General features: G+C 41.7%; 47 protein-coding genes. 37 read left to right on the forward strand and 10 right to left on the reverse strand.

Features of this window, described 5'->3' with window-relative positions:
• From ACIQ0C_RS15335 to spoIID, 13 genes are all read left to right on the forward strand, one after another.
• Window positions 1–779, forward strand: a 779-nt coding sequence (locus ACIQ0C_RS15335; protein WP_403061381.1) for an NADH-quinone oxidoreductase subunit C, incomplete at its 5' end; no start/stop codon positions are given.
• 5 nt (window positions 780–784) lie between these two features.
• Window positions 785–1,882, forward strand: coding sequence for an NADH-quinone oxidoreductase subunit D (locus ACIQ0C_RS15340; RefSeq protein ID WP_048685832.1), 1,098 nt, complete (start codon window positions 785–787; stop codon window positions 1,880–1,882).
• Complete coding sequence (gene nuoH / locus ACIQ0C_RS15345) at window positions 1,883–2,890, forward strand: NADH-quinone oxidoreductase subunit NuoH (RefSeq protein ID WP_403061384.1); 1,008 nt, start codon at window positions 1,883–1,885, stop codon at window positions 2,888–2,890. It abuts the gene before it with no gap.
• 33 nt (window positions 2,891–2,923) lie between these two features.
• Window positions 2,924–3,343 carry an NADH-quinone oxidoreductase subunit NuoI gene (nuoI, locus tag ACIQ0C_RS15350; protein WP_048685828.1) on the forward strand — a complete coding sequence of 140 codons (420 nt, stop codon included), beginning with the start codon at window positions 2,924–2,926 and terminating at the stop codon, window positions 3,341–3,343.
• The gene (locus ACIQ0C_RS15355) at window positions 3,340–3,858 is read left to right on the forward strand and encodes an NADH-quinone oxidoreductase subunit J (protein WP_403061387.1); all 519 of its coding nucleotides are present in this window, start codon (window positions 3,340–3,342) and stop codon (window positions 3,856–3,858) included. Before nuoI ends, ACIQ0C_RS15355 begins: the two co-directional genes overlap by 4 nt.
• Entirely contained in the window at window positions 3,855–4,169 is a 315-nt protein-coding gene (nuoK, locus tag ACIQ0C_RS15360; protein ID WP_098371643.1) for an NADH-quinone oxidoreductase subunit NuoK, read from the forward strand. The genes ACIQ0C_RS15355 and nuoK overlap by 4 nt, the downstream gene beginning before the upstream one ends.
• 34 nt (window positions 4,170–4,203) lie before the next feature.
• Entirely contained in the window at window positions 4,204–6,075 is a 1,872-nt protein-coding gene (nuoL, locus tag ACIQ0C_RS15365) for an NADH-quinone oxidoreductase subunit L (RefSeq protein ID WP_403061391.1), read from the forward strand.
• A complete protein-coding gene (locus ACIQ0C_RS15370; RefSeq protein WP_403061393.1) occupies window positions 6,072–7,595 on the forward strand; it encodes an NADH-quinone oxidoreductase subunit M in 1,524 nt (507 codons plus the stop codon). The genes nuoL and ACIQ0C_RS15370 overlap by 4 nt, the downstream gene beginning before the upstream one ends.
• A 3-nt stretch (window positions 7,596–7,598) precedes the next feature.
• A complete protein-coding gene (nuoN, locus tag ACIQ0C_RS15375; protein WP_403061396.1) occupies window positions 7,599–9,125 on the forward strand; it encodes an NADH-quinone oxidoreductase subunit NuoN in 1,527 nt (508 codons plus the stop codon).
• Window positions 9,126–9,274: 149 nt separating this feature from the next.
• Complete coding sequence (locus ACIQ0C_RS15380; RefSeq protein WP_034315776.1) at window positions 9,275–9,517, forward strand: DUF1146 family protein; 243 nt, start codon at window positions 9,275–9,277, stop codon at window positions 9,515–9,517.
• A gap of 159 nt (window positions 9,518–9,676) precedes the next feature.
• A complete protein-coding gene (locus ACIQ0C_RS15385; protein WP_403061399.1) occupies window positions 9,677–10,426 on the forward strand; it encodes a YwmB family TATA-box binding protein in 750 nt (249 codons plus the stop codon).
• 32 nt (window positions 10,427–10,458) lie between these two features.
• Window positions 10,459–11,763, forward strand: a complete 1,305-nt coding sequence (gene murA, locus ACIQ0C_RS15390) for a UDP-N-acetylglucosamine 1-carboxyvinyltransferase (RefSeq protein ID WP_402835743.1) — start codon at window positions 10,459–10,461, stop codon at window positions 11,761–11,763.
• Between the two features lie 202 nt (window positions 11,764–11,965).
• Entirely contained in the window at window positions 11,966–13,003 is a 1,038-nt protein-coding gene (gene spoIID / locus ACIQ0C_RS15395; RefSeq protein ID WP_402835745.1) for a stage II sporulation protein D, read from the forward strand.
• A 20-nt stretch (window positions 13,004–13,023) separates the two neighbouring features.
• On the opposite strand, the gene ACIQ0C_RS15400 is transcribed toward spoIID, so the two are convergent.
• The gene (locus ACIQ0C_RS15400) at window positions 13,024–13,449 is read right to left on the reverse strand and encodes a VanZ family protein (protein ID WP_403061402.1); all 426 of its coding nucleotides are present in this window, start codon (window positions 13,447–13,449) and stop codon (window positions 13,024–13,026) included.
• Window positions 13,450–13,602: 153 nt separating this feature from the next.
• Here ACIQ0C_RS15400 and spoIIQ point away from each other — a divergent pair, with 153 nt between their 5' ends.
• The 8 genes from spoIIQ to ACIQ0C_RS15440 all read left to right on the forward strand — a co-directional run bounded on the left by spoIIQ (window position 13,603) and on the right by ACIQ0C_RS15440 (window position 20,172).
• The gene (gene spoIIQ / locus ACIQ0C_RS15405) at window positions 13,603–14,589 is read left to right on the forward strand and encodes a stage II sporulation protein SpoIIQ (protein WP_403061405.1); all 987 of its coding nucleotides are present in this window, start codon (window positions 13,603–13,605) and stop codon (window positions 14,587–14,589) included.
• 433 nt (window positions 14,590–15,022) lie between these two features.
• Complete coding sequence (gene spoIIID, locus ACIQ0C_RS15410) at window positions 15,023–15,295, forward strand: sporulation transcriptional regulator SpoIIID (protein ID WP_034315767.1); 273 nt, start codon at window positions 15,023–15,025, stop codon at window positions 15,293–15,295.
• Window positions 15,296–15,602: 307 nt separating this feature from the next.
• Window positions 15,603–16,604: a rod shape-determining protein gene (gene mreB / locus ACIQ0C_RS15415; RefSeq protein ID WP_034315765.1), complete on the forward strand. Its 1,002-nt coding sequence runs from the start codon at window positions 15,603–15,605 to the stop codon at window positions 16,602–16,604.
• A 280-nt stretch (window positions 16,605–16,884) separates the two neighbouring features.
• Entirely contained in the window at window positions 16,885–17,724 is an 840-nt protein-coding gene (locus tag ACIQ0C_RS15420) for a flagellar hook-basal body protein (protein ID WP_403061408.1), read from the forward strand.
• Between the two features lie 48 nt (window positions 17,725–17,772).
• Window positions 17,773–18,615: a flagellar hook-basal body protein gene (locus ACIQ0C_RS15425; RefSeq protein ID WP_403061411.1), complete on the forward strand. Its 843-nt coding sequence runs from the start codon at window positions 17,773–17,775 to the stop codon at window positions 18,613–18,615.
• Window positions 18,616–18,783: 168 nt separating this feature from the next.
• The gene (locus tag ACIQ0C_RS15430; RefSeq protein WP_053087418.1) at window positions 18,784–19,038 is read left to right on the forward strand and encodes a DNA-directed RNA polymerase subunit beta; all 255 of its coding nucleotides are present in this window, start codon (window positions 18,784–18,786) and stop codon (window positions 19,036–19,038) included.
• 128 nt (window positions 19,039–19,166) lie between these two features.
• The gene (gene fabZ / locus ACIQ0C_RS15435) at window positions 19,167–19,595 is read left to right on the forward strand and encodes a 3-hydroxyacyl-ACP dehydratase FabZ (protein ID WP_034315755.1); all 429 of its coding nucleotides are present in this window, start codon (window positions 19,167–19,169) and stop codon (window positions 19,593–19,595) included.
• 277 nt (window positions 19,596–19,872) lie between these two features.
• Window positions 19,873–20,172, forward strand: a complete 300-nt coding sequence (locus ACIQ0C_RS15440; protein ID WP_402835755.1) for a hypothetical protein — start codon at window positions 19,873–19,875, stop codon at window positions 20,170–20,172.
• Between the two features lie 115 nt (window positions 20,173–20,287).
• Here the strand turns inward: ACIQ0C_RS15440 and ACIQ0C_RS15445 are convergent, their stop codons facing one another.
• The gene (locus ACIQ0C_RS15445) at window positions 20,288–20,722 is read right to left on the reverse strand and encodes a YwpF family protein (protein ID WP_402835757.1); all 435 of its coding nucleotides are present in this window, start codon (window positions 20,720–20,722) and stop codon (window positions 20,288–20,290) included.
• A gap of 359 nt (window positions 20,723–21,081) precedes the next feature.
• Between ACIQ0C_RS15445 and ssb the strand changes: the two genes are divergently transcribed.
• From ssb to ACIQ0C_RS15485, 8 genes are all read left to right on the forward strand, one after another.
• Window positions 21,082–21,444 carry a single-stranded DNA-binding protein gene (ssb, locus tag ACIQ0C_RS15450; protein ID WP_403061414.1) on the forward strand — a complete coding sequence of 121 codons (363 nt, stop codon included), beginning with the start codon at window positions 21,082–21,084 and terminating at the stop codon, window positions 21,442–21,444.
• A gap of 434 nt (window positions 21,445–21,878) precedes the next feature.
• Window positions 21,879–22,883 (forward strand): ABC transporter ATP-binding protein, encoded by a 1,005-nt coding sequence (locus tag ACIQ0C_RS15455; protein ID WP_403061417.1) that lies wholly within the window; start codon window positions 21,879–21,881, stop codon window positions 22,881–22,883.
• Window positions 22,864–23,832, forward strand: a complete 969-nt coding sequence (locus ACIQ0C_RS15460) for an ABC transporter ATP-binding protein (RefSeq protein WP_402835762.1) — start codon at window positions 22,864–22,866, stop codon at window positions 23,830–23,832. The genes ACIQ0C_RS15455 and ACIQ0C_RS15460 overlap by 20 nt, the downstream gene beginning before the upstream one ends.
• 42 nt (window positions 23,833–23,874) lie before the next feature.
• Window positions 23,875–25,491 (forward strand): ABC transporter substrate-binding protein, encoded by a 1,617-nt coding sequence (locus ACIQ0C_RS15465; protein ID WP_403061420.1) that lies wholly within the window; start codon window positions 23,875–23,877, stop codon window positions 25,489–25,491.
• A 115-nt stretch (window positions 25,492–25,606) separates the two neighbouring features.
• On the forward strand, window positions 25,607–26,611 hold the full coding sequence (locus ACIQ0C_RS15470; protein WP_403061423.1) for an ABC transporter permease: 1,005 nt from the start codon (window positions 25,607–25,609) through the stop codon (window positions 26,609–26,611).
• Between the two features lie 12 nt (window positions 26,612–26,623).
• Window positions 26,624–27,526: an ABC transporter permease gene (locus ACIQ0C_RS15475; RefSeq protein ID WP_402835768.1), complete on the forward strand. Its 903-nt coding sequence runs from the start codon at window positions 26,624–26,626 to the stop codon at window positions 27,524–27,526.
• Window positions 27,527–27,724: 198 nt separating this feature from the next.
• The gene (locus ACIQ0C_RS15480; protein ID WP_403061426.1) at window positions 27,725–31,462 is read left to right on the forward strand and encodes a S8 family serine peptidase; all 3,738 of its coding nucleotides are present in this window, start codon (window positions 27,725–27,727) and stop codon (window positions 31,460–31,462) included.
• 712 nt (window positions 31,463–32,174) lie between these two features.
• Window positions 32,175–32,591, forward strand: coding sequence for a hypothetical protein (locus ACIQ0C_RS15485; protein ID WP_403061429.1), 417 nt, complete (start codon window positions 32,175–32,177; stop codon window positions 32,589–32,591).
• Window positions 32,592–32,658: 67 nt separating this feature from the next.
• On the opposite strand, the gene ACIQ0C_RS15490 is transcribed toward ACIQ0C_RS15485, so the two are convergent.
• On the reverse strand, window positions 32,659–34,104 hold the full coding sequence (locus ACIQ0C_RS15490) for an aminotransferase-like domain-containing protein (protein ID WP_403061432.1): 1,446 nt from the start codon (window positions 34,102–34,104) through the stop codon (window positions 32,659–32,661).
• 124 nt (window positions 34,105–34,228) lie between these two features.
• On the opposite strand from ACIQ0C_RS15490, the gene ACIQ0C_RS15495 reads away from it, so the two are divergent.
• Window positions 34,229–34,837 carry a LysE/ArgO family amino acid transporter gene (locus tag ACIQ0C_RS15495; RefSeq protein WP_402835776.1) on the forward strand — a complete coding sequence of 203 codons (609 nt, stop codon included), beginning with the start codon at window positions 34,229–34,231 and terminating at the stop codon, window positions 34,835–34,837.
• 161 nt (window positions 34,838–34,998) lie between these two features.
• Here the strand turns inward: ACIQ0C_RS15495 and ACIQ0C_RS15500 are convergent, their stop codons facing one another.
• The 3 genes from ACIQ0C_RS15500 to ACIQ0C_RS15510 form a co-directional block, all read right to left on the reverse strand.
• Window positions 34,999–37,971 (reverse strand): DEAD/DEAH box helicase, encoded by a 2,973-nt coding sequence (locus ACIQ0C_RS15500; RefSeq protein ID WP_403061435.1) that lies wholly within the window; start codon window positions 37,969–37,971, stop codon window positions 34,999–35,001.
• Window positions 37,964–39,589 (reverse strand): hypothetical protein, encoded by a 1,626-nt coding sequence (locus tag ACIQ0C_RS15505; RefSeq protein WP_403061438.1) that lies wholly within the window; start codon window positions 39,587–39,589, stop codon window positions 37,964–37,966. Before ACIQ0C_RS15505 ends, ACIQ0C_RS15500 begins: the two co-directional genes overlap by 8 nt.
• A 512-nt stretch (window positions 39,590–40,101) precedes the next feature.
• Window positions 40,102–40,995 (reverse strand): tetratricopeptide repeat protein, encoded by an 894-nt coding sequence (locus ACIQ0C_RS15510; RefSeq protein ID WP_403061441.1) that lies wholly within the window; start codon window positions 40,993–40,995, stop codon window positions 40,102–40,104.
• A 548-nt stretch (window positions 40,996–41,543) separates the two neighbouring features.
• On the opposite strand from ACIQ0C_RS15510, the gene ACIQ0C_RS15515 reads away from it, so the two are divergent.
• Window positions 41,544–41,861 carry a hypothetical protein gene (locus ACIQ0C_RS15515; RefSeq protein WP_403061443.1) on the forward strand — a complete coding sequence of 106 codons (318 nt, stop codon included), beginning with the start codon at window positions 41,544–41,546 and terminating at the stop codon, window positions 41,859–41,861.
• Window positions 41,862–41,889: 28 nt separating this feature from the next.
• On the opposite strand, the gene ACIQ0C_RS15520 is transcribed toward ACIQ0C_RS15515, so the two are convergent.
• Window positions 41,890–42,036, reverse strand: a complete 147-nt coding sequence (locus ACIQ0C_RS15520; protein ID WP_403061446.1) for a hypothetical protein — start codon at window positions 42,034–42,036, stop codon at window positions 41,890–41,892.
• Window positions 42,037–42,503: 467 nt separating this feature from the next.
• Here ACIQ0C_RS15520 and ACIQ0C_RS15525 point away from each other — a divergent pair, with 467 nt between their 5' ends.
• The 3 genes from ACIQ0C_RS15525 (at window position 42,504) to ACIQ0C_RS15535 (ending at window position 48,492) form a co-directional block, all read left to right on the forward strand.
• Window positions 42,504–43,940: a magnesium transporter CorA family protein gene (locus ACIQ0C_RS15525; RefSeq protein WP_403061449.1), complete on the forward strand. Its 1,437-nt coding sequence runs from the start codon at window positions 42,504–42,506 to the stop codon at window positions 43,938–43,940.
• A gap of 149 nt (window positions 43,941–44,089) precedes the next feature.
• Window positions 44,090–46,099 carry a penicillin-binding transpeptidase domain-containing protein gene (locus ACIQ0C_RS15530; RefSeq protein ID WP_403061452.1) on the forward strand — a complete coding sequence of 670 codons (2,010 nt, stop codon included), beginning with the start codon at window positions 44,090–44,092 and terminating at the stop codon, window positions 46,097–46,099.
• A 323-nt stretch (window positions 46,100–46,422) separates the two neighbouring features.
• Window positions 46,423–48,492: a SpoIID/LytB domain-containing protein gene (locus ACIQ0C_RS15535; protein ID WP_403061455.1), complete on the forward strand. Its 2,070-nt coding sequence runs from the start codon at window positions 46,423–46,425 to the stop codon at window positions 48,490–48,492.
• Window positions 48,493–48,788: 296 nt separating this feature from the next.
• Here the strand turns inward: ACIQ0C_RS15535 and ACIQ0C_RS15540 are convergent, their stop codons facing one another.
• Window positions 48,789–50,213 carry an alkaline phosphatase gene (locus ACIQ0C_RS15540; RefSeq protein ID WP_403061458.1) on the reverse strand — a complete coding sequence of 475 codons (1,425 nt, stop codon included), beginning with the start codon at window positions 50,211–50,213 and terminating at the stop codon, window positions 48,789–48,791.
• A 253-nt stretch (window positions 50,214–50,466) separates the two neighbouring features.
• On the opposite strand from ACIQ0C_RS15540, the gene secA reads away from it, so the two are divergent.
• The 3 genes from secA (at window position 50,467) to ACIQ0C_RS15555 (ending at window position 55,324) form a co-directional block, all read left to right on the forward strand.
• On the forward strand, window positions 50,467–52,836 hold the full coding sequence (gene secA, locus ACIQ0C_RS15545; RefSeq protein ID WP_403061461.1) for a preprotein translocase subunit SecA: 2,370 nt from the start codon (window positions 50,467–50,469) through the stop codon (window positions 52,834–52,836).
• Complete coding sequence (locus tag ACIQ0C_RS15550; protein WP_403061464.1) at window positions 52,833–53,294, forward strand: SLAP domain-containing protein; 462 nt, start codon at window positions 52,833–52,835, stop codon at window positions 53,292–53,294. The genes secA and ACIQ0C_RS15550 overlap by 4 nt, the downstream gene beginning before the upstream one ends.
• A 242-nt stretch (window positions 53,295–53,536) precedes the next feature.
• Window positions 53,537–55,324: an LTA synthase family protein gene (locus tag ACIQ0C_RS15555; RefSeq protein WP_403061467.1), complete on the forward strand. Its 1,788-nt coding sequence runs from the start codon at window positions 53,537–53,539 to the stop codon at window positions 55,322–55,324.
• A 20-nt stretch (window positions 55,325–55,344) separates the two neighbouring features.
• Here the strand turns inward: ACIQ0C_RS15555 and ACIQ0C_RS15560 are convergent, their stop codons facing one another.
• Entirely contained in the window at window positions 55,345–56,271 is a 927-nt protein-coding gene (locus ACIQ0C_RS15560) for an LCP family glycopolymer transferase (protein ID WP_403061470.1), read from the reverse strand.
• Window positions 56,272–56,551: 280 nt separating this feature from the next.
• The gene (locus ACIQ0C_RS15565; RefSeq protein WP_403061473.1) at window positions 56,552–57,592 is read right to left on the reverse strand and encodes a C40 family peptidase; all 1,041 of its coding nucleotides are present in this window, start codon (window positions 57,590–57,592) and stop codon (window positions 56,552–56,554) included.
• Window positions 57,593–57,671 lie beyond the last annotated feature (79 nt).

Consider the following 57,671-nt stretch of genomic DNA (forward strand, 5'->3'; position numbering starts at 1 on the left):
AAGCAGCGGCATTGGCCAAAAAACAGGCGAAAGCAGAAGCGGCAGAAAAGCCGGAAGGCGAAGTGGATATAGCGAAGCAAAAGGCGGAGGCCGCGGCCAAGGCGAAAGCAGCAGCATTGGCCCGGAAACGGTCGAAAGAAGAAGCGGCAGAAAAGCCGGAAGGCGAGATGGAAATAGCGAAGCGAAAGGCGGAGGCCGCGGCCAAGGCGAAAGCAGCGGCAAAAGCGAAAGCGGCTGCTGCTGCGAAGAACAGGGCAGCTGTACAGGAAAGCGAGGAAGTTAACACCCATAGCGAAATATCCCCAAATCAGTCGAAACTCGATCAAATTGTTTCTGCTATTGAAAGCCATGTAGGACAAGGGGCATTATTAAAGCACTATATTAATAGACTATCAAAAGATGTACCCACTTTAGTGGCTAATCCGGATACATATTTCTCAATAGCAAAATTTCTGCGCTACGATGAACAGCTTGATTTTTCGTATTTATCGGAACTTCATGGTACGGATTTTGAATCCCATATGGAAATCTATGTGCATTTACACTCATTCAAAATGAACCAATCAGTTGCCTTGAAGGTGAAGCTTGATAGGGATACTCCCGTTATTCCATCATTGGTCCCATTATGGTCAGGTGCAAATTGGCCAGAATGTGAGGCGTATGATTTATTAGGTATTAACTTTAATGAACACCCTGATTTAAAGCGGATTTTACTTGGTGATGATTGGAAAGGGTATCCCCTTAGAAAAGATTATGAGCCTTATGATGTGGAGGTGTAAGCCCTATGTTAAGGACGGAAGAAATGCTTCTCAATGTCGGTCCGCAGCATCCGAGTACACATGGTGTTTTTCGTCTTGTCATCAAGATTGACGGTGAGATTATCAAAGAGGCTACACCTGTCATTGGGTATCTGCATCGCGGGACGGAAAAACTAGCGGAAAATCTACAATATACACAAATAATCCCATATACCGATCGGCTCGATTATCTGGCAGCAATGACAAATAATTATGTGCTTTGCCATGCTGTTGAGACAATGATGGGGGTGGAGATCCCTGAAAGGGCAGAATATTTGCGGGTCATCGCAATGGAATTGGGCAGAGTTGCAAGCCACCTCGTCTGGTGGGGTACATACTTGCTGGATATAGGTGCGACGAGCCCTTTCCTATACGCATTTCGAGAACGTGAAATGATCGTTAATTTATTGACTGAATTGTCAGGGGCACGCCTAACATTCAATTATATGCGTGTCGGAGGTGTGAAATGGGATGCTCCCGAAGACTGGATTGCAAAGGTTGCCGAGTTTGTCCCTTATATGAGGGAGCAGCTTGCCGGTTACCATGAGCTTGTGACAGGGAATGAAATCTTTGTTAATCGTGTTAAAGGGGTGGGCATCTATACGAAGGAAGAAGCCTTACAGTATTCGCTTAGCGGTGCCAACTTAAGGTGTACAGGTGTGAAATGGGATTTACGAAAAAATGAACCATATTCCATTTATGACAGGTTCACATTCGATGTTCCTACAAGGGAAGAGGGAGATGCCTTTTCACGCTATCACTGTAGAATGGAAGAAATCGAAGAATCACTGAAAATCATCGAGCAGGCGGTTGAGCAATTTCCAGAAGGGCCGGTCCTTGCTAAGGTCCCTAAAATAATAAAGGTTCCTAAGGGTGAGGCATTTGTCCGAATTGAATCACCAAGAGGGGAAATAGGCTGTTATATTGCGAGTGAAGGGAAAAAGGAGCCATACCGTTTGAAATTTCGCAGACCTTCGTTTTATAATCTGCAAATTCTTCCGAAATTATTGGAAGGGGAAAATATGGCGAACTTGATAACGATATTAGGTGCAATCGATATCGTGTTAGGGGAGGTGGATGGATAAATGATCAAGGATCTTCTCCACTCCGCTCCAAGCCTACTGAATTTTGGCATTTTTTTTGGTTTGGCAGTTCTGCTCCTGTTTGTCGTATTAGGGTTTGTAACCTATGGAATCCTTTCGGAGCGTAAAATCATGGGATTCATGCAGATGCGTATCGGCCCAAACCAAATTGGAGGGAAATGGGGTCTCTTGCAGACCGTTGCTGATGTTTTGAAACTTTTGATCAAGGAAGATACGATACCCAAGAAAGCTGATAAACCGTTATATATTTTAGCTCCGGTAATTGCTTTTGCTCCAGCTTTCATGGTCCTTGCCACCTTGCCGTTCACCGATGCCTTCCAATTTGCTGATATTGGTGTCGGACTGCTTTATTATATGGCGATTTCCGGCATATCGACCATCGGCATCGTCACTGCGGGGTGGGCATCCAATAATAAATATTCTTTGATTGGCGGAATGAGGGCAGCCGCGCAAATGATATCTTATGAGATCCCTTTGGTGATGTCGCTGGTGGGAATCGTCCTCATAACAGGCAGTTTAAACTTGAATGATATAGTTGCAGCCCAGGAGAAGGTTTGGTTCATTTTTCTTCAGCCGGTTGCGTTCATCGTGTTTTTCATTGCATCGGTTGCCGAGTTGAACAGGGTTCCTTTTGACCTACCGGAAGCGGAATCTGAACTTGTTGCAGGCTATCATGTTGAATACTCTGGATTTCGCTGGGCCTTCTTTATGTTATCCGAATATGTGTATATGTTTGCAATGGCAACGCTAACCACTGTATTATTTTTAGGGGGATGGAATTCTATTCCGTTTTTGGATTTTATTCCGGCAGCCATCTGGTTCGGTCTGAAGTTCAGTGCCGTATTCTATATATTGGTCTGGATCCGTGTAACCTTTCCTCGTATAAGGGCTGATCAATTGATGGAATTCGGATGGAAAGTGCTGCTTCCGGTTGCATTGGCAAATATATTTTTGACGGCACTAATAAAAGAATTATTTAACCTTTTTTAGAAACTTAAGCTGGTCGGAAAGCGAGGGATTTATATGCTTGGTTTAGCAAAAGGTTTAACCTATACATTAAAGAACTTGACGAGGAAAAAAGTGACCTATGACTACCCGAATGAGCCGCTTCCGCTTCCAGACCGATTTCGCGGAATCCAAAAATTTTATCCTGAAAAGTGTATCGTATGCAATCAATGCGTGACGATTTGTCCCACGGATTGTATTCAATTAACTGGTAAGAAACATCCGGACCCGTCGAAAAAAGGGAAAATCATCGATACGTATGACATCAATTTCGAGATTTGCATTTTATGTGATTTATGTACGGAGGTCTGCCCTACAGAAGCGATCGTGATGACGAATCAATTCGAGCTGGCCGAGTATAGCCGTGATCATCTATTTAAAAACCTGGAGTGGCTGGATGAAAATGATGAAAATATCCGGAAGGTGAATAAAGTATGAGTTTGTCGGGTGAATTAATTGCCTTTATTGGTTTGGCACTCGTCGCGATAGTAGGCGGGGTGCTGCTGATTACCTTAACCAAAGTGGTGCACATGGTAATCGCTCTTGTTTTTACTTTCTTGGGCGTTGCAGGCATTTATATGTTGCTTTCGGCCGAGTTTGTCGCCATTGTCCAAATCCTTATTTATTCAGGGGCAATCACAATCGTGATGCTATTCGGGATCATGCTGACAAAACACCAAGAAAATGATGCACCCGCTAAAGGGGGCTGGGGGAATTTCTCCTTGCTGGCAGCGATTGCTGGATTTGCCGTAGCAGTGTATCTGGGGATTTATAATCTGGATATACCTGTACAGCCAACGGCATTGCATGAGGAAAATACAAAGCAAATAGGAATCGAACTTTTTTCAAAATATGTAATTCCATTTGAAGTGATGTCGGTACTCCTGCTTGTTGCTTTAGTCGGTGCCATCGTACTGGCTAAAAAAGATGATGAGGAGGGAGATCAATCATGACGGGAGTTCCTTTGTCGGCTTACCTTGTGTTGGCACTCGTTTTATTTTGTATAGGGCTGTATGGTGCCTTGACGAAAAGAAATGCAGTCATTGTTTTGATTTCAATCGAGCTGATGCTGAACGCTGCAAATATCAATTTAGTTGCCTTCAGTAAATTCGGGGTAACGCCATCCATTACGGGTCAAGTTTTTTCCTTATTCACGATTACGATCGCTGCGGCCGAGGCAGCTGTTGGGCTGGCCATACTAATGTCCCTTTATCGCAATCGGAAGACGGTTAATGTCGATGAAATGGAGATTATGAAGAATTGAAGGTTTATATAAATGAAGAAGGGGATTTGATACGATGATGGAGCACGCATGGCTCATACCGATCTTTCCACTCGTCACGTTTCTGGTTCTGCTTCTATCAGGCGGGCGGTTGCGGGAACGAGGGGCTTTTATAGGGATAATATGTACATTGGCTTCGTTCGTTTTATCGTTGCTTGTCCTGATCGAGCGATTTAAAGAACCTACTTATAATATATCGATAGATTGGCTTTCCTTCGGAGGGACGCAACTTACAGCTGGATTCGAAATCAATCAGCTAAATGCCTTGATGCTTGTGGTCGTTTCCCTTGTCAGCCTGCTTGTCCAGATATATTCGAAGGGGTATATGAAGGGTGAAGTGCGATTCTCCATTTTTTATGCTTATCTGGGCTTCTTCACCTTTGCCATGCTTGGGCTTGTCATGGCACCCAATTTATTACAACTTTATATCTTCTGGGAATTGGTCGGGGTGGGCTCTTTCCTGCTCATTGGTTTTTACTTTTATAAACTGGAAGCTAAGGCTGCGGCGAAGAAGGCATTCATCATGACCAGGATTGGGGATGTAGGGCTCTTAATCGGCATCATTCTTCTATTCTGGGAAACAGGCAGCTTTGAATATGGAGAGATCTTTCAAGCCGTTCAATCAGGCATGATATCAAGTGAAAAACTGACATTAATCGCTATTTTGATTTTTATCGGTGCGGTTGGGAAGTCTGGGCAATTTCCACTTCACACATGGCTTCCGGATGCAATGGAAGGCCCGACTCCGGTTTCCGCATTGATACACGCAGCAACCATGGTTGCTGCAGGGGTTTACCTGGTGGCGGCCATGTTTCCGTTATTCACGGCCAGTTTTGCTGCAATGCAGATCGTAGCAATAACAGGTGGAATTACAGCCATATTTGCTGCAAGCATTGCCATAGTGCAAAAGGATGTTAAGCGTGTATTGGCCTATTCGACAATCTCTCAGCTTGGTTTTATGATGCTTGCTTTGGGTACTTCGGGATATGTGGCCGGGGTGTTTCATTTAATGACCCATGCCTTTTTTAAAGCATTGCTGTTTTTGGCAGCAGGCAGTGTTATTCACGCTATACATACACAGGATATGGAAAAGATGGGCGGATTATGGCGTAAGTTGAAATGGACTGGGCCGCTGTTCTTGACTGGCACGTTAGCGATATCGGGCTTTCCGTTGCTCTCGGGCTTTTTCAGTAAAGATGAAATTCTAATGGCAGCATGGGAGAATGGTAGTTATATATTGTTTGGTCTAGCGGTGGTTACCTCCTTTTTAACTGCGTTTTATATGTTCCGGCTGTTTTTCATGATGTTTGCAGGCGATTCACGCAGTCAAGTAGAACAGGTCAAGGAATCACCTTTCACCATGCTAATTCCCATGCTCACATTGGCTTTGCTTGCTGTAATCGGCGGGTATATCCAAACGCCGTGGTTTGGAACTTTCCTTGGGGAGTGGCTTGTGGAGGGAAATGAAGCTCTTCTAGGCGCCAGCCATAGTGAGGGGCCCGTTTGGATAATGTTGCTGGCCGTGCTTGTATCGCTGGCCGGAATTTACCTCGCTTATATGATATACGCTAAAAAGAAGTTACCTCGGCAATGGCTTGTCAAGGAAAACTCCGAGGTATATAGGATTTTGGAAAATAAGTATTATATTGATGAGATTTACCATTTTACTGCAGGCTATGCAATCAAAGGCTTTAGTATATTCCTATCTTATATTGAAAGGTTCATTGTCGGTGGCCTGGTTTCCACTGTAACGAGTTCAATAGAAGGATTGGGGAAAATAGGGTCTAAACTGCAAACGGGACAGGTACAGCAATATGGCATGATAGCCTTTCTGGGACTTGCGGTACTGTTGGTGATTTTTGCAGTAACTGGGGGGTATCTAAGATGAATGTCTATTTGCTCTCGCTTTTAGTGTTTTCACCGCTGCTGGGCATAGTGATGGTTGCACTCATGCCGAAAAAAGAGGAAAGGACGATTAAACAATTTGGCTTTTTCGGAACACTGCCTCCCCTTTTCCTATCGTTCTTTCTATGCAGCCAATATTATTCGGGTGTGGCCCTATCCTTATTTGACATTAAGTTGAATTGGATCAGGTTTGGAAATTTGGAGATGTATGATCCCAAGCTGTTCACGGTTGACTTTGAGTTGGGGCTGGATGGATTAAGTCTCATCTTCATATTACTGACAACAATCATTTCATCACTGGCCGCAATCGCATCCATTTATATAAAAAAAGAATGGAAAGGGTATTATTTGTTATTTTTGATCCTGGAGATTGGAATGCTCGGTGTCTTCACGGCAGAAAATTTGATCCTTTTCTTCATTTTTTTTGAAATGACTTTGATTCCTGCTTTCTTTTTAATTGGCAGATGGGGCTTTCTGGAGAGGGAGAAAGCTTCTTATAGTTTTCTGATTTATAATGGCATTGGTTCGGCTGTTTTATTGGTGGCCATTTTGATTTTGTTTGCCAGGACAGGTACGACCAACATTGCAGCATTGACACAGATGATGACAATGGGCGGTGTTTCGCTTTTTGCACCCATATCTGATTCAATGAAATATGGTTTATGTCTCGCATTTCTCGTGGCATTTGCGATAAAGCTGCCCGTCTTTCCCTTTCACAGCTGGATGGTGCGGGTCCATGCAGAAGCACCTCCATCAATAGTCATGATACATGCGGGTGTCTTATTGAAAATTGGGGCATATGGAATCATCCGGTTTGGAATGGGGATATTTCCTGAACAATATAAAAGCTTGGCCTTTACCATTGTCCTATTTGGGGTCCTCAGTTTTTTATATGGAGCATTTCTAGCATTGGTACAAACGGATTTCAAGCTCGTTTTAGCCTACTCATCAATCTCACATATGGGTATAGTCATGATGGGGCTGGGGGCCTTGAATGAAGCGGGCATTCAGGGAGCCATTTTTCAAGTAATCTCACACGGGCTAATTGCTGCTTTGCTGTTTTTCTTGGTGGGAGTGTTGTATGAGCGTATGGGAACCACGATGCTTCCTAAGCTTGGGGGCCTGGCCAATTCGATGCCGATTTTTTCAGGTTTTATGTTAGCTTGCGGGATGGCTTCACTCGGTTTGCCTGGCATGTCCGGCTTCATCAGTGAATTCATGGTATTTCTTGGCTTATTCAAGAGTCAGCCGTTGCTAGCGGCAATAGGGGTGATCGGGCTGGTATTAACCGCTGTTTATGTATTGAGGGCGGTCATGCAGATGACTTTCGGGAAAAATGATAGCTTGATAGAAAAAGAGAAATTGGACCTAAGGGGCTGGGAGTTTTTGCCGGCGTTCGTTCTTCTCGGTTTGATAGTATCTGTTGGGGTATATCCAAATTTGTTAGGCGGGCCTCTTCAAGGAACGATTGAAGCCATGATGCTTGCTCTAGGGGGGCGATGAAGGATGGATTGGAACACGATGCTTTCTTATGATTGGGGAGCGATGATGCCCGAATTCATCATCCTTGGAACGACCATAATTCTTTCAATACTGGATTTATTCTGGCCGAAGCACTTTAATCGGAGAAAACTGGCATGGCTCGCGCTAACCGGAATCATTTTGGCATGTTTATCACTGATTAGCCTGCTGTCCTTTGAGACAGTCAGTATTTTATCCGACACATTTCGATTAGATTCATTTGCAAAAGCTTTTAAGCTGTTACTATTATTCGGAGCGGCCCTAATCATCCTTCTGGCTGAAGGCTATGAACCGCAAGAGGGGCTGCGGGAGCACCGGGGGGAATTTTATTATCTGTTCCTGACCGCTTTGCTTGGAGCGATGATCATGTCCTCAAGCGGTGATTTGATAACGCTGTTCGTTGGATTGGAACTTCTTTCACTTTCATCTTATATATTAGTCGGAATACGCAAGCATGATCGGAAGTCCAACGAAGCGTCCATGAAGTATGTGATAAACGGAGGCATTTCCACGGCAATCACTTTATTCGGGATGAGTTATTTATATGGAGTGACCGGTTCCGTCAATCTAGGAGAAATGAGCCGGACGATGGCTGGGATGACGGATGGGCAGCTGCAGTACATCATGGGACTCGCTTTCTTCATGGTATTTGTCGGTGTATCCTTCAAGATTGCCGCCGCACCGTTTCATATGTGGGCGCCGGATGTCTATGAAGGGGCACCGACACCGGTCGCAGCCTTTTTGAGTGTAATCTCGAAAATGGCGGGTTTCGTGATCATCCTGCGCCTTTTTCTCTCGTTGTTCCTGACCGCTTCCGGTGATACGTTCGGAGCGCTCGACTTTTTGGATAAAAATAATATCTATATAGCTTCATTGGCGGGGCTGACGATCATCATTGGAAATGTGATTGCGTTAAGGCAGCTAAATTTAAAACGGATGTTCGCCTATTCAAGCATCGCTCATGCGGGTTACCTGCTTGTTGCGGTGGCTACATTGGGCGGTGGATATTTCCTCCTGGATACGGTCTGGTTTTACCTAATGGCTTATGTATTAATGAATATCGGTGTATTTGCAGTCATTCAGCTGCTCTCCAGTCAAAGTGGGTCTGAAGATATCAGCGTTCTTGCAGGACTGGGGAGGAAATCACCGTATCTTGCCATGGCATTCACCATATTCATCCTGTCGCTTGCTGGAATTCCCGGAACGACAGGTTTCATTGGCAAACTCAATATTTTTCTTGGCACATTCATAACCGAGCCCGGACATTTCGTCCTTGCGGGAATCATGATTGCAGGAACCATTGTGTCCTATGTGTATTATTTCGGATTATTGGTGCAGGTTTTTTTCCGACCGATTCATTCAGAGAAGGTCATTAAGATTCGTCCGGGTCTTTACGCCGTGTTGATCATATGCGTAATGGGCACCATACTTCTCGGGGTGGCGCCAAATATTGCCTTTGATTTTATTCATGATCAATTTGGTGATTTTACAGACTTTATTTCGAGCAAATGATATAATGCCTGTATCAGAGGCTTGTTCCATTGGATCAAGCCTCTATTTACAGTTTTAAAAAGATATTTTGCAATTCTTCCTTTTTAATTCCAAATATGAAGGGGTTTTGTGTTAGAATAGAATTCGGGTGTCTTTTAGGAGGTATGTACATGTTTTCAGCAATGGGACAGCAGGCTTTAACAGGAATAATTGCACACTTGTTTTTCATTGCAGTTACCTGGTGGGCTTTACAGGCATTACATTTTGATAAAATGTTAAGATCCAATTCGGTCATCAAGGCCAGGGTATTATATATTTTATTAACGGTTGCCATCGGTTCAGTTGTAAGTAATTTCTTCCTCGACTACCTGGGATTTGCAAACCAACTTCCGTATATGTTTAGTAATGACTGATAAGCTGTAAGACTTTTCTTATAGCAAAATATGATTCTACTCTTGTATTCGCTTTTGCTTCCTGCCAATTTAAGGGGGAAGGTGTCACCAATTGTCGGAAAACTCGAAGTATGATCTCTCTCCTTATGGAAAGAATGTGTAAAAGGGGAGGGATTTAACATGTATTTTTTAAATAAAAAAATGTTAACATACATAGTATTTCTCGGTTTGATGGTGATTTTAATTGGGAATAGTACGATTGTGGCAGAAAGTAAACCAGATATAGTTAAAATGGTGGGACTGTTACAAACAGATAAAGATTTAGACATAGAGGATTGGTCTGTACTCGCTAGAGAAATAAATAAAGAGATTACAACTAAACAAGAGTTTGAAAGCGAAGTTACAGCTTTAAAACGAAAATACCCTCAATTTCAATGGCACCGGAAAGATGATGCTTCCGGCTGGAAGGCTGAGGCGTTAACTTACAATATCGATTCAGGTCTGACCGAGTCTATCAAAATAATGACAACGGAAGAGAAATTTGATAAAGTTACCTATGTTATTTACGAAGTGAAGGGGAAAAAGTGGAAGAAAGCCAATGAGGCATTTTTTACCGCTGCGTTCCAAAACAGGGTGAATGACCTATTTATAGGAACTCCTTCAATTTTTTCTTGTATTAAAGGGTCTATCAATGATAATATGGATTCGGTTTTAAACTCTAAAACTGAAGACCTGTTAGATATGTTCCAAGCAAGGGAAATTGAGAGTGTGCATGAAACAAACTTTACATCTATATCTGCACATTCAACATTGTTTAAACAACCTTTGACAAAAGAAAAATTAAATTTGCAGTTTGGGCTACGGACAGAAGGATTGGGTGACCGAACGAACTTTGTAGTTGGCACACCAATCATAACGTTTGAATATTAATATAGAGAAAATGGACGCGGAGGGGAATACTTTTGGAAAAAATCATCGTCCGCGGCGGAAAAAGGCTTAGCGGGACAGTTAAAGTAGAAGGTGCTAAAAACGCCGTTTTGCCAGTTATCGCTGCAACATTATTAGCAAGTGATGGGAAAAGTATCATTAAAGATGTTCCTACGCTCTCCGATGTATATACAATCAATGAAGTATTGCGCAACTTAAATGCAGATGTTGCCTTTCATGACAATCAAGTAACTGTAGATGCATCAAGAGAGTTATTAGAAGAAGCACCATTTGAATATGTACGTAAAATGAGAGCTTCCGTTTTAGTGATGGGCTCATTACTAGCAAGGAATGGCCGGGCCCGCGTTGCTCTTCCTGGTGGCTGTGCCATCGGATCACGTCCTATCGACCAGCATTTAAAGGGCTTTGAAGCGATGGGAGCAAAAGTGAAGGTCGGCAATGGTTTCATTGATGCCGAGGTAGAAGGCAGACTTAAGGGTGCAAGAGTGTATCTTGACTTCCCGAGTGTTGGTGCCACCGAAAACATCATGATGGCTGCTACACTTGCTGAAGGTATAACTATTCTTGAAAATGTGGCCAAAGAGCCTGAAATTGTAGATCTTGCGAATCTCCTTAATAAAATGGGTGCCAAAGTCAGAGGTGCCGGTACTGGTACGATGAGAATCGAAGGTGTCGATAAATTATATGGCACTGAACATACGATTATACCTGACCGTATCGAAGCTGGTACATTCATGACAGCGGCCGCTCTTACTGGCGGCAATGTTCTTGTTCAAGGAGCTGTACCTGAACACCTTACTTCCCTTATTGCTAAAATGGAGGAAATGGGCGTTAAAATTCTTGAAGAAGAAGATGGATTACGCGTTATCGGTCCAAAAACCTTGAAGGCCATTGACATCAAAACAATGCCGCATCCTGGTTTCCCGACTGATATGCAATCACAAATGATGGCATTATTACTGCGTGCTGAAGGAACAAGTATGATTACGGAGACCGTTTTCGAAAACCGTTTTATGCATGTTGAAGAATTCCGTCGCATGAATGCCAATATTAAAATAGAAGGCCGTTCCGTTATCGTTAATGGACCAACTAACATTCAAGGTGCTGAAGTAGCTGCAACAGATTTACGTGCCGCGGCAGCGCTCATCCTGACTGGATTGGTTGCAGATGGCATTACACGTGTTACAGAATTGAAGCATCTTGACAGAGGATACGTGAATTTCCATGGTAAATTGGCATCTCTAGGTGCGGATGTGGAACGTATTAACGAAGATGTACCTGCTGCTGAAACAAAAAAAATTGCAGATTTAAACGCATAAGTAGCTTATAAAACCATTCACGTTCGAATCTCTGAACCGTGAATGGTTTTTTTTGTCTTGTTCCGGATTCATCGCCGACAGTTAAGTAGTTGTAGTTTTTCTATTCATAAAAGCTTGTCCTCCGACATACATTTGTTATGTAAAGATACCTGCTGGATACGATTATACAGCAGAGAAAACAAGTGTAGGGAGGCTCAGGAATTTGAAAGCAATCAAACCGATGATCGTACTATTCATTGCAGTAGCATTCGTAATTATCATGATTCCGGCAGTGCTTGTGCTTCCATTTTCAAATGATAAGACAAGTGGACAGTTGACCGAACAATTAGAAAAGAAAGGGAAGAACGAGGGTAAAGAGGTAGCTGCAAATGAAATGAGTTCCGTAGAAGTTGCCGTTTACCGCACATCTGCAAAAAAGATTGAAAAACTGCCGATTGAATCGTACTTGACTGGTGTGGTTGCAGCTGAAATGCCAGCAGATTTTGAAGAAGAAGCGCTGAAAGCACAAGCGTTGACGGCGAGAACCTATATTGTCAATCAGCTCATAAGCGAAAGTCGATTAGGTTTGCCGGATGGTGCCGATGTTAGCGATACGGTCATGCACCAAGTTTATAAGAATGATGATGAGCTGAAGAAACAGTGGGGCTCTGATTATAAATGGAAGATGCAAAAAATTGACAAGGCCATAAAAGAAACGGCGGGTCAAATTTTAACCTATGAAGGAAAACCGATTACTGCCACTTTTTTCTCGACCAGCAATGGCTATACGGAGAATTCCGAGGACTATTGGCAAGCTGAATTCCCCTATTTAAAAAGTGTATCCAGTCCATGGGATAAAGAAGAATCACCAAAGTTTTATAATAAAGTGGTAGTCGATACTGCAGATTTTGAAAAAAAATTGGGTGTAAGTCTTTCTTCGGGAACATCAATAGGGACTGTCATTGAAAGAACATCAGGTAATCGCGTAGGTGTAGTGGATATCGGAGGAAAGAAAATGACAGGAAAACAGATTCGTGAGAAACTCGGGCTGACATCATCCGATTTTGACTGGGAGCGTCAAGGCAACCAGATTGTCATCACGACAAAAGGATCTGGACACGGAGTTGGAATGAGCCAATACGGGGCTAATGGAATGGCCAGGGAAGGGAAAACCTATGAAGACATCGTGAAATATTATTATAAGGGCGTCAAAGTTCAGTCTTCAAGTAAGTGGCTGAATACGATGACGGCAAAGAAATGAGAGATGGGGATTCCCATCTCTCATTTCTTTTCGTTTAATCTTTCTATAAACGTCAAAAAGCCCCGTTCACGCTTGAAATAATGATATTGGACATGAAAATAAACTGCAGCTACTCCAATGATATCCTTAATGACATCTATTAAGCTAGAGGAGCGGTACGGGACGAAAGATTGGTGGTATTCATCAATCACTCCGTAAAGGCAAGCTACAAGGGCTGCCAACAGGCTTAAACCAGGTTTCAGTTTTTGGTTTGCAGCAAGTGCCGAAACAAATAATATATACAAAAGGGCAAATTCGACCAGATGAAGTGCCTCTTTGATAAATCGGTCAATTGAGGATGAGGGAAGATCTAGAATCATATCATCTGGGTTGCTCGACATTATCCAAATGGCAATCATATATAGAAAAGGCAATAACGTTAACACAAGTTTAAAAGCTTTTTTCATGATTTAAACATCCTTCAACAGTGAGATACCAAACATTTTACCATTCTACGAATAAAATCGGTTTCATTTCCACAAAATAAATCCAAAAAAAAATTTTTCCTGAATGTATATAATTTTAACAAAATGTTCAGAATGATTGCTGAGGTGATTAATATGAGAGAGGAAGAAAAGAAACCAACTTCCACAATCCGACGTATACTAAAACAACGTTGGGCATTATCAGCAATCTATATCGCAAGTGCAGCCATAATCTTAGCCGCGGCCTTCTTATTACAAAATAGTTTTGATGATTCAGCTAAAGATGAGGAATCGGCTGAAACAGGAAAAAACTATGATCAGCCTTCTGTAGAGGTTAATAGCAATCTTGAGACAATCAAGATGCCTGTAGCCGATGCGGACAAATCGGTTATCAAGAAACAGTTTTATGATGTGAATGCGGATGAAAAGGCACAAGAAGAAGCATTGGTTTTCTACAACAATAGATATGAGCAAAACAAAGGTATAGACATTGCAATGGAAGATGGAAAGTCTTTCGATGTAAAAGCTTCTTTAAGTGGAAATGTAACGAAAGTTCAAGATGATGCGTTACTTGGAAATTTAGTTGAAGTCGAGCATGAAGATGGCGTTGTTACTCGTTATCAATCTGTTAAAGACATTAAGGTTGCAGTCGGTGACAAAGTGAAACAAGGACAAGCAATTGCTACAGCCGGAAAAAGCCAAATCAATGAAGAGGCTGGCGTACATGTCCACTTCGAAATCAGAAAAGATAACATTGCGTTAAACCCACTTGATTTTGTTGATAAACAAGCTTCTGCGATTCAATCTGCAACTGAAGCCGAAGCTGATAAAGAAGAAACGCCTGCAGTGGAAGGATCAGAAGCTGACAAAGAAGAAACACCTGCAGTGGAAGGATCAGAAGCTGACAAAGAAGAAACACCTGCAGTGGAAGGATCAGAAGCTGACAAAGAAACACCTGCAGTGGAAGAATCAGAAACTGGCACGGAAGAAACGCCTGCAGTTGACGAAACTGACGAGAGCACTGATTTAGAGAGTGGCACTGATGAGGAAGGCTCTGTCCCTGGTGAAGATACAACTGAAGAAAGCGATTCCTTAAAAGATTCGTTAAATCAATCTAATTAAGATTAAGATTTTTAATAAAATCAAAACAAAAACCTAGAGCGTTACGAATGACAACAACTGAAAATTTGGTAAAAGGAAGCCGTTCACTTTGAACGGCTTCTTTTTTCTTTCGACGGAATATTAGCCAATATGCTGAAACCTTTGAATTTCTGACAAATTTCTCGGGAAATAATTTGCGATCAATGAAAATAAACAGATGGAAATCAGAAATAAATCCAAACCTCCTGTCCCATTAGGCATATATTCTTAACCAAGCTAATAAGATGTTATAAACCATGCAAAGAGAGTGTTTGAGGTGAGGAATCGTTTATTACAAATTATCTAATAGGTGAATAATTCTATCTTTCATTGTTTATAGGGCAGCGGTATTCGATTCGAAAAATACGAATCTCATTTCACACTTCTCACATCCAATTTGGGGAGGTCGAGTGGTGTGCACGATTACATCAAAGAAAGAACTATCAAGATAGGAAAGTATATCGTGGAAACTAGAAAAACAGTTCGCGTCATTGCAAAAGAGTTCGGAGTCTCTAAAAGCACAGTGCATAAAGACTTAACTGAGAGGCTGCCAGAAATTAATCCTGATTTGGCTAACGAAGTGAAGGATATATTGGATTATCATAAATCCATTCGTCACCTTAGAGGTGGAGAAGCGACAAAGTTAAAATACAAACGTTCTGAAAGAGAAGAAGAAATCGTTAAATGATACTTGAATCATTCCGGCAATTGGAAGTGAAACGGGCCATCGGGGAATGAATAAGGTGACACGAAAGTGAGTGTCAGCTTTTTCTTAACCTTGATTCCGGTTCCATGCCGGGATTTTTTTATGGGGAAATACGGCAAGATAGTACATAAGGCATTGAAAATTTTTACATATTGGCAAAATAGGAAAAAATAGTCTATATTAGTGTTTATTTATAATTCATACTTACTTGTGTCAATGCAATATGGTAAAATAAACAATTAGGACAGAAGTAGGTTATATGTGAGGATATTCAAGGAGGATTTAAGAAATGTTTGCTAGAGATATTGGGATAGATCTTGGAACAGCCAATGTTCTTATACATGTCAAAGGTAAAGGAATTGTGTTAAATGAGCCTTCGGTAGTTGCGATTGATAAGAATACGAACCGTGTTCTTGCCGTTGGGGAAGAAGCTCGTAAAATGGTAGGCCGTACTCCAGGAAACATCATCGCAATCCGTCCTTTAAAAGACGGTGTCATTGCGGATTTTGATGTAACAGAATCGATGCTTAAGCATTTTATCAATACATTGAATGTGAAAGGCTTCCTTTCAAAGCCTAGAATTTTAATCTGCTGCCCGACCAACATAACAAGTGTCGAACAAAAGGCGATTAAAGAAGCTGCCGAAAAAAGCGGCGGGAAGAAAGTATACCTTGAAGAAGAACCGAAAGTGGCTGCAATCGGTGCCGGTATGGATATTTTTCAACCAAGCGGCAATATGGTCGTAGACATTGGCGGGGGTACAACGGATATTGCCGTTCTTTCAATGGGGGATATCGTTACATCTTCTTCCATTAAAATGGCCGGTGACAAATTCGATAATGAAATTTTAAATTATATCAAGCGGAAGTATAAACTCCTGATTGGTGAACGTACAGCGGAAAACATTAAAATCCAGGTTGCAACCGTCTTCCCCGGATCCCGTAATGAAGTCATCGATATCCGCGGGCGTGATATGGTATCGGGATTGCCTAGAACCATTTCGGTCAATTCGGAAGAAATTGAGGAGGCTCTTCGCGAGCAAGTTTCGATCATTGTACAAGCTGCAAAAAGCGTACTTGAGCGGACGCCGCCAGAACTTTCTGCTGATATCATCGACCGCGGCGTCATTTTAACCGGCGGGGGAGCATTGCTTCACGGGATTGATTTACTTCTTGCCGAAGAACTTAAGGTCCCGGTACTCGTTGCCGAGCAGCCAATGGATTGTGTAGCAATCGGAACCGGTATCATGCTCGATAATATGGATAAATTGCCACGGCACAAATTCAACTAAAAAGCGGATGGAAATCCGCATCATAAGATAGGGGTCTAAGGTTCAGACAAAACGTGAGGCATAGTGAAAGTGCGTGCAGTTCTAGTACTGATGAGCAATAGGCCCTCTTCTTTTAGTCCGAGAATTTAACACCATTCCTTTAAATCTGACCTAGCTTACGATCTAGAAAAATTCTTCTGCCTAATGCTTTTCCTTTTCCTTAAGATACTGATGTTCATGACCGATAAGATAGATATGAGAAATTGAACGGATTAGTTATGTAGATTGGGGAGTGAAGAAAATGTTAAGAGGTTTTTATACGGCTGCTTCCGGGATGCTTGCACAGCAAAGGCGCACGGAATTACTCACAAACAATATGTCCAATGCGAATACAACAGGGTATAAAGCGGATCAAATGAGTGTAAGGTCTTTTCCGGAAATGCTCATAAGCAGCATAGGTGGTAAAACGGTTCCCACCGAGAGCAAATTGAGCATGTCTAACATTTCCCAGGTTGGGGGGCTCAGTACGGGTGTTTACGTACAGGAGGCGAATCCTTTATTTAACCAGGGCATATTGGAAGAAACCCAGCTTAATACGGATATTTCCCTGGTTGATGAAAACCTTCCGATTAATGAGGAAACGGGTCGGCAAGGCTCGGTGTTTTTTACTGTCCAGGATGGTAATGGTGCTATCCGTTATACGCGTAACGGCAGTTTCACCTTGGATGGGAAAGGTTATCTGACTACGCCTTCCGGTCAGTATGTATTGAACGAAATTAATGAAAAGATCCAGATTAATAGCGATCGATTCACAGTAGCGGAAAACGGTGTTATTTTAGAAGGAAATGTTCAAATCGCACGTATGGGGATCAGTTATTCGGATGATCCGTCATTACAGCTCATGAAGGATGGCGAAGGCCTATATAAGGCTGTGGATGATGGGGAATTACCTAGCGCATACGCGGCTGCAGATGTCGGTTTTTCTACTAAGCAGGGCTTTCTTGAATCCTCCAATGTTGACCAATCGAGAACGATGACAGAAATGATGTCGGCATACCGCTCTTTTGAAGCGAGTCAGAAGGTGCTTCAAGCCTATGATAAAAGTTTGGATAAAGCAGTCAATGAAGTTGGCAGGCTTTAATTGAACGGTAGGTGAAATTCGGAAATTTGAACTGTAAGGGGAAAAAACATGAACCGGACGATGATGACGGCGACGAATACGCTGAACCAACTTCAAAGTAAAATCGATCAAATAAGTAATAATATCGCGAATGTGGACACGACAGCCTACAAAAAGACCCAAACGAGTTTCAATGACTTATTGACACAGAGTTTCAATAATCAACCGAGTGGGGCCAAGGAAAAAGGAAGGTTGACCGCACCGGGCATCCGGCAGGGAACAGGTGCTATGATAAGCCAATCTCAATTGGTGCTTTCACAGGGAGCCTTAAAGACGACGGACCGCAACCTTGATGCCGCATTCACCCAGGATGACCAATTCTTCACCGTGAGCGTTCAGGACGATAATGGGGTCAATACAAGGCTTACAAGGGATGGGGCCTTTTATTTATCTCCAAATGCTAACGACCAAATGGTGCTCGTTACCTCTGCTGGACATAAAGTACTTGATGAAAATGGTGAACCAATCCTCATAGAGGGAAATATTAAAGACATTAAGATTTCCGAAAATGGCTTATTGATAGTGGATACGGAAGAATATGGGGTAAAGAGTTTTGGGCTCGGAATTGTCTCGGTAAAGAAACCGCAATTTATTGACCGGCTAGGCGGGAATTTACTTGGCCTGCCCAAAAACTTCAATGCCTTGGGTGTTACAGAAGACGATATCATGACTGCATTAACAGGGGATTCCCGCAATCAGGCAGCAGTCCGTCAAGGTACCCTGGAGGCCTCAAATGTCGATCTTTCCAAAGAAATGACGGATCTAATCAATGTTCAGCGATCTTATCAATTTCAATCCCGGGCGGTAACGATGGCTGATCAAATGAGCGGATTAGTCAATGGAATCCGTTAAGTAATCTGGTAAATAAAATGTCTCCCTGCGGAATTAGAGCAAATCGGTTATAATGAATTCATAACAAGATAAATCATTCGTGCCGATCATTTTGCATAGCTGCTGAATTTCTGGCGTATCGGGGAAATCAGTCGGCGAGTTTTCTTAAAAGGAGCTTTCACATTCTATATGGAACAAAATCGTGTAATGAGACAACAAATTGAAGAAGAGATAAAGGAAGTTGAGGCGAAACCGAATCGTAGAATCAAGGTCCGTCTTTTGCCAATTTGGCTTCGTTTACTCATTGTTATCGGATTGATTTTCATTGCTGTATTATCCGGGGCACTATTAGGATATAGTGTGATTGGCGGAGGACATGCAATGGATGTTTTCCAAAAATCCACATGGACCCATATTTTTGATATAGTGAACAAGGGCGCGTAGTTCCATGTTTTTTTGAAGTAGTTGCTGTCGTTAACGGATTTATATTTCATGGCAACTACGCCTCTGTCTAGATGACAGGGGCGAGTTTACGTTATGTTTGAAATATTTAAGTCATAGGAGGAACAAGTATGCTTGATATCACACAAATAAAGGAAATTATCCCGCATCGGTACCCATTCTTATTAGTCGACCGGATCATAGAAATTGATGAAGGGAAAAGAGCGGTTGGATTGAAGAATGTCTCGGCAAATGAAGAATTCTTTAATGGTCATTTCCCCGATTATCCAGTTATGCCTGGAGTTTTAATTGTAGAGGCCTTAGCGCAAGTTGGAGCTGTAGCCGTTTTGAAGCAAGAAGAATATAAAGGCCGTCTTGCATTTTTTGCTGGGATTGATAATTGCCGCTTTAAAAAGCAAGTTAAACCAGGTGATCAGCTGCGTCTGGAAGTGGAAATAGTGCGTATGAGAGGGTCAATGGGTAAAGGGAAAGCAGTGGCAACGGTTGATGGGGAAACAGCATGTGAAGCCGATATCATGTTTGCTTTTGGTGACAAGTAAGAAATTCATTCATTTTCCGTGAAAATAAAATGGGATATTTAACATATATTCCAAAAGTGGTTTAAGGATCGTAAAAAAAGCACTGCATTGCTTTTTTAAGCAAGAGTGGTTTTTAGATCCTATTCTCCCTTTGAATGCCGGACATTTATATGTCCGGCATTTTTTAATGTTTAATTCCAATTAGCAGATTTTCTTTTTAAATTTAAAATAGGACGCAAGTTATTTTCACATTCGGGCAAAATACCTAATGATAAAGAAAGAAGGGAGGTTGCCAAAAATGATGAAGAAAATTTTTGCACTACTTGGGGGATCTTTATTATCTATTATGTTCCTTGCTGGATGTGGAACGGATAATGATGACAACAACAATCCCGCACCAGAAGAAGATAACAACATCATAGAAGATGATAACAATGGTGTGAACGATAACAACGGTACAGATGATAACAATGGTACGGATGATAACGGCATGAACGGTAATGATGATGGATTGCTTGAAAACGACGATAATAACGTCGATAATGATGCCGATGACTTGATTGAAGACCCTGATAAAAATGACGACAACAATAAGTAATTAGCACAGAATGAGAAAGACTGGCTTAGGCAAAAGAGGATTAATATCCTTATCCGTCTATGTCAGTCTTTTTTATGTGCATTCGAATTAGGGGATGGGAATTAAGGGAAGGTTTTTATTTATTAGTTGCTAATTTAGGCTTTGAGCGGATTTTTTGCTTGAACTCTTTTATAAGTTCATCGCCGACGAGACCTTTTTGGACCAAATCTTCAAGAAGGAGTTCTGCATACTTGCTCCGTGTTTTTTGGATGTGACCAACGAATAAAAGGCTATAATGATTGCCCACTTTTCTTATTGTACGTAAAACAGTTTGAAACAAAGCCGGTTCATTGTCCTTTTTGGTAATGACTGCCTGGATATACACCTCTCCGTCTATATCGGGAAGTGAGGGTTCAAGCTCTTTGAAATGATTTTCTTCTACAAAAGCTTCCAGTAACCATGATCTAGCATCGTTTTCTTTATTTATAATCAATCCATCTGTTAATGCAATATCAATCAAGTTTAAATTTTCAGTAACAATTTGCAACGAGATCAATTTAAATGATTTCATCTAATTCCTCCGTTTCTTGCAAGAAAGAGCGGTGATTACCTCTCTTAAACATAATTTTGAAAGGGTACATATCGATTCATCCTTTTAAAGGTAATTATATCATACTAAAAAAAAGTCCCTTAATGAAATGAAAACCCAACATTTGTCTAAATTATGAAGGATAGGATAAAAATTTGCAAAATATTTAATTTTGTTAACTATTCGTATTTCACCTGATTTTAATCACTAAAAAATGTTTTTGCACCAATCGAAACGGCTTTTTATGAAGAAAAATGGTGTAATAAGAACATTTCCTCCATTTTTTAATCGATGGAAGAAAGAGTATGATTAAAGCATATTAAAGAGAAAGGAGTGAAAAAATGATTAACCAAGTTACCCTCGTCGGCAGGCTTACGAAGGATCCAGAATTAAGATACACACCCGATGGCAAGGCTGTTTCCAATATCACGTTGGCAGTCAATCGGAACTTCCGTAATACTGTCGGTAACTATGAGGCAGACTTTGTACAGTGTATCATATGGAAAAAGTCGGCTGAAAATACTGCTCAATATTGTAAAAAAGGTGCCATAATCGGCATAACTGGCAGAATACAAACAAGGAGATACGAAAATCAGGAGGCTAAATATGTATATGTAACTGAAGTGGTCGCCGAGAGGGTTCAATTCATCGGATCTAAACAAAATGATATTAAGCCCAAGGATTTTGAACATATTGGTTTATAGTGTTACTCTAGCTTGCTTAAGAAAGAATTGTTTTTAAGAAAATGTAAGATCTCAATTCGAAACACAAAAAAAGTATTTATATGACCATAATGAATAACCAATGCATAGAATTTCAGAAATTTTTAGTGAATCTTGGCAGTAGTATATAGAATTATTTTTCAGCCATTCATTCCCCAAAGCTAATATAGCTTTTTCTCCGCTTGAAACCCCGATTTACCCTCAAAAAAATCGAGTTATTTGATTTCCCCCTTGTAATGACTGCAAACAAATAAGCAGTCTTTTTTTTGTGCCAAAATGTGTGTAAATAGGAAAAAATAAAAAATAATTCTGTTAAATTAGAATTTTTAGAAAATATATTGTAATATTTTAATTTTGATGCAATAATAAACCCAATAATATAATTGGAAAAAAAGTTATATATAGGAAGTGATTTGATGGACGAACCAATTATTAAGGTTAATGGGCTTCGAACCAGTTTTCGTACGGACGATGGGGTGATCCCTGTCGTGAATTCAATCGATTTTCATGTCAATCCTGGTGAGGTTTTAGGGATTGTAGGAGAATCGGGATGCGGAAAAAGCGTAACTTCTCTGTCCATCATGGGTCTGGTTTCTTCACCGGCTGGTAAGGTGGAGGGGGAAATCCTTTTTAAAGGAGAAAACATCGCAAATGCCTCTGAAGCGAAAATGAGAAAAATTCGCGGGAACGATATAGCGATGATATTCCAGGAACCGATGACAAGCTTGAATCCCGTGTTCACTATTGGCGAGCAGTTGGTCGAGACGCTTCGGATACATAAAAAATGGAATAAAAAGCAGGCCCGAAATAGAGCGGTGGAAATGTTGAAGCTGGTTGGGCTTGGCCGTGCCGAGGAATTGCTCAAAGAGTATCCGCATCAGCTTTCTGGCGGAATGAGGCAAAGGGTCATGATAGCAATGGCCATGATTTGCGAGCCGAAACTCCTTATAGCCGATGAACCGACAACGGCTTTGGATGTGACGATCCAGGCACAAATCCTGGAGTTAATGAAGAATTTAAATAAAGAAACAGACACGGCAATCATGATGATTACCCATGATCTTGGGGTAGTGGCGCAAATGTGTGAACGTGTCATTGTCATGTATGCCGGCAAGGTGATAGAGGAAGGAAATGTGCAAACGATTTTCCAAAACCCTAAGCATCCTTATACGGTCGGTTTACTTCAGTCGATTCCCGATATGCGAATAAAGAAAGAGCGCCTTTACTCGATACCGGGCAATGTGCCAAAACCTGGGACAAGCAACCTCGGGTGCCAGTTTGCTCCCCGGTGCTCCCATGCGATGGAGCAATGTATAAATGAGGCCCCGTCTCTATTGGAATTCAATGAGGGTCAGCATGTTCGCTGCTGGCTGTATGAAGATGGGAAAGGAGCTGCCTTGCATGAATCAAACATTGGTTAAGGTAGAAAACCTAAAGAAGCATTTTCCGATTAAAGGAGGGGTTCTAGGAAAGACCATTGGAGAGGTCAAGGCAGTTGATGGTTTGTCTTTTTCCATTTATAAAGGGGAAACCTTGGGGCTTGTTGGTGAAAGCGGTTGCGGAAAGTCTACGACGGGAAGATTATTGCTTCGATTGCTTGAGCCGAGCGAGGGCAATGTTTATTTCGAAGGAAAGGACCTGACAGCTTTATCTTCAAGTGAAATGAGAAAGATGCGCCGTGAAATGCAGATGGTCTTCCAGGACCCATTCGCTTCCCTCAATCCCAGGCATACTATTGAAAAAATATTGGAAGAACCGCTCATCGTTCACGGGGTTAAAGATAAAAAGGCGCGAAAGGCCCGTGTACAGGAACTTCTTAAGGTTGTTGGCTTAAGCAGTTACCATGCTAAAAGGTATCCGCATCAATTCAGTGGGGGCCAGCGGCAGCGTATTGGCATTGCGAGGGCACTTGCAGTCAACCCTAAACTGATCATTGCCGATGAGCCGGTATCTGCACTGGATGTCTCGATTCAGGCACAGGTCTTGAATCTGTTGCAGGATTTGCAGGAAGATTTTGATTTGACCTACTTGTTTATTGCTCATGATCTTGGGGTGGTAAGGCATATCTCCGACCGTGTCGGTGTCATGTATCTTGGACATATAGTTGAATTGACGGAAAGTGAAGGACTTTATGAAAATCCGCTTCACCCATATACGCAGGCTTTATTATCAGCCGTGCCCATCCCTGATGTGGAATATAAGGGGGATAGGGTAATCCTGCAGGGGGATGTTCCAAGCCCATCAAACCCGCCCAGTGGCTGTCCATTCCATACGAGGTGTCCGAAGGCGATGGCAGAATGCAATACGGAAAAACCAATCCTGAGTGAACATAAACCTGGTCACTACGTTGCTTGTCATTTATACAATTGACACGACGTATACATAAATTCGTAAATAATAAGGGGGAAGAATATGAAGAAGACATTGGCATTATTGCTGACTGGTATCCTGGCTCTTTCGCTAGCGCTTGCGGGATGCTCCTCGTCCACATCAAAAGAGAAAGAAGATGGTAAAGGGGGATCGAGTGAAGCGAAGGGCGGCGTATTGATATACGGTAAAGGCGGAGACGCTGTCGGTCTTGACCCAGCTATCGTGACCGATGGGGAATCATTCATCGTCACACAGCAGATTTTTGAAACGCTTGTGAAATATGGGGAAGATGATACGGAAATCAAACCGGGTCTTGCAGAGTCATGGGAAGTGTCCGATGACGCAAAAACATATACATTCAAATTGAAAACCGGAATCAAGTTCCATGATGGTACGGATTTCAATGCAGATGCGGTAGTAAAAAACTTTCAACGTTGGGCACAAAGTAAGGATGAAGGTAAATTTGCGTACTATGCCTCCATGTTCGGAGGATTTGAAGGAGATGAAAGTCATGTTATCAAAGAAGTAAAAGCGGTTGATGCCAGCACGGTGGAATTCACTTTAAACCGTCCGCAGGCGCCGTTCCTGAAAAACCTTGCCATGCCTACATTTGCAATAGCCAGTCCTGCTGGAATTGAAAAAGAGGGTGACGACTTCACTAAAAATCCATCTGGTACAGGTCCTTTCAAATTCAAATCATGGAAACCTGGCGATACGATTGAAGTGGTGAAAAACGATGACTATTGGCAAGATGGACTGCCGAAACTTGATGGAATCACGTTTAAGGTCATTAAAGATAACTCTGCGCGTCTAAATGCTGCAATCAAGGGGGAAATCGACCTGATGGACGGGTTGAACCCAAGTGATATCAGTAAGGTTACAGGAGATGAAAAACTGCAAATATTCGAACGTGCATCCATGAACGTCGGGTACTTTGCTTTCAATGTTGAGAAAGCTCCATTCGACAAGAAAGAAGTGCGTCAAGCCATCTCGCATTTGATCAACAAAAAGGAAATCATTGATAATTTTTATGAAGGCACGGCAGAGCCTGCCAAGAATCCTATGCCTCCATCCGTTTCTGGCTACAATGACAAAGTCGAAGACTATGATTATGATGTAGAAAAAGCGAAAGAATTGCTGAAAAAAGCTGGACTTGAAGACGGATTTAAAATGGATCTATGGGCAATGCCGGTACCGCGCCCATATATGCCGGATGGTCAGAAAGTGGCTGAAGCCATTCAAGCAAGCCTAAAACAAGTCGGCATCGAAGCGAATATCGTTTCGTACGAATGGGCTGCATATTTAGAGAAATTGCAGGCTGGTGAAGCCCAATCCTTCATGATGGGTTGGACAGGCGATAATGGAGATGCGGATAACTTCCTTTATACATTATTGGATAAAGATAATATCGGCTCCAACAACTATGCCCGTTACGCAAACGATGAAGTCCATAAACTGCTGATCGAAGCCCAGTCCACGGCAGATGAAGCCAAGCGTAATGAGTTGTATGGAAAAGCCCAGGAAATCATTCATGATGAAGCTCCATGGGTTCCGCTTGTACACTCTTTACCGCAGTTAGCCGGATCTAAGACGGTCAAAGGGTTTGTTCCACATCCAACTGGTTCACAATCCCTTGTTAATGTATCTCTAGAAAATTAACCGTACGAACCGGGTAGTATGGAGTCTTGCATGCTTCCCGGTTTTGTTATGGAATGCATTTCAAAATGATCGAGGGCGCTTCGAAGGACCCTTATTTAAAAGGCGGGTGATTGTTTTGTTTTCCTATACCGTACGACGTTTAGGATCTCTCATTCCGGTGTTACTCGGAATGGCGTTTATTGTATTCATGATGATTCGGGCGATTCCTGGAAATCCAGCACAGGTGATTTTAGGGCAGCAAGCAACGAAAGAGGCAGTCGCTGCAATGACAAAGGAACTTGGCCTGGATAAACCTTGGTTCATTCAATTTTGGGATTACTTATCGGGCCTGTTAAAGGGGGACCTTGGTGTTTCGTTAAAAACGAATAGTCCGGTTTCTGAAGAAATTGGGCCATACTTAATGGCCACGATAGAACTGGCCTTGATTGCGATGATCATCGCCGTGGTCATAGGTGTGAATGCAGGGATAATATCAGCTTGGTTTCAAAACTCATGGTTTGATTATGTCGCCATGGTGATTGCGTTGATTGGTTTGTCCATGCCTATTTTCTGGCTGGGATTAATGGAGCAATACATCATTTCAATTCAATGGGATTTACTTCCGACGACAGGGCGGGACAATATCAGGGATCCCGTTGAGGCCATAACCGGCCTGTATTTGATAGATACACTCATGGCTGGCAGGGTTGATCAGTTTTTCGAGGTGATCAAGCATCTCATTTTGCCGGGGATGGCGCTTGCTACCATTCCGATGGCGATTATTGCAAGGATGACACGTTCGTCCATGCTGGAAGTTATGAGATCGGATTTCATTCGTACGGCTCGTGCTAAAGGAATGAAAATGTTTTGGGTTGTTTACAAGCATTCATTTAAGAATGCCTTGATTCCAGTGGTGACGGTTATCGGTCTGCAGACAGGATTACTTTTAGGCGGCGCCATATTGACGGAAAACATTTTTGGATGGCCAGGTATCGGTACATATATTTATGATGCAATCCTATCTCGGGATTATCCGGTGATACAGTCCGGAATTCTCGTCATCGCCTTTTTGTTTGTCATGATCAATCTAGTTGTGGACTTGTTGTACGCAGCGATCGATCCTAGGATTAAGTATAAATAGGGAGGGAAACTCATGCCTGAAATAGCAACGAATACTTCGCCAATCCTTCCTCCAAAAGAGGCAGAGGAAAAAGTCATCTCTCCCTGGAAGGAAGGCTGGAAAAGCTTTAGGAAAAACAAGGTGGCCATTGTGGGTCTGGGGATTGTTTCATTTTTCATCTTAATCGCCATCTTCGCGCCCGTTATAGCACCTTATTCATTTGAGGGGCAAAAGCTAAGTGATAAACACTTGGCCCCGTCTGCGGAGCATTGGTTCGGAACGGATGAATTTGGCCGGGATATTTTGAGCAGGGTCATTTATGGTTCGCGCATTTCAATAGGGGTCGGCTTCTTATCTGTTGCCGGATCTGTCGTTGTTGGGTCTTTTTTGGGGATCATTGCCGGTTATTATGGCAGGTGGATAGATACGATCATATCGAGGATCTTTGATATTATTCTGGCCTTTCCAAGTATCTTGCTTGCCATTGCTGTCGTTGCCGTTTTGGGGCCCTCCCTTCGCAACGCACTTATTGCCATAGCCATCGTCAATGTCCCGATATTCGGCCGGCTTTTACGTTCACGGGTCTTAACGGTGAAAGAAGAGGAATATGTAACGGCTGCAAAGGCAATTGGAATGGGGGATGGCCGCATTCTCCTTCACCACGTCCTTCCGAATAGCCTTGCACCGATTATCGTTCAAGGTACCTTGGCGATTGCAACTGCCATCATTGAGTGTGCAGCACTCGGCTTTCTCGGTCTCGGTGCACAGCCGCCAGCACCAGAGTGGGGAAAAATGCTCGCCGATTCCAGGGCGTTCATCATTCAAGCCCCATGGACGGTTCTCTTCCCTGGGCTTGCGATCATGCTTACCGTACTTGGCTTTAACCTAATGGGGGATGGGCTGCGCGATGCCTTGGATCCAAGAATGAAAAACTAGAAGTAAAGGGGTGATGTTAATTTAACATCACCATCTTTTTGTCGTAAATCTATTAAAATATGAAAAATAATAAAAAGATACTAGTTCCAAATAGGAAAATAGTGACTATTACCTCTTAAAATCACCCCAAAAGTTGTGATACTTTTATACTCAGTAAGAATATTCCAAAAATTGCTTATTTTCGAGGAGGAAAGTTCATTGATTAAACGTAGCTTGTCCATTCTAGCAATCTTTCTATTAGTATTTACTGCAAGCGTTTCCGCAGCCAAGCTCCCAGATCCCCCGACGGGCTCGGGCGGTGCAGGTAAGAAGAATCAGGAAAGTATTGTAAAGCTGAAGAAAAATGACTTGGGGAAGAAATACAAAAGCAATGAGAAGGTCAGGGTCATCGTAGAGATGAAGGAAGCCCCGGCAATTGAAACGGCTTCGAAAGAAGGGAAACTTTTTAAACAGTTATCAAAAAATAAGAAACAACAATTAAAGTCCGAAAAGCTAGCTACTCAGAAGAAATTGAAAAAAAAGGTGAAAGAGAAAAAAATAGCTTTCAAGGAACTTGAAAGTTTTACGACAGTCGTCAATGGATTCAGCGGTGAACTTCAGTATGGTGAAATCAAAAAGGTGGAAGCCATGCCTGAAGTTGCTGAAGTACATATAGCGAATGAATATGAACGTCCTGCAGAAAAACCCGAGATGTTATATAGCAAAGAACTTGTCCAAGCCCAGGAAGCATGGCGGGAATATGGATATAAAGGGGAAGGGATGGTCGTCGGGATTATTGATACTGGAATCGACCCATCTCACCGTGATATGGTCCTTAGCGACGAGAATAAGGCCGAACTGACTGAAAGTGAAATTAGCGGGATGAAGGAATCTAGCCATCTGTTAGGCAATTATTATACGGCGAAGGTTCCTTACGGATACAATTACATGGATGAAAATGAAGAAATCCTTGACCTTGGTGAAGCGGCTTCCATGCATGGAATGCATGTAGCAGGTACCGCTGGAGCCAATGGAGATGAAGAGAATGGCGGCATTAAAGGGGTTGCTCCTGAAGCCCAGCTTCTTGCCTTAAAGGTCTTCGGGAATGATCCCGACATGCAGACAACATGGGGTGATATATATATTAAGGCGATTGACGATGCCATCATTCTTGGGGCCGATGTACTGAATATGAGTCTTGGCTCCACTGCAGGCTTTGTATCGGCAGAAGATCCGGAGCAGCAGGCGGTATCCAGAGCTGTTGATAATGGGATCCTCATGTCGATTTCAGCAGGAAACTCGGCACACTTTGGAAATGGATTTGCAAACCCATCAGCCTCGAACCCGGATATTGGCGTTTCAGGTTCACCTGGACTTGCTTACGATTCTGTACAAGTGGCATCGGTAGAGAATAACTATATGGATTTGGATGCAGCGACTTATGAAATAAACGGTCAAGCAGGAAAAGCCCCGTTCATGTCGGCTTCAAGCGTACATCCCAATGCTTTGAAGGATAAAACGCATGACTTGGTTGCTGCCGGTCTTGGGACGCCAGAGGAGCTTTCCAAAGTGGATGTTAAAGGCAAGTTCGCCCTCATCGAGCGCGGCACGCTTTCTTTTATAGAAAAGGCGCAAAATGCCCAGGCAGCAGGAGCGACAGGTGTCATTATTTACAATAATGCTGACGGATATATTTCCATGGCTACAGATCCAAGCATCACCATTCCTCAGCTATTCATGTTGAAATCGGATGGTGCAAAGCTGAAAGCGGCCTTAACAGATGGCGAAAAGGTGATGATTACCTTTAATGGCGATAAAACAAAAGCTGTAAATCCGGAAGCAGGGAAAATGAGCTCATTCAGTTCATGGGGAGTGGCACCGAACTTGGATTTCAAACCAGAAATCACCGCTCCGGGTGGACAAATTTATTCGACGCTGAACAACGATGAATATGGAATGATGAGCGGTACTTCTATGGCGGCACCACATGTTTCCGGCGGCTCGGCACTTGTTCTTGAAAGAGTGGATAAAGATTTTAAATTAGAAGGATCAGCCCGGGCTGAATTAGCCAAGAACCTGATAATGAATACTTCAAAACCATTAACGGATCAGGGTGTCGTCAATAAGGCCCTTGACTGGGAAAACCCATACTCGCCCCGCAGGCAGGGAGCCGGGGTCATGCAGCTGCAATCCGCATTGTCCACACCTGCAGTCGTAACCGAGGCATTCACGAAAGAAGCGAAGGTTGCCATGAAGGAGATCGGCAATAAGTTCGCCTTTACTTTAAAGGTTGAAAACTTCAGCAATAAAGCAGTCAAGTATGATGTAAAAGGAAATATCCAAACAGACTATGCAATCCAGGGACAACTGGGCTATTCCGCTAACGAGCTGGAAGCACAGGAAATTAAGAACGCTTCGATTAAAATCAATAATAAAAATACAAATATGATTACCGTTCCTGCAAAAAAATCGGTTACATTCGAAGTGAAAGTGGACATATCCGATGCAAAGGTACTTGGCGATGACCTACAGACTCTTGTAGACATTGACAAGGTTTTTCCAAACGGCTATTTTGTTGAAGGGTTCATTTCATTGACGGATCCAGCCGATACGAATCCGGAACTGAATGTACCATATGTAGGATTTAAAGGGGAGTGGGACAAAGCACCGATCTTGGATGGCACTAAATATGACAAAGAGTCTTTCTATGGCATGGCAGGAGGAGTATCGACAGCAGGGGAAGATTTCACTTATCTTGGCTATGACCCTGCGGGGAAAACATTCAATGGCAAAAATATTGCGATTTCTCCAAATGGTGATGGTGCACAGGATGACTTCGTGCCTGTCCTATCATTCTTAAGGAATGCGAAAAAGGTAGAATACAATATATTGAATGGTGAAAACAAAACAGTCCGGAAACTTCGCATAGAGAATAATGTACGCAAGGACTATTATGATGGCGGACTAGGGACAGCATACACCTTGGATCCGGCCCGTAAATGGGACGGTAAAATGAATAATGCACTTGGTAAGGATGGGGTCTATTATTTTGAAATCAAAGCGATGATAGATTACGAGGGTGCAAAATGGCAGACGGTTAAAATGCCTATCAAAATCGATACGGTAAAGCCGACAGTCAAGATTTCGAAAAAAGGCAACGTATTGACCATTCAAGGTAAGGATAATTTGAATGGTTCAGGGCTTGCTTATTACGATGTACAAGTCGATGGAGCATCTATCATGGAGGAGCCGCTCCCGGCGAATGCTAAACAATTCACCCTACCTGATGTAAAAGGGGAAAAGGTTCAGGTTGTGGCTATCGACTATGCAGGTAATGAAAAAACGGCTGAAACCGAATTAGCCAGTGATTCGGCTCCAATCGATAATCATGCACCAGCTGTAAAGATCAAGAGTCCTGAAGCCTTGAGCGTGAACAATAAAAATAAAATCAAAATAACAGGAGAAATTGAAGAAGCGTCGGAAATAAAGGAATTTAAAATCGACAATAAAACGGTACCTGCAACGTATAACAAAACGAATAATAAATATGAATTCTCATATGAAAAAAAATTCGATGATGGTGTCCAAAGCTTCACGGTTAAAGCGACTGATAAATGGGATAACACGGTTTCCTTTAAACGGACGATTATGGTCGATGCAACAAAGCCAGGTTTAAAAGTTAAAGGCGTACCGGAAACTGTGGGGTTCAAAGACAAGAATCCAAAAGTGGACGTGACGGTAGAGGATAATTTCGATGAAATCCGCCTTTACCTGAACGGAAGTGAAATATTCTATCATGAATTCAAGGAACCATACAAAATGCGTTCCTATAAGAAAAAGATAGATGATTTGGAACTGCCGCTTAAAACAGGCAACAACAAGATTGAATTTAAGGTGACCGATCTTGCAGGAAATGAATCGAAGAAATCCTTTAACATCAATAAAGCAAAAAAATAACGAAAGGCAGCCCTCTTATCCAAGAGGGCTGCAGTCTTTTTCTTTGAAAAACGTTCCAGTTGATTTCAGAAATCCGCCCCCTTTCCGTCGAATGTCTGCCAAGCCGATCAAAGTAAGCGTCTGAGGAGTCTCGGCTAGCCAGTTATTCGGCAGGAGTGTCGCAAATTTTTTCAATTTAATGAGGGTTTCATTCCATATTAAAAGGTGAAAATTCATGAAGGATAACCAAGTTTTCTTTTTATAATCATGGTTCGGGGTAATAATTCCGAACCTCCTTTTGTACGAAGAAAAGCGAGTTTGCCTACAGTATTCTTTAAAAAACATTCCAGTTGATTGGAGCGGGTGTTCGAGACTCCTGCGGGAAATGCGTGTCCAAGGGAGAACCTACAGGCGCAAAGAGCGCCGAGGGGCGGAACGCGAGACCTATGTTCCAAATCAACGTTCGAATTGTACAAACCCTCAAAAGAACTGTGGGTGAAATCAATTATTATCGAATTTCTCTACAGTATGAGCCCTTTTTATTCAAGAGGGCTGTTTTTCGTATAAGATTTCCGTATTTTGAATTCTTTCGTGATGATTAAGGATAATCCACTGCGTTTTCACCGTGCTAATATGGAAATCTATTAGTGAGGAAGTATTTTCATTATCCGGCAGGTAAATGGGGTGAGATAAAAGAATTAGGTATAAAGAACCTAATAAAAGGAGGGTATCTATGAATTATAAGAAGAAATCCAGCAATAAAGTAAGTAGTCTTGGAATTACAGTGAAATTCGAAAGGAGAGGAAGTGAAAGGTCATTTCTTACGAAACCGAGTTTCTTTGATGCACTTCAGCACGTCCATTCTCCCTTTGAAAAGGATCCCCGCTCAGATTCACCCTATCAGGATTTTCCTCTATGTCAGGAGGTAACCCTTTCTTTTTTTGAAAGAGGTGCTAAAACATCTATCAATTATGACCCCCACCAAGAAAAAATCATCATTGAGGAAAGTTCAGGGACATATCAGCCGAATAAGGGGGAGGCGCTTACTGCAATCCTCGAACATATCATGATCAATCATGGCGATCACCATTCTTTTTTCATCATCAAGCAAAAAGAGTGGAATGTAAAAATGAAAGCTGCTAATCCGTGATATGGATGGAGCTGCCAAGGCAGCTCCATTGATGTTTCGCCATGAGTGTTTCCTATCCTTCAGGATTTCAAACCAACCGCCGAATGATCTTTGAAAGGGATTGGATGGCATAAGCTAATTGTTCCTCCGAGGCGTATGAATATGAAAGCCGTAAATGTGTATGGTTATTTGGTTCGTATATGTATCCCGGATTAAGAAGTATGTTTTCCTTTATCGCTTGCTTGAAAAGGTTTGGATTCACGATGGGTTTACATAATTTTAACCATATATAAAATCCGCCTTGAGGTATTTGCCATTCAGCCAGTCCCTTAAAATATTGATTGAGAAGAGTTATTGTAAAGTCCCTGCGTTCTATCAACCTATGCCTTAGCCACTCTAAATGCTTTGAATATTGACCATTTGCTAACCATTCAGCCACAAGGTGCTGGGAAAGTGCACTGGAACCGTAATCCATTTGCATTTTAATGTCCGCTAAACGTTCAATCACAGTTATTGGGCCAGCAATCCATCCGATACGCAATCCTGGGCTTAATGTTTTGGACATGCTGCCAATGTGCAATACAAGGCCATCTGCATCAAGGGATTTTAATGGCGGCGGTGGTTCCTTATCAAACCACAAATCACTATATACGTCATCTTCAATAATCGGGATCTGTTCTTTTTTGCATAGTGATAGGAGGTTAAGTCTTTCTTCTTTTGACCATGTAGTATTCGTTGGATTGTTAAACGTTGGGACAGTATAAAACAGTGACGCTTTCTTCCTTCCATTGATACGCTTTATTTGTGTCGGGATACTTTCACGATCTTGTATTGATAAACCTACTAAGTTCATGCCCGCAGATTGAAATGGGTGGACGGAATTTAAATAGGAAGGGGATTCATGTAAAATCATCGATCCCTTTTGAAGTAAACCAACTGAAATCAACTGGAGTGCCTGAAGCCCGCCAGAAACGATCATGAGGGAGCTGGGGCTTGCGTTGATCCCTTTTGTTTCTAAATAAACACTTATACATTGGCGAAGTCTCTTATCACCCTTGGGTTCGGAATAACCTAATGAGTGCGCATCAAAAGAAGTGGATCGCAACGTCTTTTCGATTTGTTTTGTAGGCAATAGAGCAGGAGATAGTTCGCCAGTGCCTAATCTGATGATGGCAGTGTCCGTTTCATACTGATTGATGTCCTGAATCGTTTTTAAATTAGGTTCATGAAGGCCATTTCGGACATAGCTTTTCCAGTCAGGCTGTTTGCTGGAGACGAGCACATTCCATGTATTGTTTGAAACGAATGTGCCGGACCCAACCTTGGTTTCCAATAATCCGTCAGCAATCAACTCATCTATGGCTATGATGATGGTACTTCGGTTTACGCCAAATGAGTCGGCCAATGAGCGTTGTGATGGAAGCTTAGTACCAACTGGCCATTCCCCCCGTGTAATTTGTTGTTTGATCCAATCTACTATTTGTTGGTGAAGTGATTGGCCGGAAGACCGGTTTGGTCTCCATTCGATAAACATACGCAAACCACTCCTTTCATGTTCTATTTTCATTATAAATTGGTTGGTTTGAAGGCCAACCAATTGGATGGTCAATTCCGTTGTTTTATTCATTATACTGAATATGAAGGAAGGGGGTATTCGTATGGGGCCATTTTTTCATGGATTATTATTGGCATTAGGGCTGATACTTCCATTGGGAGTGCAAAATGTATTCATTTTTAATCAAGGAGCAATCCAACCTACAATAAAAAAGGCATTGCCAGCAACGATCACGGCTGCAATTTGTGATACAGTGCTCATTTTGTTAGCTATTTTAGGTGTTTCGTTGATTGTCATGCAATACGACTGGTTGCGCCTTACATTAATCATAATCGGAGTTATATTTTTATTGTATATGGGCTTTCAGATTTGGTTTGCCAAATCAAACTCACAGTCAGGTGCCCAATCCATGCAGATGTCGACCAAAAAGCAAATTGTATTTGCTCTATCCGTATCATTACTGAATCCGCATGCGATCTTGGATACGATAGGTGTAATCGGTTCGAGCTCACTTGTTTATTCAGGAAAAGATAAAATGATTTTCACCATGACGTGCATCATTGTGTCATGGTGCTGGTTCCACGGATTATGTCTTGCGGGACGATTGCTGAAAAAGGTTGATACATCTGGAAAATTCCTTGTCATATTAAATAAAATTTCTGCAATCATCATTTGGATCACAGCTCTCTATATGGTGAAATCGCTTTTTTGAATAAGATAAACGTATTCGAGCCAGACCATGCCAGGTATTCAAGAGTTTAAAAGTTACAGGACGCTTATGTGTAAAAAAAGGGGAATGCATATCATATATGCATTCCCCCTTTTTTTCGTTATAAGTTAACAACCTGCCCTCAATCATATCGTGAAATCGGGTTATTGAAGAGCGACCAGGTCCTTGATTTCCTCTGTGGAAAGTTCGGTGATCCAGTTGTCACTGCTGATGATCTCGTCGTTCAGGGCTTGCTTTTTATCAAGCATCTGGTCGATCTTTTCTTCCAGGGTCCCTGTGCAGATTAGCTTATGGACGTGAACGAAACGTTGTTGCCCAATTCGGTAAGCACGGTCGGTGGCTTGATTCTCAACGGCTGGATTCCACCAGCGATCATAGTGAATCACGTGGTTTGCTTCCGTAAGATTAAGACCCGTTCCGCCTGCTTTCAACGAGAGTATGAATATAGGGAAATCCCCATCTTGGAATCGGGTGATCATTTCATCACGCTGCTTCTTGTTCGCACTCCCGTTCAGGAATGGAACTTCAAAGCCATATCGTTTTTCAAGCAATTCCTTAATCATATTGCCCATCCCGATATATTGTGTGAAAATGAGACAGCTTTCATCCTGTTCGCGGACCGCATCGATAAGCTCGGTCAGCTTCTCGAGTTTGCCTGATCGGTTAGGTGCCTTCATGATGTTTTCCTTTTCCGTCTCTTTTAAGTAAAGAGCGGGATGATTGCAAAGTTGCTTTAGCTTATTCAGCATCTGAAGGATGATGCCTTTTCTTTCGAAGGCAGACAGTTGTTCGATATCAGTGAATGTATCTTTAATCAGTTGTTCATACAGCGATGCTTGCTCGGTGGTAAGCGGTACGAATTCCTTTTGTTCTTGCTTATCCGGAAGATTAAGGGCGACTTCTTTATCGCGCTTTGTACGGCGAAGCAAAAATGGCTGTATCAAACGCTGCAATTCCTTGATTTTATCCTTCTGTTCATCACGCTCAATGGTCGCCACATATTTTTCCTGAAACTGACCTAGCGTTCCGAGATAACCCTTGTTGATGAAGTCGAAAATCGCCCATAGCTCACTTAAACGGTTTTCCATCGGCGTACCCGATAAGGCGATATGATGTCTGCCATTTAGCTTTCGGACAGCTTTGGATTGCTTCGTTTGGGCATTCTTGATGTTTTGTGCTTCATCAAGAATAACGCTGCTCCAATGGATGGAGGTCAGTTCAGCCACATCTTGGTGGGTCAGTCCATATGATGTTAAAACAATATCATGATCGGCTGCCAGTTTAGTAAATGCTTCACCTTTAGCACGATTCGATCCGTAGTGAAGGTGAACTTTAAGTGAAGGTGCGAATTTTTCCAATTCCTTTTGCCAGTTGCCAAGGACCGATGTCGGGCAGACGATGAGCGCCGATTGTACAGAGACGGATTCGGGGGAAGTGGCAATGACCTCAGCCTCATCACTGCTCTCAACACCGCTATCCTCTTCGACGATGATCGGTTCACTCTTTTGTTCGTCCCTGAGCGCAGCGGGCAGCTCTTTACCGGCTCCTTCTTTGCCTTTCACATGAAGTAGGTAGGCAATCATCTGGATTGTTTTTCCAAGTCCCATATCGTCGGCTAGACAAGCACCAAAACCATGCTCCCTTAAAAAAAGGAGCCAGCTCATGCCCAGTTTTTGATAGGGGCGTAAATCTCCTTGAAGTGCATTAGGGACGGGCAGGATGGATATGTTTTTGGTTTCCCGGAGCCTTCCCACCATTTTACGGAGCTCCTGGTTCAATTCAAATTGAATCCGGAGCATTTCATCGTTTTCAGAATCGTCATCGCCATCTTCATTTACGCCATTCAACAGTTCCTGCTGCAGCAAGTCAGTCAGTTGGATGCCTTTTTCATTGGCTGTTTCCATCAGCTCCTGAATTTGTTTAATGAAAGCTGGGTCAAGCTTGACCCATTGGCCGCGGATGAAGACAAGCCGCCTTTTTTCATTGACGAGCTCCTCGAACTCCGCCTCAGTGAGCTCTTTGCCATTCAATGAGAACCGCCAATCAAAGTCCATTAAAGCTTTTAACCCCACATAAGACGGGCCGCGGTTCGATTGGCTCTTCACTTTCGCCTTGACCTTCAATGAGGATTCCTTCAAGGCAAGCCACCACGATGGAAGGAGAATTTCGACGCCAAGAAACAGGAGCTTTTCGCTTGCATCGGTCAAGAACTCCCATGCGTCCGTTTCCGAAATCTCCCTTTTCAGACGTCCATTCTCCCCAAGCCATGGGACGACGAGTTGCCAGCGTTTCGTAGCACGCACCACATCACTTGCATACTTGTTCCAGCCGCGCGGCAGTTTTTTTCCTGTATATGTTTCAATGATATTTTCATCCCTTTTGGAACGAAGGGTAACATCGAGTATCCAAGGCCCATTGCCCTCAGGAGGCTCAGTTAAACGGAGACCTATAGTGAATGGTTTGGGATCAGGCAGGGTACCGAGCCATTCCTGCCAGCTGTCTTTGTCAAAAAAGGCCTGTAATTCTTCGGGAGAAAGTCGTGTATCCTTTAATGCCCCGACGGCTTCACTCCATTTATGCTGCATAGGTGAATAGTTTTTTAAATACATGTTAGCGGCACCGTTATACCACTTTTCGATAAAAGTACGGTTGGTTTCCAGTTCAGGTTGAGGAAGATCCAAAGATATTTCTTCTTCCCAAAAGGAAGGAACGAATTCCTCTTCCACTTCTTCCGGCAGTTTCCAGCCGATGGAATCCAATTGAAGATTAGTGAAATCCGGTACGGGGATTCCAGCTTCAATGGATTCATGAAGAACGGGCGCTGCTGACAGGCAAAGGGAGGATATCTCGGACCATTCCCATTCTATGAAGGAGTTAAAGCTTTCCCTCGCAAAAAAGTTGAGAAGTCCCCAAGCGTCAAGAATGAATACTTGATTTCCATCCACTATATCCGTAGTCATTTTTGTACCATAAAAGCTTGCGTCATCCCAGTTGAATAACAGCCTCCGTATATAATTCGTGGTTAGGAAGGTATTCTCTTCATTGACGACACCAAGGGCGTAAGTTCCGTTTTCGAGAGCGGCTATTTTGATTTTTAATTTCCCTGGATTAAACATCGATAAGCTTACCCCTTTTTAGTTCTTCTTGGAAAGCGCGAAGCCGTTTGGTCGAATCCGCTACATAAAGTATATAACGTTCGAATACGTCTTCCTTTTTGCTCTTTTTATAGATGGTGCGCATCCTTTTCAAATAACGGACAGCTTGCTTATAAGCAGGCCGGTTTTTCAAAGAAACTTTTTCCTGGACCGCATGATAATAAAGGGGCAGGATTAGTTCCGGTTCTTTTGAGACCACTTCTTTGATGGATTCACTGCTGATTAAGTCAATGCTGATTTCTGAGTAAATATGCATCTCCACCCATTTTTTATATTGTCCTTGTTCAAAAAGGAAATTTGCATAGTTCCAATAGCTGTGCGGTAGGGTGGCCCTGTAAAATTTCTCAAGCAAATCGGTCCGTTTTAATTTATAACAGCAACTGTTAATTAAAGTCGTAAAGGTCCGGACGAAATCTACCCGTTTATAATAATCGGATAAACCGGCAAGGAACTCCTGGACATTATTATTGATGAATTCAATGAAAGGGATGGTCCGTGCCCGGTTGTCAGATTCAGCAAGGAGATTCAGCCAATAAAAAATGTATGGACAGGCATCTTTCTTCAATTCATGAAGAAGCTCAATCGCTTGTTTATCATGGTTCTCCAAAAGGGATAGGTGAATGGCTGCCAGGGTATAGGACGTCCTCTCAGTCGTGCCCATATACTTCTCGGGAAGTTCTTTATTGATTCGTTCCAGTTCCTCTTTACGCCATGAGGAGTTAGAGAATAAGTAGCTCCATATCTCCCGGTAGAGGTCGATCTTTTCGTATTCGAGGCCTTCTCCTCCATCCAGTAGTTTAGCTACATCTTCCTTGATGCTGAAAACGAAGGGATCAAAAGCGAAGGGCCGCGCTTGCCTGTTGAGCGGCTGTACCGTTTCATGCAGCTCTTCTGCCAGGTCGACGGCAAGTGCATAAAAGACCCTGATCGTTTGCGTCTCACTTTTATGCAGCTGAATCATTCTCAGTGTTTGCTGCATCGTGCAAAATTGCGTAACGAAATGATAAAGTAATTTCCATTCCCTTTCCATTGGAGATTTTGAGCTAAGGCGTTTAAAGTAAGTTTGTATATGATTTTCAATCATATAAGTAGCCTCGCCTATATGGGGCTCGACATGTTCCGCAAAGGCCTCATTCACGAATTGCTTCCATGATGGATAGCTTTTATCTAAGATGATGGATTTCCCCGCCGCCTGTTTAAGTAATTCACTTGCCGGTTTCACTTGCTGCAGTGCTTGGGCGGTTGAGATGTTTTTTGGTGCTTTCCAATCGCCCAGCCATTCGGAAACGCTAGCGTGGTCAGAATATGAAGAAAAGAAAACGGCCATTTGATGCCGGCAAATGAACCTTGAATCACATGTACAGCTTCCATCCTGTGGGGAGAGCAGATTCAGCCTGGCCTTATATCGTGTCTCTTCCTGTATCTCAGCCGCAATCGTATCCACCGCTTCTTCTTTAATATCAACGAGCCCCTGACGGTATAACTGGAGCCCTTGATTCACTACATCCGAATCTTCCGGATCCCCGGCCTCCAAAAATTCCGCCAGCCGCTCCCCAACTAACAACAACTCCCGCTCCATACTCTCCTCCTTCAGGGACTAGCCCTATTTACCAAATTTATATTTTTGTATGATCATGAACCATCGTTCTTTAACTTATATAAATCCCGACTCGGCTTATTCTTGGGCCGTTTATCGAATGCCGGACTATGGCCGTTCTCTTTACGTTCAAATCCATTTAATCGAACAAACGATCACTGCTTCTTGCCGTACATTCATAGAAACCCTGTAAAAGTCAATATCGTCAAAAATCCGCTTGAATATAAGCGGTTCGGATATAAACAGGAATAACGGGCATTCACGTTAACCATGCCTGGAATCCTTTATCCTCATTCCGCTTCACAAAGCTAAGTGATGAGGGGTTGGAACCCTTTTTAAAAGTGCGTTTTTTGAAGCATCTCTTTATTATACTTCATTTTGGCTTGGAATTTAAAATGTAGAATGGAGGTTTTGAAAATGATGAGTGTGGGATTATACATATTCTTGGGTAATGGGAAGAGCCATTCCCGTGGGAATGGCTTTAAAATATAGAATTAGTTTATTTTCATTTCATTCTTCCAACTGTCCAACTTTTTGTTGATGAATGTAACAAAGGCATGATTATTTTGTAAATTGAATAGAAACGCTGACTTTTCCAAGTACTCTTTTGCCTCTTCAAAGTTACCTACGAGTTCCAAATTATACCCTAAATGGTAATGTAAATCCGCTAAAGCATATAATTGATCATGTTCGAGGCACCACTTTATGGCATCTTGGCAGCAGGCAATGGACTCTTCGTATCGGCCCAGGCGTGTTAACACTCTGCCGAAATTATAGGATAGGCGTGTCTTAAGCGTTTTATCCGTCAAAAAGGGCAGGGCTTTCAAGTGATCTAAAGCTTTCCGTAACAAGGCGAATGCATTTTCGTACTGTTCTTCGGCTACATACATTACACCAAGGCTGCTTAAGATTTCAAGCTCCCGTTCCGAATAAATTTTGTCTGTCGTATGGGTAATGGCTATGGCCTGATTAATGAATTCGATGGCTTTATCTAAATCTTTATTTTTTTCATATTCGTATATTCCCTTGTGCCAAAGAATCAATTGATGATTCTTTTTATTCTGAAGAAAGAGGGGATTGTTTTCCTCAGCCTTTACAATTTGCTGCATTTCCTCATAATTTCGGGTTCTTCTGGCTATTTTTAATTGATAAATCACTTCTTCCACGTAATCCAGCCTAGGGGTCATTCCAATATCGAAAAAATAGTTTACATCAACGCCTAAACGTTGGGAAATTAAATAGAGAGTGGATGCATATGGATAGACATCGCCCTTTTCAATCTTACTGATCTGTGCTTGTGTACAAATACCGGTTGCCAACTCTTCCTGGGAAAGCCCGATTTGTTTACGTAGCTCTTTGATCTTTTGTCCAACTGCAAAAAAATCCATTTTGATTCTCCTTAAAATATGCCTAGAGTTATATTTTGTTATGAAAAATCGGTGTAAGCGGTATGTACAGGTCCTGAACGGTTTAAATAGATTCTTTAGTCGAAATATATGGTTTTAAGAAGTGTGGTTAAATATAACTATAGAATTAATTTCTATTTTAACCAATATTTTTTTTAAAGAAAAGGAGGAATGACCTATGAAAAAAAGTACTAAAGCATTAGTCGTATCTTTTCTTATCATCGCTGCTTTCGTTATTGTCCCAAGCGAATTACCAGGCCTTTACGCAGAACTTCCAGGTTTATATAAATAAGTAAATGAAGCTTCCTATTACTGATTCAAGCATCTTCAATTGAAGATGTTTTTTTTATTATTATTTTTAAATGATTATTCTTTTGCGCATATTCCTGTAGTTATAATTATCTATGAATGGGGAGTGTAAGGTCCATTTGGTAGGTGTGGAAGAAACGCGAGGGTAGTTTGGAACGCCTATTCCCTTTTAATGATTTTGTTATAGTGTAAATAACAAAACGGAGAGAGGTGTAAGGTTAATGATTGATATTAATATGAAAGTTCAACCCTCTTTTTACGATGATGAATGTGCCATTGTGTTTTCTTTTTATTTTGATAAGGCAACAAGGAATATTGGTGAAGCTGTGGTGTACACATGCCAAAAATCAGATGAAAAAGAATATAGCCAAGATCATATAGATACAGATGTACAAGAAAAAATCGCTTATATTAAAGAGTTTTCCATTGTAGATGAGTATCAGGCTACCTCAATGAAGAAAATTCAACATTTTTTGAATGTAATCGGTATCAAAAAATGTGTGAAGCACAACCATCAGGGAAATGAAATCGCATTTTAAACGATAAAAACTCATGACATCCCACATGTCATGAGTTTTTATCATTTAAATGAGAGTTTTGAGCATTCATTTTCTTTTTGATGAAATCGCTCATTTGTTTCCTTTCACTTGGTTTAGCGTCGTTATTTGTTCTTTCAAAAAATTTAAAGTGTTGTTTATTTCTATCGGATTTCATGATGTCTCTCCTTTGCATTTTTTTATTTACCCATTTTTTATTAATTAAAACGTGATTTCCTCATAAAGGGATAAAAATATTTAACAAAAAGATCAAGTGATTATTCCTAGAGTTATATTTTCATCTGTCAATCCCTGCATATAAGGATTAAATGGATAATAATAAGTGGTAAAGCCTAAATATAGAGGAATTTCGTGTTTTATCATACTTGAAAAAAATGCTAAAATGGTCCGAATATCGGATTTTCATTAGAAACATCAGTTTCTAGTACCCTAAAGTGAAGAGGGTTGAAGAACTCTTTTCGATGGCCCCCGAGCACTTGCTTGGGGGATCTTTTTGTATTTGGATGATTTGTCCACTTTATTTCTATATTATGTTTCGTTTTGTTTGTATATACATGGGGAAATATAAGAAAGAAGATGAATTAAACCTGTGTTTATCGCAGTTTAATCGGAGGAATATATTTTATGGATATGAAAGTGAAGAATGATCCCACGAAGCGAACTTTCCAGCAGTTCATTTTTCCATTTACGCTCGAAGGAAAAATGATTGAAAAGTTTGTGGAAAAATTGCTTGAGGACAATTTCGTTTTTTTGAACTTGAAAGATATGGAACAACAAAATCAATTTTACGGTGGACATAAAGTTTCACACCGTAAATTGGAAAAGTATTTCATGCCATACATCGAACCGATTTTATTTCCGGGTAATGCAAAACAGAAGGAAGGCTTGCGGCGTTTCACGAAAAAACTGGATATTGATTGTACCTTCGAATCACCCTATCTAAATACCCCATTTATTATTAACTCTATAGATATCTTCATATGTCCATTTCATATTGGCATGATGAATCTTCGTGTTACTTTACCTGAAGGGCTTTCACATAATGATGTGCTCTATTTTGGCGATACATTCCGAATCCTCGAACCGATTGCTGATGATGAAGAAAAAACGAAAGTTGGCTGCCGGGAAAATCAGTATGAACATGTGAAGGATTTCATCTTCAATGAACTGTTGCCGCCAATTGAGGAATATATGGATGAAGAACAAGCGGATCCGACCTATTTTGGCAGTTTGCCCTTTTTCATCGATGAAAGAATGTATGTGATCAGTTATACGGCATTCCCTGAGAATCGTGATATTTCTAAAAATGATTTATTCCGGATCAGTGAGCTGAACGGGTATGACAATGATGGTGAGCCGTATATAGGCGCATTAAACCCTGATTATATAGAAAAGTATTATCAAGAAAGGGTATATGACAGGTGGGGCAAGGAGACTTATTATGTAACTAGCATGTATCATTTCGCGTGTGTCACGAAAGCGACAGGTAAACTGGAACAGGAACTGGCAAGTGAAATGTACGGCCAGCATTTTTATACATTGCTGCTTTTCTTCTATTATAAGATCGTACTGCTTAAATTGTCTCATGAACATTCCCAGATAGATGTGGAAAAAGATCAATCGGATACAGAACAGCTGATTTTCATGATCACTGAGTTTTCTGCAAAGTACTTATTCACTGAAGTGAATAGTATGGCAATCGGTAAAGAGCTTTTCAAAAAAACGGATGAAGCCTTCAGGATTGCCCCTCTCTACAGTGAAGTGAAGGAAACACTTTCCTACCTTTATCAAAATCAGGATAAATTGGCTGGGAAAAGAAGTAATTATCTTTTACAAATACTAACGATTTATACGGTGGTCTCCGGGATATTCGGAATGAATCTATATATTGAAGATTGGAAAGGGAAATTACCATGGAAAGCGTATATGGATTATACCTTATACGAATGGGTAGCTGTCATTGTAACGACAAGCGGTCTCATCATTTCGGGCATCCTGGGCTTTATCTTCCTGAAAAAATGGCTGCAAGAGAAAAAAAGCCGAAAAAAAAGAATGCTTTAAAGTCCTGTACACGATGTACGGGACTTTTGTTTTAGAAAAAACATGGTTAATTAGAAAAATAAAGAAATTCGGTATGCGAAATCCCCCATTCCCCTAATATTTTGCTAAACTATAGGTATATCATTCTAACTATTCATTAGGAGGAAATCATGAAGAAACTAGCTTTAGTTTCCAGCTTATTGTTGATGAGCGTATTGTTCCTGGCCGGATGCTCGGATGAGCCAAGTCCGGAAGATCGCTTTGCGGCATACACGAAGCTTTGGAATAAACAAGATTTTGCGAAAATGTACGATTATCTGTCACCTGAGACAAAGAAAGAAATCAGTGCGGATGAATTTGAGAAGCGTTATGAAAAAATCTATACGGGCATTGAAGCCGACCAATTAAAGGTGGACTATAAACAGCCAAAAGAAGAAAAAGACCATAAAGATGGAGAAAAGGTAAGCCTTTCATATACCGTTGATATGTCCACTATGGCGGGTGCTGTCAGCTCTGACCATAAAGCGACACTTGTCAAGGAAGGGGAAGGCGAGAAAGAAAATTGGTACATCAAGTGGGATGAAAGCTACATATTCCCTCAATTGGAAGCCGGTGAGAAGGTATCGGTTGAATCGTATCCAGCCATTCGGGGGGAAATTGTCGATCGAAATGAACGCGGCCTTGCCATGAATGGAACGGTAGCGGAAGTGGGAATCGTGCCGGAGAAAATGGCCAACGAATCCGAAACGGTTAAAAAGGTCGCTGGAATCCTCAATATGTCCACCGACGAAGTGAATCAGAAATTAAAACAAACATGGGTAAAGCCAAGCTATTTCGTGCCCATCAAGAAAATGTCAAATGATAATACCGCAACTTTGGAAAAGCTATTGAGTATTGCAGGGGTATCCGTCAATAATACGGAAGAGCGTATATATCCGTATAAAGAGGCTACTGCCCATCTAATCGGATATGTCGGTGAGGCATCAGCCGAGGATCTGGAGAAATTGAAAGGAAAAGGATATACCGCAAGTGATGTTATTGGCAAGCGAGGTCTTGAGGAAGTGTTGGAAGCGCGGCTTAAAGGCAAGCCAGGCGGTAAAATCTTCATTAAAACCGAAGATGGCGTAGAAAAAGTGATTGCTGAAAAGCCTGCTGAAGAGGGAGAAACAATTACATTGACCATCGACGCCGAGCTTCAAAAGGATATCTTCAAGCAATATAAAAACGAAGCCGGGGGGTCGGCATCGGCAATTGACCCGAAGACAGGCGAAACGCTTGCACTTGTTTCAAGTCCGTCATTCGATCCTAATAAATATATTTTCGGAATAACGAAAGCGGAACAAAAAGCGCTTGAAGAAGACCCGAAAAAGCCACTTCTGAACCGCTTCAGTTCGACGTTTGCACCTGGTTCAACCATAAAGGCCATCACTGCGGCGATCGCTTTGAAAAATGGTGTGGATCCGAAAGAGTCGATCAATATCCAAGGGAAAACGTGGGCCAAATCGACATGGAAAGATCATTCCATTACAAGGGTTTCGGACCCTGGTGTTCCAATCGATATGGATAAGGCATTAATTTATTCAGACAATATTTACTTTGCCCAAAAAGCTCTCGGGCTTGGAAAGGAAAAATTCACAAATGGACTCAAGGCTTTCGGATTTGATGAGTCTTTGAATTATGATTATCCGATCAAAGCATCGAGCATCGGCAAGATCGACAGTGAGGGACGATTGGCCGATGCAGGTTATGGTCAAGCGCAAGTTCAAATGAGCACGCTCCATCTCGCCATGACCTATTCAGCCTTCTTGAATGAAGGTAACATCCCGGTACCTTTCTTAATAACAGGAGATAAAATGGAAAAGAAAATATGGAAAGAAAATGCGATATCTGCAGACCAAGCAAATCAGGTCACCAAGATGCTGACACAAGTAGTGGAGCATCCTAAGGGAAGCGGACATGGAATAGCTGATCTTGGCATCAAAATCGCTGCCAAAACGGGAACTGCTGAAATCAAGGCATCCAAAAATGCTGACGGAACAGAAAATGGCTGGTTTGTTGCCATGGACACAGAAGACCCGGAACTTCTCATGGCATGGATGATGGAAGATGTAAAAGGACGAGGCGGCAGCCATGTCGTTGTCGATCATATGAAACCGGTGTTGAAGAAGTATTTGAAGTAAGAAAAAAGTCACCCAACAGGACTGGGCAAGTATTTAACATTAAAAAGCAGGACATTGGTTTCTTCCATGTCCTGCTTTTATTTTGGTTGTGGATTCCAATTTGTTACGACAATGAAGCTTGATTTGAAGGATAATGGGGCGTACATACAGAATGTAAAAAGGGAGTTCAGAAACTTGCAAGTTACCCGGCACCCCAATGTAGTCCTGAAATCATGATTTCTGCAGCAGTGACATCATCCAGGCCGTTATGTTACCACATGCCGATGGATTGAACAGGATAAAGACTTGAAGGATAAATAGACTAGGAGTGAGGATGAAAAGGAATGAGAAGTTTAAAGTATTTGTTTATCGCTTTCTTTATCATTTTTTTTGCATTTCCTTCTCATGAAGCAACGGCAGCAGAAGAGAATATAACGATGGAAGTGAAACTCAAGAATTATTTGGGGAATAGAACCAGCGTCAAAATAACGGCAACCGGTGACTACCGTACATCAGGGGGCGAGTTATTCATTAAGGCGGGGGAAAATCTGACTTTGAAAGTGGAGTCGGATAAACTTGCCGTATACAAAGGTTTTAAGAAAACGGGATCTTATGGTTCCTTTAAGGTAATACCAGTTAAACGTGATGGATCATTGTCCATTAATGGCCGTCCGTATCAGGGCTCATTTTCATTTACAGTGGAGGACGGTTACATCCGGCCAATCAATACTGTTTACATGGAAGATTATCTAAAGGGCGTCGTCCCTCTGGAGATGCCTGCACTATGGCATGCCGAGGCCTTAAAAGCACAGGCGGTTGCCGCCCGGACTTATGCACTTCGCCATCAATCCACAATAATTGATGATACGGTTTCTTACCAAGTATATGGCGGGGCTGCCGGTCACTATCGAACTAATTCAGCCATTGAACAGACAAAGGGCATGGTAATCAAGCATGATGGCGAAATAATCGAAGCGTTCTTTTCCTCAAGCAATGGAGGAATGACCGAATCGAATTCAAATGTTTGGTCAAGTGGCAACCCCCTTGCATATTTATCTATAAAAGAAGATTTCTTTGATCCGAAAACCAGTTGGGAGATAACGCTGGACAAGCAGCAAATCGACCTTTCAAAAATGGATTTATCTAAACCGGAAGAATGGTGGACAAGTGTAGAGGAAAAAGATAAAACGGTTGTGCCGAAGCTTAAGGTTTGGCTGAAGAATAATGGATATGCGCAGAAAGATATTAAAATAACGGAGATTCCCTTTTTAACTTTTTTAGATGAAAAAACGGGAGGCCGTGTAACGAAGGGTTCCATCCAATTGAATTTCTATGTAAGGGATCTCGTTGATGACAGGGGGAAGCTTTTGCAGCAAAGGGTTAAGCTTACTAATGTAGCGGCTTCCAAAATCAGGGGCATGCTTGGGCAAGAGGTGATGAAAAGCTATCTGGTTGACCATTCATCCTCCGGTGACTCCAAAATTTCAATTAAAGGGTCAGGATATGGGCATGGTGTCGGGCTAAGTCAGTTTGGGGCGAAAAACAGAGCGGAAGCAGGGCAATCCTATCAAGATATTTTGGGGTTTTATTATTCTGATACAACTATAGAAAAGGAATATGGACCAGGTGCTGGATCTAAAACGGATCTTGTCGTAAAGGCGGAACCGAATACAGTAAGCATGAAAGGGAAAACGGATTATTTAAGTGATGAGGTTGGAATCACATACTCCCTAAAAGAAGATGCTGTGGTAACACTCACGATTAAAGATTATAAAGGTAAATCCTTAGCTACCCCAGTCCATGACCAAACAATGAAAAAGGGTACCCATTCAGCAACCTGGAACACAAAAGCGGTAAGTAACGGTACATATGAAGCAGAAATATCAGCAATGGACCGAGGCGGGAATGAAAGTATGGAAACAATGCCGATTAAGATCAGTAAAGATACGTCGGCACCGAAAATCACCGATATCAAAACAGCGGGCGACTATAGTACCGAGAAAGCGAACATAACGTATACAATTAATGAAAACACTAATGTAACAGTGAAAATTAAGAACAGTAAAGGTAAGGTTGTTGGCATCCTTTCTGAAAGCCAGTTCAATAAAGGCAGGCAATCCGCAACATGGGATTTCAAAAATATGTCCAACGGGATATATACGGTGACAATCTCAGCTAAGGATAAGAGTGACAATCAGAAAACCATTTCAACGAAAATCTCGATTAGGAAGACGACGGGAATAGTGACAGCAAGCGAATTATCTATTAAAGAAAACAGAAATGCATCTTCTGAAACGGTTGGGAATCTATACAGGGACCAATCCATAACGATCCTGGCTCAACAAGATGAATGGTACAAAGTGAAAAAGGGAAGCCAAATTGGGTATGTATTAAAAAAACATGTAAAAAAATGAATGAGCAGGACGTCAATCATGGCGTCTTTTTTTGCTCTTTTTTATTATGGCATTCATCAAACTCACTAGTAAAAAGTGCGAATTCAGAGTGAAATTCGGAACTCACGAGTAAATATACTAAATTCACGAGTAAAAGGCGGAAACTCACGAGTAAATGCCCCAAATTCACGAGTAAAAGGCGGAAACTCACGAGTAAAGCCCACAAACTTCGCCATAACTTGAGTTAACGGACCTCAATAAAAATAAAAACCGAAAAAAATCCAGTTAATGAGAATCTTAAAAGAGGAATGATGTACTCATTCCTCTTTTGTTTTATGCTGACCGGGTGTGAACGGAACACCGGCGGCCTTTGTAATGATTTTTGAGATATCGGTATTTTCAATGACTCCATCAAAGGCTTCACTGCCTGGACCCGAGGCGAAAACGGGGATCATATTGGCTGTGTGCCCTCCTGTGTAACTGGCCGCCCGTGTGCTTCGATCAGCTACGCCCGCCTTATGGTGCCTGGCGATGGTGCTTCCGATTTCCCAATCTATTTGATGCTGCGGATAAACTAGCGTTTTATTCTTTCTTACGTTATCGATGAATTGATCGACTTCCTGATCCGTAAGGGATATATGTGCATACTTTTTGAATGTGGAAACGACACTTTCTGGATTGATTTCATTATTTTTATCGAATGTTAGCTGTTTCGACATATATTCAGATGAAACCCTGATTTTTTTCAATGCAGTGATATCCATTGTTTCAGAAGCGGAGGTCCCCATTGTTTCGTGGTCTGCAAGAACTACGATCAACGTATCATTTCGATTTTTTGCCCAATTTACAACCTCTTTCACGGTTTGATCAAATTCGATCGTTTCTTTCCATATTCCAGTGATGTCGGCTGCATGCTCCATATGGTCAATACGCGCACCTTCTGCCATCAAGAAAAATCCCTTATCACCTCGGGATAAAATATCCAAAGCTTTGGATGTCATTTCGGGCAAGGATGGCTCTTGAGAATGTAATACTTCTTTATCCAGTTTAAAATTCATATAGTTAGGGTGAAATAATCCTAAAAGTTTTTCCGGTTCATTAATGGAACTAAGTTCTTCTTTAGTCGTCGTAATCCCATAGCCAGCTTGTTTAAATTTAGCGATTAGATCCTCGCCATTCTGCTTCTCCGCCTCGAAATAACTGGCACCACCGCCGAGAATGACGTCGATCCGTTTATCAAAGAGCTGCCTTGCGATATTTGCGCCACCTGTCCAGCGGTTAGGCACACTTGCACCAAAGGCAGCGGGTGTGGCATCGACTACCATATTGGTTGAGATGATCCCGACTTTTTTTCCTTCGTTCTGAAAAGCGTCCAATACACTATCCACCTCGGAACCATTGGCATCGACACCGATTGATTCATTGTTGGTTTTTATACCAGTGGCAATCGCTGACCCTCCTGCTGCCGAGTCAGTGACGTAATTATTGGCGGAATACGTGCGCATCAGGGCAACATGCTCCAGTTTTTCCAAATGCAGTACACCTGTCTTTCCATATTCCAATTGCCGGGCAATTTCTATTGCCCCTAACCCCATGCCGTCGCCAATCAGCAATATGACATTCTTGGGGGTGTTTTGTGTTTCTGCTTGAATAGGGGAACTCATGCAAAAAAAGCAAATTATAAGCACCAATAATCCAAAACGATGCGGCTGTGCAAGTTTATGTCTGGATGTCTTATTCATCTGTTATCCTCCATTGGGTGAAAGTCTTTCTATTATTTGTTTAAATGGATAAAAAAACCCCTCTCTGATATTCAGGATGGAGCTAATCTTTTTAGCGCTGTTAGCGGCATCCAGTCGGTTTTTGCGTAATTTATCTTTCAAAAAAAGAAAGAATTTCTATATAATTACAATGTGAGTGATAATTTAAACAGTAAATACTTAACTGATATAATTTCACTAAAGTTCAATTGAGATAATAGGAGAGAAAACCCTTATGCTATCCAGTATGAAAAAGTTCTTCAAAGAAGGTTCTAAAGACTTGAAGAGAATTTATAAGTTGGTAGAAGAAGTGAATCGGCTAGAGGGTAAATATGAAAGATATTCTGATCTGGAATTAAGCGGAATGAAGGATAGGTTTAAAAGCATATTGGATGCTGGTGATAATATATTGGATATACAAGCCGAAGCTTTTGCGGTCGTGAGGGAGGCTTCCAAGCGAGTATTGAATCTTAGGCACCATGATGTTCAGCTTGCAGGCGGTTTTGTCCTGGTTGAAGGGGGCATTGCACAAATGAATACGGGCGAGGGGAAGACACTTGTCTCTACTTTGTCTAGCTATTTACATGCACTGTACGGAAATGGTGTGCATATTATAACGGCCAATGAATATTTGGCCAAACGTGATAAAGAGTTAATGGGACAGATTCTTGAATTTCTAGGATTGTCGGTTGGTTTGAACATTTCCCAAATGGGACCTTCCGAGAAACGTGAAGCGTATGCGGCAGATATCACGTATGGGACGGCAACAGAGTTCGGTTTCGATTATTTGCGGGATAATCTGGTTTACCGAAGGGAAGACAAGGTTCAAAGAGGACACCGATTTGCCATTATCGATGAGATTGACAGCATCTTGATTGATGAAGCAAGGACACCATTAATCATTGCGGGCAGGGCAAGCGACGGAACCGAGCTTCACCGGATCACGGCGCAAATGATGAAGACATTTATAGAAAAGGATGATTACGGGATTTTCATCGAGTCAAGGTCCGCCTTTTTCACGGATCAAGGTGCTTCCAAGATTGAAGAGGCCTTTGGTATCGACAATCTGTATGGAATGGAACATCAAGAGTTATTACATAATGTTACACAGGCGCTAAAAGCCCATGCAATCATGAAAATGGATGTGGACTACATTGTCATCGATGGAAAGATTGCAATCATCGATAAATTCACAGGCAGGGTGATGGAAGGGCGAAGCTTCAGTGATGGGCTTCATCAAGCAATTGAGGCAAAAGAGGGATTGGAGATTTCCGAAGAGAATGAAACACAGGCTATGATTTCCGTCCAAAATTATTTTCGATTATATCATTCAATGTCTGGGATGACAGGGAGTGCCATGCCATCAAAGTCTGAATTCCAGGAAATATATCAGCTCCCCGTCATTGAAATTCCAACTAATGTGCCTATTATTCGAGTTGATGAGGTTGATTTGATTTATATAGATGAAACCAGCAAAATCAACAAAATCGTCACGGAAGTAAAACGGATTCATGAAGGAGGCAGACCTATCCTGATCGGGACGACCTCCATTGAGCAATCTGAAAAAATTTCGGTTCATCTGGACAACCGGAAAATTAAACATCAAATCCTTAATGCAAAGACGGAAGAGGATGAAGCGGAAATCATTGCGAATGCCGGGCAAAAAAATCAAGTGATGCTGGCTACGAACATGGCTGGGAGAGGAACGGATATATTACTTGGGAATGGTGTCAAGGAATTGGGCGGCCTTCATATTATCGGTACGGAGCGACACGAAAGCCGTCGGATCGATATGCAGCTAAGAGGACGTTCCGGCCGGCAGGGTGATCCTGGTTCAACACAATTCATCATTTCTTTGGAAGATGATTTGTTTGATTTTTATGATGAAGAAGAAATCGGACGTTATATCAAGAAAATCAAAACGGATGAAAATGGGTTGGTGCTGAGCCCTGCACCCGATAAATTCGTTAAAATGGTTCAGGAAACGGTAGAGCAGATGCATCAATCAAGCCGATACCATTTATTGAAGTTAGAACATGCATTAAATGAGCAGAGTAAAATCATCTATGCAATGAGGGATCGGATTCTGGATGTGGAGCCTGTTCGGATGTCGGCCATTTTACTTGAATACATCGAAAAGTACATTACTCGGCTCACTTACCGTGAACATTTAGCGGAGCCTGATTCCTCTGACTTTATGGAAGAGCTATTCCTTGTTTTCCTGTCATTAGGTTGGCAGGCAAGTGATTTGCAGGATATAGAAGGTCAAATTCAAGGAAAGGCGTTGGAGGCTTTAGGTGAATTGGAATCGAGACTGGTGATCTTTCAAGACGATGCAGAATGGGGAAATCAGTTGCGCGCATTCATGCTGCAGCACATCGATACAAATTGGATGAACCATTTAGATGAAATGAACAGTATGAAGGAAGGCATTGGCTTAAGCGGATATGGTCAGCAGGACCCATATACGTTGTTTGAAAAAGCAGCTCTCAGTCAATTCAACCTTCTATTAAGTAAAATTGAGGCGGAGATAAGCATCCGTTTTATGGACTATATTAAAAGCAATCAGGAAGATGCAGCTTCTTTGGAGGGTGAGGAACGATGAGTTTATTGGGAAAAAGGGATAATGCAGCTTCAGATGTATATAAGTTAACAGATCAGGATGACACCGTTCATACTGTGCTGATGTTTCATAAGGGGTGGGATATTTCCAAGCAAGAGGAATATGTATATAAATTCCACTATCAAAGGCTGCCTGCATTAAAACCGAACCAAATTTCAATATCCGGCATTAAGCTGACTAGGGTGGAAGATGATGTAATCATAGAAGCTTTTCTACGAAATTCAATAGAGAAAGCTGTCAGGTTTGATATCGTGGATTTACTTTTAGTTGATGGAGATGGAAAAATACTGGCAAAAAAGTCATTCGATTTCACAGAGCTTGGTGAGATACCAGCACTTTCAAGCATGCCATGGCGTTTCTTATTCGAGGAAGGAGATATTTTGGCCGAATCAATCCCTGATGAAGGTTGGAAGATTGCTTTTGAATGGAAGAGAAAGTAGGAAAACAACCGCATGAACTTGCGGCAATCTGCAGCTTTTTGCCGGAGTGCCAAAGCAAAGCCGTCATCCTTTTAGTGATGAAGGCTTTTTGTTTATAAGGGAAGTCATTAGTGCTAAATATTTATGCCGTTTTCTGTGTGCAATTTCTCATAAATGGCAACGCTAAGTAATATTTATAAGTAATCTTCCGCAATCAGGCTTAACCAAGGCTTGGTAATAATGAAGAGGAAAGTGGCAGGAGCATGAAGAATAACCTGAATCAACGATTGAAGGAGAGGCTATTTGAATTATTGTCATTCTCAATCGTGGCCATACTTTTCATTTATACGAATGATAGGATGGGTAACGATCTTTCTATTGGAATAATTACGATAATCATCGGTGTTGCCGGTTTTATTGTTTATCTGAAGGAATGGATATCGAATGGAATCGTAAAGGGCACCATTTTTTCAGTTTTCCTTTTTTCGATCATGGCCTTTTTCCTTGGGGACATCTGGTTTTATCGTTATTATTCGACACCTATAACATCCTATATGTGGATGCAAAAAAGCAACCTGAATGGGCTTGGTGAAAGTATATTCAGTATGATGGAAATGAAGGATGCGATCTTTCTTCTGACAGGCATTCCAATTGCTGAGTCATTTGTGAAGAAAAAATACCCCCTCAAGCATATGGCACTTGTGCCGGCCGTAATATTCCTGATGATAGCAGGATTAAAACCGATCAAGAATATCTTTATCGACAAAGTGGATATAACCATGCGTTATGAGGCGAATACCTTCTTGCGAAACTGGGGTCCCATCGGTCATCATGCATTGGATACGTATGCCTATTTTACCGACTTGGGAAGGCATGGAATGTCTTCGGAAGAAAAGAAGGCAGTTTCTGAACACTTCAATAAAAAGAAAAGAAAGGAAAATGCCCATTCTGGATCCTTGGAGGGGAAGAATCTCATTATCATCCAGGTTGAATCTTTACAGGCGTTTCCGCTCTTTCAAACCAGTGCCGGGCAGGAGGTCACGCCATTCATGAATGAACTGGCGAAAGGGGGATTGTATTTCCCGCGTGTATACCCGCAGACGGTATTTGGAAATTCATCTGATGGTGAGCTTATCGTGAATACCGGACTATTTCCTTTAAAGCAAGGTGCGACCTTTTTTCGGTTCCCTTATAATGATTTTCCTGGTCTTGCCACGGAATTAAAGAAGTCGGATTATCAAAGTTTTGCTTTCCACGGAGATGAAGAAGACTTTTGGAATAGGCAGCATGCATATCCCTCGCTAGGTTTTGATGACTATCTTTCCATAGAGGATATGCAGCAGGATGAAATGATTTCGATGGGCTTGGGAGACCGCAGTTTTTTCAACCAAAGCTATGATTTCTTAAAAGATAAACAAAACCCCTATTACGCTTTTTTCGTTACTTTGACCAGCCATGTACCTTTTTCACTGCCGAAGGAACAGATAACATTGAAGTCTGAAGTTGGAAAAGAGAATAGTTACCTGACTAAATATTTTGGAGCGATTCATTATACAGATTCAGCAATCGGGGATTTCGTGAAGAAGTTGAAGGACGGCGGGAAGTTGAAAGACAGCGTGATTGTCATTTACGGAGATCATGATGGGCTATTTTTAAAAGATAAACACGAGGTTGAAGCGTATTACGGTAGTAAAATTAGCGATGAAGAGTGGATTGAAAAATATATGCCCATTCCCGTGATCATTTATCAGGAGGGTATGAAAGGGAGAACGATTGATAAGGTAGCGGGCCAAATCGATATTTTACCAACTCTATATGATCTGTTCAATATTAAGAGCTCTTCATACTTCGGAGAGAGCATGCTGGATGGCGAAGAGGGCGATGCTTTGATATTAAAAGGGGATTATGGTTCTCAAATGAAAATAAATGGGGAAGGCAAGGTCGAAGGATTTTCACCAGAAGACCAAAAGGAGATTGATCTGAGTGATCAAGTGATACGTTCCGATTACTTTAAACAAAGTGAGAAAAAGGTAAAAAAAGAGGATGACTGATAAAAGCCATCCTCCTTCCATTATAATCCCAAATGTGTTTTAACACGATTTTGGGCTTGAAGCTTCGTATCTTCTGGAACGATGTTGTACCAAACGCCATCTACCCGTTGATTGTCACCTTCAAGTGTATATTGTTCAATATTTTTGAGGGATGATTTGTAGTTATTTTGAATGCTCAACATTTCATTGAAACTTAAATTGGTTTCCACGTTTTTACCTAGAGCTTCGAATATATCGTCATAATTAGTAAGTGTTGACAGACTTGCCCCTTTTTTCATGACAGCTTGGATAACTTGGCGTTGCCGCATTTGCCGTCCATAATCCCCGCGGGGATCTTCTTTACGGATTCGGGAATAAATCAAGGCCTCTTTACCATTTAAGTCGATTGTGCCTTTGTTGAAGGTAAATCCTTTATAGGCAAGGTCCATATCATTATCGACTGTGACACCACCAACAGCATTCACAATATCCTGAAAGCCTTCCATATTCATTTTGACGTAATAATCAATCGGAATATCCAAATAGGATTCCACTGTATTTATCGACATGGCGACACCGCCATACGCATAGGCATGGTTCATTTTATCATTTATACCTTTACCGACGATCTCTGTACGCGTATCTCTCGGTAAACTCAATAACTCAATCGATTCTTTTTTAGGATTAACGGTCATGACAATCATCGTATCTGATCGACCTGAGTCATTTTTTCTTTCATCCACACCAAGAATCAGTAATGAAAATGGATCTTGGCTTTTGAACTTGATGTCCTCTACACGTTTATCCGTTTTATGGGCTGTACCCTGCATAGTGCTAATCGCACCGGCTAATGATTGATAAACTGAAGCGCCATAAACACCTGCGCCAATGAAAAGGATAAGAAGGGTGAAGCCGATTATTTTAAACGTTTTGCGTTTCTTTTTCTTTTTTTTATGTTCGGATCTCATTTAATATTCCTCCCTTAACCATCCCACAAAAATGGAAGGTGTGAAAAAGTACCTAGTCGGTATTTTTAACTATACCTTTTTTTTGTCAAAAATAGAATAGTTTCTTTTTGTAGTTAGAGTGCATATTTACCTTTTTTCATCTAAAAAAACGAAGGATTCTAAATTCCTTCGTTTGCACATCATTCGATTGTTTCAAAAATTGTATAGCCAGAGATAAATAAGCTATGAATCTTTTGACATAAAATTGCCAGACTTTAAGAGAAAGTCTGGCAAGTAAATCTTATAAACTTCTATAACCGATGATTTTACTTTTGAAATAAGAGTTTGAGGTAGTACTGATCGTTACTCCCTTACTTGATGAGGCATGAATGAATTCCCCGCCGCCCAAGTAGATTCCCATATGGCTTATGACTGATTTATTGGAACCCGTTGCAAAGAAGATAAGATCGCCGCTTTTCGGTGAAGTGACTTTTTTACCCATATCATAGTATGTGGACGATGAAAGCCTTGGAACATCATACCCAGCCTTCTTGAACGTATAGTAAATGAATCCGCTGCAATCGAAACCTGATGGGGAGGAACCCGCCCACGAATATGGTGTACCAATTAATTTTTTTGCTTCGGAAACGAGCTTGGCCACTTTGTTCCCCGAACTTGGGGCATCCACTTTTCCGCCATCGTTTTTATCTGCAGGGGCAGTGCTAGCCGATTTACTTAATTTCAGTTTTTGACCCACTCTGATTAAATCGGATTTTAACGAGTTGATTGATTTAAGCTGGGTCACAGTCAAGTTCGTTTTTCTGGAGATTTTGGAAAGAGTATCACCTTTTACCACAATGTATGTAGACGAATTGGCTGGGGTCTGTGTACCATTGGATGGGTTGGAGCTGCCGGGTAAATCAATGGTAGTGGTGGTGGTTGATTTGGATACGATAAGTTTGTTTCCTGCATAAATCCTATCGGATTTTAAGTTATTCAGTTTCATCAATTCAGCAAGTGTAAGGTTATGCTTGTTTGCTATCCTGGTTAAGGTATCACCTGAAACAATGGTATATGTGGTTTTCTTTGTTGTTTTCACGGAAACTGAAGAAGCATTTGATGTTGTTTTGGAGTTGGGTGTAATTAATTTTTGATTGATTCTCAAGAAGTCTGATTTTAAGTTATTAAGCTGTTTTAAGTCTTTTACCGTCGTATTATGCTTCTGGGCGATTTTACTTAAGTTATCACCGCTTTTAACTGTATATGTACCGGCAAGGGCAGGAGAAACAAAAGTCGAAGATAAAATGGCTAATGTCGAAAATGCGACAACACTTTTTTTCACTATTTTCCACCTCAAATATGTCTTTTTCCCTATTCTAACAAAATAAATGGGTTTAAACATATTACATTTTTGTTACAAG

The organism is Peribacillus sp. NPDC096448 (assembly GCF_044762675.1).
Classification (GTDB): domain Bacteria; phylum Bacillota; class Bacilli; order Bacillales; family DSM-1321; genus Peribacillus; species Peribacillus frigoritolerans_B.

What these genes read in the sequence shown, in the direction of transcription:
- nuoN (WP_403061396.1), top strand. Translation starts at nt 7,599, where the DNA reads ATGGATTGGAACACGATGCTTTCTTATGATTGGGGAGCGATGATGCCC.
- ACIQ0C_RS15355 (WP_403061387.1), top strand. Translation starts at nt 3,340, where the DNA reads ATGAGTTTGTCGGGTGAATTAATTGCCTTTATTGGTTTGGCACTCGTC.
- ACIQ0C_RS15460 (WP_402835762.1), top strand. Translation starts at nt 22,864, where the DNA reads ATGAATCAAACATTGGTTAAGGTAGAAAACCTAAAGAAGCATTTTCCG.
- ACIQ0C_RS15530 (WP_403061452.1), top strand. Translation starts at nt 44,090, where the DNA reads ATGAAGAAACTAGCTTTAGTTTCCAGCTTATTGTTGATGAGCGTATTG.
- ACIQ0C_RS15455 (WP_403061417.1), top strand. Translation starts at nt 21,879, where the DNA reads ATGGACGAACCAATTATTAAGGTTAATGGGCTTCGAACCAGTTTTCGT.
- ACIQ0C_RS15535 (WP_403061455.1), top strand. Translation starts at nt 46,423, where the DNA reads ATGAGAAGTTTAAAGTATTTGTTTATCGCTTTCTTTATCATTTTTTTT.
- ACIQ0C_RS15555 (WP_403061467.1), top strand. Translation starts at nt 53,537, where the DNA reads ATGAAGAATAACCTGAATCAACGATTGAAGGAGAGGCTATTTGAATTA.
- ACIQ0C_RS15385 (WP_403061399.1), top strand. Translation starts at nt 9,677, where the DNA reads ATGTATTTTTTAAATAAAAAAATGTTAACATACATAGTATTTCTCGGT.
- ACIQ0C_RS15525 (WP_403061449.1), top strand. Translation starts at nt 42,504, where the DNA reads ATGGATATGAAAGTGAAGAATGATCCCACGAAGCGAACTTTCCAGCAG.
- ACIQ0C_RS15500 (WP_403061435.1), bottom strand. Translation starts at nt 37,971, where the DNA reads ATGTTTAATCCAGGGAAATTAAAAATCAAAATAGCCGCTCTCGAAAAC.
- ACIQ0C_RS15340 (WP_048685832.1), top strand. Translation starts at nt 785, where the DNA reads ATGTTAAGGACGGAAGAAATGCTTCTCAATGTCGGTCCGCAGCATCCG.
- ACIQ0C_RS15520 (WP_403061446.1), bottom strand. Translation starts at nt 42,036, where the DNA reads ATGAAATCCGATAGAAATAAACAACACTTTAAATTTTTTGAAAGAACA.
- ACIQ0C_RS15510 (WP_403061441.1), bottom strand. Translation starts at nt 40,995, where the DNA reads ATGGATTTTTTTGCAGTTGGACAAAAGATCAAAGAGCTACGTAAACAA.
- ACIQ0C_RS15540 (WP_403061458.1), bottom strand. Translation starts at nt 50,213, where the DNA reads ATGAATAAGACATCCAGACATAAACTTGCACAGCCGCATCGTTTTGGA.
- ACIQ0C_RS15550 (WP_403061464.1), top strand. Translation starts at nt 52,833, where the DNA reads ATGAGTTTATTGGGAAAAAGGGATAATGCAGCTTCAGATGTATATAAG.
- ACIQ0C_RS15485 (WP_403061429.1), top strand. Translation starts at nt 32,175, where the DNA reads ATGAATTATAAGAAGAAATCCAGCAATAAAGTAAGTAGTCTTGGAATT.
- ACIQ0C_RS15400 (WP_403061402.1), bottom strand. Translation starts at nt 13,449, where the DNA reads ATGAAAAAAGCTTTTAAACTTGTGTTAACGTTATTGCCTTTTCTATAT.
- mreB (WP_034315765.1), top strand. Translation starts at nt 15,603, where the DNA reads ATGTTTGCTAGAGATATTGGGATAGATCTTGGAACAGCCAATGTTCTT.
- nuoI (WP_048685828.1), top strand. Translation starts at nt 2,924, where the DNA reads ATGCTTGGTTTAGCAAAAGGTTTAACCTATACATTAAAGAACTTGACG.
- nuoL (WP_403061391.1), top strand. Translation starts at nt 4,204, where the DNA reads ATGATGGAGCACGCATGGCTCATACCGATCTTTCCACTCGTCACGTTT.
- nuoK (WP_098371643.1), top strand. Translation starts at nt 3,855, where the DNA reads ATGACGGGAGTTCCTTTGTCGGCTTACCTTGTGTTGGCACTCGTTTTA.
- secA (WP_403061461.1), top strand. Translation starts at nt 50,467, where the DNA reads ATGCTATCCAGTATGAAAAAGTTCTTCAAAGAAGGTTCTAAAGACTTG.
- ssb (WP_403061414.1), top strand. Translation starts at nt 21,082, where the DNA reads ATGATTAACCAAGTTACCCTCGTCGGCAGGCTTACGAAGGATCCAGAA.
- ACIQ0C_RS15465 (WP_403061420.1), top strand. Translation starts at nt 23,875, where the DNA reads ATGAAGAAGACATTGGCATTATTGCTGACTGGTATCCTGGCTCTTTCG.
- ACIQ0C_RS15440 (WP_402835755.1), top strand. Translation starts at nt 19,873, where the DNA reads ATGATGAAGAAAATTTTTGCACTACTTGGGGGATCTTTATTATCTATT.
- ACIQ0C_RS15370 (WP_403061393.1), top strand. Translation starts at nt 6,072, where the DNA reads ATGAATGTCTATTTGCTCTCGCTTTTAGTGTTTTCACCGCTGCTGGGC.
- ACIQ0C_RS15425 (WP_403061411.1), top strand. Translation starts at nt 17,773, where the DNA reads ATGAACCGGACGATGATGACGGCGACGAATACGCTGAACCAACTTCAA.
- ACIQ0C_RS15515 (WP_403061443.1), top strand. Translation starts at nt 41,544, where the DNA reads ATGATTGATATTAATATGAAAGTTCAACCCTCTTTTTACGATGATGAA.
- ACIQ0C_RS15475 (WP_402835768.1), top strand. Translation starts at nt 26,624, where the DNA reads ATGCCTGAAATAGCAACGAATACTTCGCCAATCCTTCCTCCAAAAGAG.
- ACIQ0C_RS15490 (WP_403061432.1), bottom strand. Translation starts at nt 34,104, where the DNA reads ATGTTTATCGAATGGAGACCAAACCGGTCTTCCGGCCAATCACTTCAC.
- spoIIQ (WP_403061405.1), top strand. Translation starts at nt 13,603, where the DNA reads ATGAGAGAGGAAGAAAAGAAACCAACTTCCACAATCCGACGTATACTA.
- ACIQ0C_RS15505 (WP_403061438.1), bottom strand. Translation starts at nt 39,589, where the DNA reads ATGGAGCGGGAGTTGTTGTTAGTTGGGGAGCGGCTGGCGGAATTTTTG.
- nuoH (WP_403061384.1), top strand. Translation starts at nt 1,883, where the DNA reads ATGATCAAGGATCTTCTCCACTCCGCTCCAAGCCTACTGAATTTTGGC.
- ACIQ0C_RS15445 (WP_402835757.1), bottom strand. Translation starts at nt 20,722, where the DNA reads ATGAAATCATTTAAATTGATCTCGTTGCAAATTGTTACTGAAAATTTA.
- ACIQ0C_RS15380 (WP_034315776.1), top strand. Translation starts at nt 9,275, where the DNA reads ATGTTTTCAGCAATGGGACAGCAGGCTTTAACAGGAATAATTGCACAC.
- ACIQ0C_RS15560 (WP_403061470.1), bottom strand. Translation starts at nt 56,271, where the DNA reads ATGAGATCCGAACATAAAAAAAAGAAAAAGAAACGCAAAACGTTTAAA.
- ACIQ0C_RS15430 (WP_053087418.1), top strand. Translation starts at nt 18,784, where the DNA reads ATGGAACAAAATCGTGTAATGAGACAACAAATTGAAGAAGAGATAAAG.
- ACIQ0C_RS15495 (WP_402835776.1), top strand. Translation starts at nt 34,229, where the DNA reads ATGGGGCCATTTTTTCATGGATTATTATTGGCATTAGGGCTGATACTT.
- ACIQ0C_RS15420 (WP_403061408.1), top strand. Translation starts at nt 16,885, where the DNA reads ATGTTAAGAGGTTTTTATACGGCTGCTTCCGGGATGCTTGCACAGCAA.
- fabZ (WP_034315755.1), top strand. Translation starts at nt 19,167, where the DNA reads ATGCTTGATATCACACAAATAAAGGAAATTATCCCGCATCGGTACCCA.